Here is a 51132-nt window from a genome sequence, read left to right as displayed (position 1 = left end):
AGACCACCGTGCCGCCCAATTCCAGGGACGGCGCCTGGCGGGCCAGGGAATTGATCAGCGGATGCTCGACGGCGGGAATGCGCCGGCGCAGCCTTTCGCACCGCTCCAGCACCGCCAGCTGCTGGCGCGGATTCAGCGCGTCGACGTCGAGCGCGCAGACGCGATTCCAGGCGGCATCGAGCGCCTCGAACACCCCGTCGACATCCCGCTGATCGGTCACACCGCCAAACTAGCCACACCCACCGACAAAAAACCCCACGCTGTGACCACTGAAACCACAGTGACACAATGGGTTTCGGTATGCGTTATCGGTATCCGTAATCCCGTCAGGGTGGGGCGGACAGCCGGCGCGGACGCAACCGTCGCCGCCGCCGGACCTAATCCGCTTCGCGCTTGGCCTGGACCTGTTTCTCGATTTCGCGCCAATTCCCGGGCTTGGGACGGGGCTTCCCCAAGCCACCCTTCTCGGCGCTCTGCAGGATGGCGTCGGCCTCGTCGATCTCCTTGATCATCTCCAGCGCGAACTCACGTTCGGCCGCGTAGTACTTGGCCGCCCAGCGCAGCGCGAGCACCGAGTACGCCCATGCCGGTTCCGCCTCGGCTCCCTCGGCGTCCTCGACCGCCTTGCGGTGCCTGGCTTCGGCGTACGCCACATGCTCCTGCAGTAATTCCTTGAGCCGACTCGGGTTACTGAGGTGCCCGAACGTAACCCGCAGCAGCACACTGTGTTTGAGCACCGGCGGGTCCACCGGCGCGTGATTGGTCCACTCGGTGACGGCATCCATGCCGGCCGTGGTGATCTTGTAGAGCCGCCGAGTGCGGGTGCCCTCGTCGCGTTCGACGCGTGAGGTCACCAGTCCCAGCGCCTCCAGCTTCTTCAGCTCGGTATAGATCTGGCTGTAGGACGGGCTCCAGTAATAGAGGTCGACGCTCCAGTCGATCCACTTCTTGAGGTCATAGCCCGAAACCTCTTCTTCGTAGGACATCATGCCCAGCAGCGCCCAGCTGGTGGCGGCCAACGCCGCGTTCGTCAGCTTTCGGCTGGCAGGGTCCATTTCGGAGTCCATGTCGCCAGGTTAACAACACCGGCCCCTAGATTGGAGGACATGGACCGCTGGCTGGGACGCGCGTGAAGTTCGCCTTTCCCCTTCCGCACCTGCTGCGCGTCAAGGCGATTACGCAGCCGTGGGAGGCGGCGGTCACCGGGCCCGATCAGCGCCGCATGATGCAATGCGCCGACCGGTGGGGCTACGACATGATCGCGGTGCCCGAGCATCTCGTCATCCCCACCGACCATGTCGAGTTGTCCGGGCCGCACTATCTGCACTCCACGACCGCGCAGGCCTTCATCGCGGGCGCCACCGAGCGGGTTGCCATCAACTCCTGCGTCACCATCCTGCCGCTGCAGCATCCCATCGTGCTGGCCAAGGCGCTGGCCACCGCGGACTGGATGAGCGGGGGCCGGATGATGGCGACCTTCGGCGTGGGGTGGCTGGCCCGCGAGTTCGAGCTGCTCTCGGTGCCCTTCGGTGAACGGGGCCGCATCGCCGACGAGTATCTGGCCGCCATCGTCGAACTGTGGACCAGCGATGCACCCCGATTCGAAGGCCGGTATGTGTCGTTCTCCGACATCGCCTTCGAGCCGAAACCCGTTCAACAACCGCATCTTCCGATCTGGATCGGCGGCGACGCCGACGCCGCGCTGCGCCGGGCGGCCACGTTCGGCACCGGGTGGTGGCCCTTTCTCACCCCGCCCGAGCGGATCGCCGACAGACTCGGCTACCTCAAGTCCCAACCTTCCTACGACGGCCGCGAATTCGACGTGATGCACGGGCTGGGCACCAACCGGGTCGGCGAGGGGCACGTCGCCCGACGAGCGAGCGACCGGCCGGGCATGAGTGCCGCACAGATCGTCGACCGGTTGAACTGGCTCGCCGAGCAGGGCGTGACCGTGACCGCGGTTCCCGTCCCCGCCGTGAGCGGCGTGGACGAATACCTCGACTACGCGCGGTGGGTCATCGAAGACATCAAACCCCAGGTGTCCTAGCGGATCAGCAATCCGCGCCGGCGCACCCAGTACACGGCCGCCACGCTGCCGGCGACCCACACCGTCATGGCGATGCCCAGGTGGACGAAGCTTTTGGTGTCGCGCCCGAACACGGGCCAGATGAGCGCCGGCGCCTGCTGCCACAAGACGCGGTGCTCCACGCCGTTCATCGGGTCGGCCACGTAGTACAGCGCATAGGGCAGCGTCAGGGCCAGCACCCAACTGCGGGTGCGGCGCAGGTCGCGGCGCTGGCGCCAGCGCCGGATCAACGGCTCGACACTGACCGGGTGTAGCACCGAGATGAGGTTTCCGACGCCCAGCCAGGAGACGATGGGCACCGCGACGGTGGGGATCGTAATGCCCAGCCGCGCAGGCGTTTCCAGCCACAGCGTCAACACCACCGCGGCGGACAGGGTGGGCACGCCGACGATCGCGAGCAGGGCGAGGTTCTTGATCAACAGGATCCGCCAGAAAGGCACGCGATCGGACAAACCCCGCAGGATCCGGTAATGGTCGGCGCCCAGGAAATTGGTGGTCGTGACATCGGCGAGGACCCACGACGAAAAGTAGGTGCCCACCAAAATCACCCAGTCGGGGTGCCGGCCCACCGGCGTCAGCGGCTGCACCAGCAACCAGCCGGCGGCGAAGACCACGTTGGCCACCACACCCATCAACCAGGTGCGCGGCCGGGTGAACGACCAGCGGATCTCCGCGACGACCGCCGGAATCAGAGCCTTCTCGAAGTCCTTCGCGGCGCGCCGGGCCGCGGCGGGACGGGGGGCCGACGCCCGCACCATCGCAGTCAGAAAGGCGCGCAGCGCGGCGCTCACCCGCGGATGCGCCAACACCCCGGACTCCCCCAGGTCCGGGCTGTCGATTCGGCGCGAGACGATCAACTGACGTACCCCCTCGCTCTCGGATCGGTCACCGGCTCGCCCGCAATCTACGCAGGGCAGGATAACGGCATGAACCGCAAGCGTGTCATCGTCGCCGGGCTCGGGGACGCCGGCGTCCTCGCGGCGATCCGCCTGTCCCGGCAGGCCGACGTCGTCGGAATCTCGGCCAAACCCGCGCTGGTGAGCGGTCAGGAACTCGGCGTGCGGCTCGCGCGTCCGCACGACTGGGCCCGCGACTACTGGATCCCGTTCGACCGGTTCCGCCGCCTCGACGGCGTCCGAACGGTGCAGGCCACCCTGACCGGGGTGGACCTGGGCGCCCACACCGTCTTCGGCCGCACCGAAGACGGCGCCGACATCGCCGAGGCGTACGACGCGCTGATCATCTCGACCGGAGTCAGCAACGGCTTTTGGCGCCAGCCGACCCTGCAGTCGGCCGCCGAGATCGGCGCCGGGCTGCGCGCCGCCCACGATCGGCTGGCCGCCGCCACGTCGGTGGCCGTGGTGGGCGGCGGGGCCGCGGCGGTCAGCAGCGCCCTCAACATGGCGACCACGTGGCCGGACAAGCGGATCGACCTGTACTTCCCCGGCGACTCCGCCCTGGCGGGACACCATCCGCGGATCTGGCAGCGGATCCGCCGCCGGCTGACCCAGCTGGGCGTCGGCCTGCACCCGGGGCACCGCGCGGTGCTGACCGAGGGTTTCGCGGGCGACGAACTGACCAGCGCGCCGGTCGACTGGAGCACCGGGCAACCCACGGCCCACGCCGACGCCGTGTTGTGGGCGATCGGGCAAGTGCGGCCCAACACCGAGTGGCTGCCCGCCGAACTGCTCGAGGAGCGGGGGTTCGTGCGCGTCACGCCGGAACTGCGGGTGCCCGGCCACCGCGGCGTGTTCGCGGTCGGCGACGTCGCGGCGACCGATCCGTTGCGCAGCTCGGCGCGCAACCGGGGCGATGCCCTGGTGGCGCGCAATGTCCTCGCCGACTTCGCCGGCCGACCGTTACGCACCTACCGGGCGCCGACGCGGCGCTGGGGTTCGCTGGTGGGCATACAGCCCAACGGGCTGGAGGTCTTCCTGCCCACCGGCCACGCCTTCCGCTTCCCGTCCTGGTCGGTCGAGCGGGTGGTGATGCCGTGGATCGTGCGGTGGGGCATGTATCGCGGGGTGCGCCAGAACGATCCGCTGGGCTAGGGGCGCTCAGCTGCAGTCGAGCAGCAGCATGAGCCCGTAATCCATGTGGATCTGTTGATGGCAGTGCAGCAGCGAAAGACCCGGTTGGTCGGCGACGAAATCGACCTCCATGCTCTGGTAGCCGCCGAGCATGGCGACGTCCTTGCGGACGCCGGCGGTCGGCGTCCCCGCGAACCGGGTGATTTCGAACGTGTGCCGGTGCAGGTGCATCGGGTGCAGGTCGTCGCTGGCGTTGCGGAACCTCAGCCGGTAACGCTTGTCGCGCTCGATGCGCAGCACGGGCTTGTTGGCGTCCATCGCAAAAGGAGTGCCGTTGATCGTCCAGACATTGAAACCGTTGTCGGCGGCGTTGCGTTTCTCGATCAACATGTCGATGGTGTGGTCGGCCGGTGGCGCGTCGGCCCGCCGAGGTGTGCCGAACGACCGGTAATCCCACGTGAACGGCGGGGGCGCCGCCCACTGCGGATCGCCGCCGCGCCCGGCATATTCGACGACGACGCCCATCCCATGGCCGCGGTCGTCATCGGACAGATCGCCCAGCAACCACACGCCCGGATTGGTCATGCTGACGACGGCCGATATCCGTTCGCCCGCCCCGAGCCACAACACCGGCACCGCCGCCCGCGTGGGCACCGGGTTGCCATCCAGCGCGACGACGGTGAAGGTGTGGCCGGGCAGGGCCACACTGCGTGTCTCGGTGGCGCTGCCGTTGAGAACATGGAGCAGCACCCGCTGACCGGCTCGGACGCGAATGGGATCACCATGGCCCAGCATCCGCCCATTGACCGCGAACGCCCCGTACCCGACCTCGTTGCCGGGTGCCTCGCCGCGCGCCAGCGAGGCAGCCATCGCCGACTCGCCTCTGTCCTTGAGGTCTTGATCCTGCGCACCGGCCAGAAAGTCGCTGGCCATGTCGCCCCCGCGGCTGAAGGCGGGCTCAAACTCCTTGAGCGTCAGGAAGATTTCTTGATCGTACGCACCGGCGTCGTGCGCGGGCTCGATGTAGACCGGGCCCACCAACCCGCTGTACTGGCCGCGCGAGAGGTCGGCGCGCGGGACGACGTGGGTGTGGTAGAAGCGCAGGCCCGCCGGGCCGGGGACGAAGGAGATCCGGCGCATGCCATGTGCGGGTATGTCGGGGGTGCCCTCTTCGGCGGCGCCGTCGACGTCGACGCCGACGTGCTGGCCGTGCCAATGCAATTGCTCGGGTGCATCGGTGTCGTTGAAGACGTCGACCCAGGTGCGCCTGCCCTCCTTGAATCGCAGTAGCGGACCGGGAAATTGGCCGTTGTAGGTCAGGGTCGACACGATGCGGTCCGGCGCCAGCTCGACCTTCCCCGCGCCGATCCGCAGCGTGTAGTCGGCCTTGCCGCCGGGTGGGCCCTGGGGCGAGGGGTGCGTACACGCGACGCCGGCGCCTCCCGCGGCCGCCACCGCGACGCCCGCCCATTTGCCGAACTGACGCCGGTTGAGCGCCATCACCGGCGCCCGCCCGTGCGGCTTGGATCGGGCACTAAAAAGCTGACGCGCCGGCTCAATTCGCCTGCCACGCGCAGAAATTGCGGGTAGCCGCCGCCCCCGGCCGAGGGATCGGGCAGGCTCCAGTGCATCGTGGTCGCCAGGTCGTGTTCGTGCGCGTATTCACGCACTGTGTCGCACAGCGTGATCACGCAGTCGAAGCGGCGCCGGGAAACCGCGGCCACGGATTTGGGCCGGGTGCCGCTGAGGTCGATGCCGTATTCGTCGCGCATCACCCGGATCGCGTTGACGTGGAGCGTGGGCTTCGGGTGGCTGCCCGCGCTCGCGGTTCGAACGCGACCCTGGCCGCGTTGCTCGAGCAGCGCCGCGGCCATGGGTGACCGCGCGCTGTTGCCGGTGCACAAAAACAACACCGACCGCGGAGCGACCGCGACGGGCGGTCCGGGCGCCAACGCCGGATGCAAAGCCCCGGCAGCCTCACGAAATGCCGTGGCGCACTTCGTCAGATTCAACCAGTAGTAGGTGTCGCGCCCATCAAAGCTACTACGTCGTGCATCGACGAGTCCGGCGCAACGTAACAGCCGCAAGTGATACGAGACCAGGTTCTGCGGCTCGCCCACGGCGGCGGCCAGTTCCCGCACTCGGTGGTCCCCGGATGCCAGTTGGCTTAGCAACGCCCACCGCAGGGGGTGCGCCGTCAGCTGTAGCACCGGTGGGACGTCCGCTCGATCGGCCGTAGCCATGCTTCGGCACAATACATCAAATTGATTTGATAGGTTAGGCTCCGCGCGAGGTGAGACCCCGGCGTGACCATTTCTCCGATCCGCGAGGAGACCGAGTGCCCAGGAGCGCCCCGCCGGTCGGCGACGACGAATTGCGCCGCAGCCTCGGCGTTTTCGACGCGGTGGTGATCGGGCTGGGGTCGATGATCGGGGCGGGCATCTTCGCGGCGCTGGGGCCGGCCGCGCGCGCCGCCGGCTCGGGACTGCTGCTGGGCCTGGCGGCCGCCGCGGTGGTGGCCTACTGCAACGCCACCTCCTCCGCGCGACTGGCGGCGCGCTACCCGGCGTCGGGCGGCACCTACGTCTACGGCCGAAAACGGTTGGGAGACTTCTGGGGATATCTGGCCGGGTGGGGCTTCGTCGTCGGCAAGACCGCGTCGTGCGCGGCGATGGCCCTGACCGTCGGCGTCTATGCGTGGCCAGCGCAGGCGCACGCGGTGGCCGTCGCGGCGGTGGTCGCGCTCACCGCGGTGAACTACGGCGGCGTGCAGAAATCGGCCTGGCTGACCCGCCTCATCGTCGCCGCGGTGCTGGCGGTGCTCGCCGCCGTCGTGGTCGCCGCGTTCACCGCCGGCGCCGCCCGACCGGAGTGGCCGCGCCTCAGCGGCGCAACCCTCGGCGGCGTGGTGCAGGCCGCGGGGCTGCTGTTCTTCGCCTTCGCCGGCTATGCGCGCATCGCCACACTGGGCGAGGAGGTGCGCGACCCGTCGCGCACCATTCCGCGCGCGATACCGCTGGCGCTCACCATCGCCCTGACCGTCTACGCGGCCGTGGCCGTGGCCGCGCTGTCGGTGCTGGGGCCGGGCCGCCTCGCCCAGAGCGCCGCCCCGCTCGTCGAGATGGCCCGGGCCGTGGGGATCGGCTGGCTGGTGCCGGTCGTGCGGGCGGGGGCGGTGATCGCGGCGCTGGGCTCGCTGCTCGCGCTGATCCTGGGGGTCTCGCGCACCACGTTCGCCATGGCACGAGATCACCACCTGCCGCACGCGCTGGCCGCGGTGCACCCGCGGTTCGGTGTCCCCCACCGCGCGGAAGTGCTGATCGGCGTCGTCGTGGCGATTTTGGCCGCCACCGCCGACCTGCGCGCCGCCATCGGGTTTTCCTCGTTCGCCGTGCTGATCTATTACGCCATCGCCAACGCGTCCGCGTTCACCCTCGGCCGCGACGAGGGGCGGCCCCACCGCGCCATCGCGGTGACCGGGCTGCTCGGCTGCGTGGTGCTGGCGTTCGCGATGCCGATGTGGTCGGTGCTCTCCGGTGTGGTGGTGCTGGGCCTCGGCGCCGCCGCCTACCTGATTCGGCGCGTCGTCACACCAATCGCGTCGCCGCACCAATGAGGTTGCCACGCAACCGGAATCGCGCGGGTCATCGGCGAATGTCACGACCCTGCGCCGTCGCCCGCCGGCGGGCAAATCGCGGGATCGCGATTCCCCGGCGGCCGGACGGGGAAGACTGAGCGGATGGCCGACCCGGAAACCGAAGCATTCGACAAGCTGGTGGCGCTGCTGAACTATCCGATGTTCGTCGTCACCACACAGGCCAACGGCACCCCGGCGGGCTGCCTGGTGGGCTTTGCCAGCCAGACCAGCATCCACCCGCCGCGCTTCCTGGTCGGGCTGTCCAAGCGCAACCACACCTTCCGGGTCGCCCGCGACGCCTCCCACCTGGCCGTGCACGTGTTCGACCACGACCACCTCGACGTGGTCGAGCTCTTCGGCAGCCAGACCAGCGACAAGGTCGACAAGTTCGACCGCTGTTCCTGGCACCGCGGCCCCGAACGGATGCCGATCCTCGACGACGCCGCCGCGTGGTTCGTCGGCGAGATCCTGGAACGTTTCACGCTGGGTGACCACGTCGGACACCTGCTCGCACCGATGGGCGGCAGTCCGCCGCGGGAACTGGAAACCTGGGTGTCGTTCGGCGACGTGCGCGAGCTGCAGCCCGGCCACGAGGCCTGACGCGTGGCCGAGTCACCCCGGGTCAGCGCCGTCCCGAGCATCATCGAGCTCGCGCCCTTCTATGCCGATCCCCCGGACGGGGTGCGCGCCAACATGATCTTCAGCGCCGACGGCGCCGCGGCCTTCGGCGGGCGTGCCGGTCCCCTGTCGTGCCCCACCGATCAGCGGCTCTTGCGAATCCTGCGTGGCCTCGCCGACGTCGTGCTGGTCGGGGCCGGCACCGCCCGCGCCGAGAACTACGGCCCGGTAGCGCTCAGCGACGCGGCGCGGGCGCGGCGGCATCACGAAGGGCGGGCGCAACCGCCGCCGATCGCCGTGGTGAGCCGCAGCGGTGAGCTACCGGCCCGGCTGTTCAGGAATCCCGACCAGCCGCCGATCCTGGTGACCTGCGCGCGGACCGCGGCGCGGTTTGACCCCGATGACGACCGACAACACCTCCTGGTCGCGGGGCAAGACTCGGTCGACGTGTCCCGCGCCGTCGCGACCCTGCGGGAACACGGCATGCACCGCATCCTGTGCGAGGGCGGACCTACGCTGCTCGACGAGCTGGTGGAGGCCGACGCCGTCACCGAGATCTGCGTGACGCTCGCCCCGAAACTGGCGGCGAGCCAACCGGTGGGCCATCGGCTGCATCCGGCGCGCCTGCCCGCGCCCGTCACCATGAGCCTCGAGCACGCGCTGGTGTGCGACGGCTATCTGTATTTGAGATATCGCCGCTGAACCCCGCGGCATTCGCCGGATCGCACGTGCGCGCGCAACGCGCTCGGCATGCAGCCGAGGGCGCCCCTTCCTATGATGAAAATGCCCGCTATGAACGCTGAGCGAATCGCTTTGCGCGACCTCCCTTCAATTGATCGCTGTCCACTTTCCCGATGCACACAGAAAAGGATCACCGGCCAGGTGAGCAGTTCAGACGACGACCGTGACTACCGCAATCTTGCGGTGAACCGGCTGCGCCCCAGTGAAATTCACTGGGCCCTGAACCACGACGCGGTGCACGGGATCGCCTACGCGTTCAGAAATCCGGTCGCGGTCGCCGAATCCCTGGAGGATCCCGACGACGACCGAAAGACCTACCTGGTGCGCGTCAAGCGCGACGACCTCGCCAACGCGCTGGAAAAGATCAACGAATGGATCTTCGACAATCCCGGCCCGGCCGGGATGCAGGCCTACGGATTCGTCCGGGCCCTGGCGCGAGAAGGGCTCACCGAGCGCGCCACCGGCGACGACGACAACCGCCAATAGCGCGCCGTCGAATTAGCTGGCTTTCGCTATTCGCCGTGCCCCGCGGCCGCGAAAACCTTAGCCTTATGCCTGCATGCCACCGCGTACGCGGATTCGGCGCAGTGACTGGCCGGGCGCGTGAGGGCGCCGGTCGTCGGTTTGCGGGCACGGCTGGCGGGTGAGGAGTCTTCGATGGGTGAGGCGACCGCGGACACGCGGGAGGGGACGCAGTTCGGGCCGTACCGGCTGGGCCGGCTGGTCGGACGCGGCGGCATGGGCGACGTCTACGAGGCCGAGGACACCGTCCGCGAACGCATCGTGGCCCTCAAACTGATGTCGCGGACCCTGTCCAACGATCCGGTGTTCCGCTCGCGGATGCAGCGCGAGGCGCGCACCGCCGGGCGGCTGCACGAACCGCACGTGGTCCCCATCCACGACTTCGGCGAGATCGACGGCCAGCTCTACGTGGACATGCGGCTGATCGACGGCAAAGACCTGGCCAGCATGCTGAAGCGGTACGGGCCGATCTCCCCGCCGCGCGCGATAGCGATTGTCCGCCAGATCGGTTCGGCGCTCGACGCCGCGCACGCGGCCGGGATCCTGCACCGGGACGTGAAGCCGGAAAACATTCTGGTGAGCGCCGACGACTTCGCCTACCTCGTCGATTTCGGCATCGCCAGCGCCACGTCGGACGAAAAGCTGACGCAATTCGGCACCACGGTGGGCACCGCCAAATACATGGCCCCGGAACGGTTCGGCGACTCCGACGTCACCCACAAGGCCGACATCTACGCCCTGACCTGCGTGCTGTACGAATGCCTGACCGGCTCCCCGCCCTACACCGGTGACCAGCTCAGTGTGATGGGCGCACACGTCCATCAACCGATCCCGCGCCCGAGCGCGGCGCGTCCCAGCATCCCGGCGGCCTTCGACGGCGTGATCGCCCGCGGCATGGCCAAGGACCCCGCCGAGCGCTACCTCACCTGCGGTGACCTGGCGGCGGCCGCCTACGGCGCCCTGGCCGCTCCCGACCAGGATCGCGCCACCGACATCTTGGCGCGCACCCAAATGGCAACCCCACCAGCCGCGTTCGCCGGTCAACCGGCTGGCGGCTTGGCGTCCGGCCCGCCCGTCGCGCCGCCGCCGGGCCCCCCGGTCGGCTCCTGGCCCGCGCCGTCGGCCGCCGGGCAACCACCGGCGTGGGCCGGGCCGCCGGTCTGGACCAATGCCGGCTCGGTGACCCCGCCCTGGGGTCAGCCGCCGCGGGCCGGCCGCAAACCCTGGCTGTGGGTGGGTGTCGCCGCCACACTCACGGTGGTGTTGGTCGGGGTAATACTCGGCGTCGCGCGCCCCTGGGAACCGCGGTCCGGGCCGGCGGCGGCGTCGCCACCGCCACCGCCGCCGGACGCCGTCGCGCTGCGGGTCCTCGATGACGGCGTGTTCGTGGGAAGTTCGGCGGCCCAGGCCACGATCGACGTTTTCAACGAACCGATCTGCCCGCCCTGCGGCAGCTTCATCCGGTCGAACGCCACCGACATCGACGCCGCGGTGAACACCAAGAAGCTGGCCGTGCGCTATCACCTGCTCAACTTCCTCGACGACAAGTCACACAGCCAGGACTACTCGACCCGCGCGGTGGCGGCCACCTACTGCGTCGCCGCGCAGAACGACCCCAAGGTCTACACCGACTTCTATTCGGGCTTGTTCGCCAGCAGCTTCCAGCCCCAAGAGGGCGCCGCCGAAGACCGCACCGACGGCGAGCTCGCGCAATTGGCGAAGACGGTCGGCGCCGGCGCCGGCGTCATCGCCTGCATCAAATCCGGCGACGACATCGGCACGGCCAAGGCGAAAGCCGCCAACGGCTACTCGACCCTGTCGAGCGACAACGCCAACTCCACGCCGTTCGTGTGGGACGGCAGCACGGCCGTGAACTACCAGAATCCGGCGTGGCTGACGAAACTCACCGGATAGCGGCCGGCCCAGACGATGAGCGACGCGCAGGGGTCGCGGACCGGGACGACGTTCGGGCCCTACCGCCTCAAGCGGCTGCTCGGCCGCGGCGCGATGGGCGAGGTCTACGAAGCCGAGCACACCGTCAAACGGTGGACCGTCGCGGTGAAGCTGATGTCGCCCACGTTCAGCCAGGATCCGGTGTTCCGCAAGCGAATGGAGCGCGAGGCCCGCATCACCGGCCAACTGCTGGAGCCGCACGTGGTGCCGATCCACGACTACGGCGAAATCGACGGCCAGCTGTTTTTGGAGATGCGCCTCATCGAGGGTGTCGACCTGGACGGGCTGCTCGAACGGGAGGGGCCCCTGCCCGCGCCGCGGGCGGTCGCCATCGTCCACCAGGTGGCGTCCGCGCTGGACGCCGCTCACGCCGCCGGTGTGACGCATCGTGACGTCAAACCGCAGAACATCCTGATCACCGGCGACGACTTCGCCTATCTGGTCGATTTCGGGATCGCCAGCGCCAAGACCGACGAGAAACTCACCGAGCTGGGCACCGCGGTGGGAACGTTGAAATACATGGCGCCCGAACGCTTTTCGAGCGACGAGGTGACTTCCCGTGCCGACGTGTACGCGCTGGCCTGCGTGCTCTACGAATGCCTGACGGGGGCTCCACCGTACGGCGCCGACAGCACCGGCGCGCTGGTGAGCGCGCATCTGATGCAGCCCATCCCCAAACCCAGCGCGCACGGCGTGAGCGCGGCGTTCGACGCGGTGATCGCGGGCGGCATGGCCAAGGACCCCGTCGAGCGATACCCCACCGCCGGCGCGCTGGCCGACGCCGCCCACCGGGCGCTGAGTAGCCCCGAGCGCGAGCGCGCCGAGACGATCCTGCAGCGCAGCGACGCCTCGGGCCCGATCAGCGCGATCAGCCCGCCCGGCGCGGCGCGGCGCCGGCGCACCCGCTGGCCGGTGGTCGCCGCGACGGCCGTCATCGCCGCCGCGGTCGCTGCCGTCGGCGTCTGGCTGCTGCTCGAACCCACCAGCCAGCCGCAGCGCCGGGCCACCTCGGGCAAGACCGCGCCGCCGTCCACCGCCGCACCGAGCGGTGAGCAGGCGCGGCTGATCAGCCTGCTGCCGCCCGGCTACCTGCCCGGCGCCTGCACGCCGGCCACTCCGGAGTCCGGCAGCATCTGGGTGACCGCGGTGGCCGTGGTGACCTGCGGACAGAACAGCCAGCCCGGGGGCCCGACCCGGGCTACCTACGGACTGTTCGGAACGCCGGACCGGCTGAAACGGGCCTTCACCGACGACATCGGCAACATCAGCCTGGTGAACTGCCCCGGCGAGGGACGCTCACCCGTCAGCTGGCACTACGACGAGACTCCCAACGACATGGCCGGCCTGATCGCGTGCGGCACCTACAACAACCACCCCAACGTGATCTGGTCCAACGACGCCCGACTGATGCTCAGCGACGTCAGCGGCGACCCGGCCACCGTCGAAGACCTGCACACATGGTGGGACGCGTACGGCTGATCCGCCGCGGCTCAGTCCGCCGCCGGCTCCGAATCCTCTTGACGCTCGGCGTCTTCCACGGTCAACGGCAACGCCAGCTCTTCGAGCGGGCGCCGCTCGGCGGCGATGCCCAGCCACAGCTCGACCAGGCCCGCGGCCGCCATCACCGCCGCCCCGATCAGGAATGACCACACGACCTCGGTGCGCATGCCCGAGTTGATCAGCTGACCGAACAGCAACGGCCCGGTGATACCGCCGATCGCCGTGCCCATCGCGTAGAAGAAGGCGATCGCCAGCGCCCTGGTCTCCATCGGGAAGATCTCGCTGACCGTCAGGTACGCCGCGCTGGCGCCCGCCGAGGCCAGGAAGAACGCGACGATCAGCACGCCGATGAAGGCCCAGACGCCGCCGGCCCGGGTGAGAAACACCAGCGCCAGCGCCACCACCGCGACGGCCGAACCGATATAGGTCAGCGTGATCATCGGTTTGCGGCCGACGGTGTCGAACAGGTGCCCGAGCACCAGCGGGCCGGCGAAATTGCTCAGGGCCCACAGCACGAAGAACACCGGCACCATGCCCGAGGGCACCGCGTAGAACTGGCTGAGCAGCGTCCCGAGGTTGAACGTGACGCCGTTGTAGAGGAACGCCTGCCCGATGAACAGCGCCAGCCCGAGGATCGCGCGGCGCGGATAGAGCTTGAACGCCACGGCGGCGATCTCCCGGAACGAAATCGCGGTGCGCTGACGGATCCGCAGCGCCTTGCCCTGCGGTTCGGGCAGCGGTTGGCCGGTCTCGTGCTGGACCGCCTCCTCGATCTCGCCGACGATCTGCTCGGCCTCCTCCTCGCGGCCGTGGATGAACAGCCAGCGCGGGCTCTCCGGGACATTGCGCCGCACCAGCAGCACGAAAATGCCGAGGACGGCGCCGATTCCGAAGGCGAGCCGCCAGCCGATGTTGGGCGGGAAGTTCGAGGTGTTCAACAGGATCAGCGCGCCGCCCGCCCCGGCGGCCGAACCCAGCCAATACGTTCCGTTGATCACCAGGTCCACCCGCCCGCGCACCCGCGCCGGGATCAACTCGTCGATCGCCGAATTGATGGCGGCGTATTCGCCCCCGATGCCCGAGCCGGTGAAAAAGCGGGTGAGGAAGAAGTACCACGGCGCGAACGCGAACGCGGTCGCGACCGTGGCCACCAAATAGATCGCCAGGGTGAGGATGAACAGGTTGCGGCGGCCGAATCGGTCGGTCAGGTGGCCGAAGAACAGGGCCCCCGAACACGCGCCGGCGATGTAGATCGCGGCCGCCATGCCGATCTGCGCGGGGTTGAGCGCGATGCCGCTGTTGTGCTCCATCAACCGGGCCGAGACGTTGCCCACCATGGTGACCTCGAGCCCGTCGAGCACCCACACGCCGCCCAGGCCGACGACGACGCGCCAGTGAAACCGCGACCACGGCAGCCGGTCCAGCCGCGCCGGCACATGCGTCGAGATGGTCTTGGTTTGCGCGCTCGCATTCATGCGGTCTCCGTTCTGGGTTGAGGAGAGACTTACCCACCCGCGCCCGTCGCTAGCCCTGCGCGCGCTCTCGGAAACGGCGCCGCGCCCGTCGGCGTCAGCCGCGGTCGGAGCGGGACTCCTCGGGGGTCCAGGCCTGCGGCTGGCCGGGGTGGCCGGGGAAGAGGAAGTCGATGAAGGCCGCGGCGGTGGGCTGCGGTTCGTGGTTGGCCAGGCCCGGGCGCTCGTTGGCTTCGATGAAGGCGTACTCGGCGCCCGTGACGTCGGGCACCAGCAGGTCGATGCCGGTCACCGGGATGCCGATGGCCTCGGCGGCCGTCACCGCCACGCGGCACAGTTCGCTGTTCACGTGCGCGGTGACGTCGTGGATGGTGCCGCCCTGATGCAGGTTGGCGGTGCGGCGCACCCGTAGCCGGGTGCCCTGGGGCAGCACGTCGTCCAGCTTCCAGCCGGCCTCGGCGACCGTCGACTCGGTGAGGTCGTCGAGCGGGATGCGGGACTCGCCGCCGGTGGCCGCCGAGCGCCGCCGGCTTTCGGCCGCGATCAGGTCCCGCACGCTGTGCTCCCCTGTGCCGATGATCTCGGGAGGCATCCGCAGCGCGGCGGCCACCACGCGGCCGTCGATCACCACCAGCCGAAGGTCGTCGCCGGTGACCCGCTGTTCGATGAGCACGTCCGGGTATTGCTGGCGGGCCCGCGCCAGCGCGGAGCTGAGGTCGTCGGGGCCGTTTTCCGCCACCACCCCGACGGTGATGCCCTTGCCCTGCTCGCCGCGCGTCGGTTTGACGACGACCTCGCCGACCTCCTTGAGGAAGGCGAAATCGCTCTCGTCGAAGGTGGCCAGCCGCGCCCGCGGCACGGTGATGCCGGCCTCGGAGACCAGGCGCCGTGTCAGCCGCTTGTCGTCACAGCGGCACATCGCCACCGCCGAGGTGTACTCCGACAGCGACTCGCGGGTGATGACGCTGCGGCCGCCGTGGGTCAGGCGCATCTCGCCCGTCTCGGCGTCGAGCACCTCCACCCAGATCCCGCGGCGCAGCGCCTCGTCGGCGATGATCCGGGCGTAGGGGTTGAGGTCGTCGACCGTCTCGGGCGGCGGGCTGAACAGCGGCTCGTTGATCGCGTTCTTGCGCTTGATGGCCAGCACCGGGACGCGGCGGAAACCGAGTTTTTCGTAGAGGCCGATGGCGGCGGCGTTGTCGTGCGCCACCGACAGATCCATGTAGGCGCGGCCCGCGCTGCGGAAGTGCTCGGCCAGCGCCTTGGTGAGGGCGCCGCCGACGCCGGGCAGCCCGGCGGCCGGGTCGACCGCCAGGGTCCACAGGCTCGACCCCTCCTCCGGGTCGTTGAACAACAACTCGTGGTCGACGCCGGTGACGGTGCCGACCACCGCGCCGTCCTCGTCGCGCACCGCGAGCAGATACTTCACCGCCGGCACGTTCTGGTGGTTGTCCCAGATGACGTCGACCCCGGCCGGGACCATGCCGCAGCGCACGTAGACGCGGTTCATGGCGTCGGCGTCGATCGGGTCGTTGAGCGTGCGCACCGTCACGCCCAGCGGCGCCGGCGCCAGGTTCTTGGTCTCCGGCGTGAAACGCAGCCGGTAGGTGTGGCTGGGGTCGATGAAGAGCTCGGTGGGCGCCTCGGCGACCACCACGTGGGATTCGCGGGCGTAGATGCAGATGTCGCGCCGGCCGGGCCCCTCGCGGCGCAGCGCCTCGACCAATTCTTGGGAATTGGCGAAGGTCTGCCCGAAAATCAGTCGGCCCCAACCCAATTCGAGCTCGACATCTTTGGCCATCGCATCGACCAACTCGGGCGGCGACGCGTCGTGCAGGCCGAGCGTGATCGCCTCGGTGTGGTCGTGGCCGCCGGACGGATCGACCATCGTCATGCGACCGGACCGGTGACACCGTGGCGCTGCAGCCACAGCTCGAGCAGCGCGATCTGCCAGAGCTCGTTACCGCGCAGCGGGGTCAGCTTGCCGTTGGGATTGGCCAGCAGCGCGTCGACCGCGTCGGTGTTGAACAGGCCGCGTTCCTTGGCGGTGGGCGCGTAGAGGGCGTCGCGGACCATCTCGAGGTAGGGGCCTTCGAGGTGCGTCAGCGCCGGGACCGGGAAGTAGCCCTTGGGGCGGTCGATGACCTCCGACGGAATCACCCGTCGCGCAGCCTGTTTCAGGACTCCCTTGCCTTCGTGGGCGATCTTGAGTTCCGGCGGGCAGGTCGCGGCCAGCTCGACCAACTCGTGGTCGAGGAACGGCACCCGGCCCTCGAGCCCCCACGCCATCGTCATGTTGTCCACCCGCTTCACCGGGTCGTCGATCAGCATCACCGTGGTGTCGAGCCGCAGCGCGCGGTCGATGCCGGTCTCGGCGCCGGCCTGCGCGAAGTGCTCGGTGACGAACCGCAGGCTGGGGTCGCCCGGCGCGACGATGCCCGATCCGACCAGCGCCTGCACCCCGGCCGCGTCGCGGTCGAAGAAGGCGCCGCGGTACTGGGCCACGGCGCCGTCCAGGGTGGCGGCGGCCGGATCGCCCATCGGCGGATACCAGTGGTAGCCGGCGAACACCTCGTCGGCGCCCTGCCCGGACTGCACGACCTTGACGTGGCGCGCCACTTCCTGGCTGAGCAGGTAGAAGGCCACGCAGTCGTGGCTGACCATCGGCTCGCTCATCGCGCCGATCGCCCCGTCCAGCGCGGGCAGCATGCGGTCGGAGTCGATGCGGATCTGGTGGTGGTCGGTCTCGAAGCGCTGGGCCACGATGTCGGAGTACTGGAATTCGTCGCCCTTGACGCCGCCCGCCGACTCGAAGCCGATGGAGAACGTCGACAACCCGTGCTGACCGGCCTCGGCCAGCAGGCCCACGATCAGGCTGGAGTCCACGCCGCCGGACAGCAGGCAACCGACCGGCACGTCGGCGACCAGGCGGCGCTTGACCGCCAGGCGCAGCGTGGACAGCACGGCATCTTCCCAGTCGCGCTCCGACCACTCCGCGCGGTCGGCGTGCCGGGTGAAGTCGGGCGCCCAGTAGGTGGTGACGGTGCGCCTGCCGTCGGGCTCGATGGCGACCAGCGAGGCGGGCGGCACCTTGCGGACGCCGCGCAGGATGGTGTTCGGCGCGGGCACCACCGAGTGGAAACTCATGTAGTGGTGCAGGGCGACCGGGTCGATCCGGGTGTCCACGCCGCCGCCGGCCAGCAGGGCCGGCAACGTCGACGCGAACCTGACACGGTGAGGGTCCTCGGTCAGATACAGCGGCTTGATGCCCAGCCGGTCGCGCCCGAGCAGCACCCGCCCGCTGTCGCGTTCGACGACGGCGAAGGCGAACATGCCGAACAGATGGCTGACGAAGTCATCGCCCCACCGGTGGTAGGCCTTGATCAGGACTTCGGTGTCGCTGTGCGAGAAGAAGCGGTAGCCGTACCCGCTGAGCTCTTGCCGCAACTCCTTGTAGTTGTAGATGCAGCCGTTCCAGGCCAGCGACAGGCCCAGCTCCGAGTCGACCATCGGCTGGGCGCCGGCTTCGGTCAGGTCGATGATTTTCAGGCGACGGTGGCCGAGCGCGACCCGGCCCTGCGACCAGGCGCCGCCCGCGTCCGGGCCCCGTGGTGTCAGCACCGCGGCCATCGCTGAGACCGCCGCTACGTCGGGCGCCTGCCCGTCGAGTCGTACCTCCCCGGTGACTCCGCACACGTCTTCGACCCTACCGTTGCCCGGATCGACGCGCGCGTGAGCTCCGCCAAAAGCGCTGCACCACCGCCCCTGCGGGCGCGCCCGACCCGTCGTGATCACCGTGATCGACCGACGTGTGAACTCGGTCGCACGGGCGCGGCGAACCGGCGACGACGCTCATGAGTTGGTGGGCGGCTCGTCGTCGCCGGCCGCCGCGTTCGGCCGTTCGTGCGGGGCCAGCTCGCGGCGGCGTTCCGCGCGGACCAGGTGCCGCAGTTGCTGCCCGTACCTCTCGACCGAGTCGGGGGTGAGCATCTCGTTGTGCGTGCAGTCCACCGGGTGGGTGAGAACGTCGCCCGAGGCGTAGGGCTCCCAGGAGCGGACCAGCAGCGAACTGCGATCGCCCTGGTCCCGCACCGCGGAGAACACGCAGATGTCACCGTCGAACAGCCGGGGCTCGTGCAGCCGATACAGCTCGATGTTGCGGTTGAGGTTGCCGAGCAGTAGCCCGACGAGCCGCCGGTGCCGCGATAGGTCCGCGATGCCCGACTCGCGCAACAGTTCCGCCAGCTGCTCGTCGGTGGGCGGGCCGGTGTGCGCGTCGACGCTGAGGTTGTAGGCCCGCAGGACGTCGTCGAGCACCTGCTGCTCGCCCAGGGCGTGCTCCGGCAGGGCGATCCCGTCGTCGATGCTGGGTTGAGCGTCGAGCAGGATCAGGCGTCCGACCACGCGCCCGCGGCGCTGCAGCTCGATCGCGATCTCGTGGGCGACGACCCCGCCGAACGACCAGCCCAGCAGGTGGTAGGGCCCGTCGGGGTAGACGTCCTGGATCCGGTCGGCGTAGACCTCGGCCAGTTCGCGGACGGACCGCGGCGCGGCGCCGTCGTCCCGCGGTGTTTGCTGGATGCCGAAGATCGTGCAGTCCACGTGCGCGCCAAGCGCCTGATACGGCCAACTCACCCCGCCGGCCGGGTGGATGCAGAACAGCGGCACCCCGGACCCCTCACGCAGGGTCTGCACGGGGACGACGTCGTCGGCGTCCGTCGCCCCGCACTGCAGCCGCTGACTCAGCGCCCTGACGGTGGGCGCGTCGAACAAGGCGCGGACCCCCACGTCAACGCCGAGGCCGGCGTTGATCGCGGCGACCACGCGCATCGCCGAGATGCTGTCGCCGCCCAGGTCGAAGAAGGAGTCGTCGACGCCGACGCGCTCCACGCCGAGCACCTTGGCATAGCTGTCGGCCACGGCCCGCTCGGTGGCGGTGGACGGGGCCCGGTATCCGCTGCCGGTGTACTGCGCCGCCGGCAGGGCGCGGACGTCGAGTTTGCCGTTGGGGGTCAACGGCAGCGCGTCCAGGGCGACCACCGCGGCCGGCACCATGTAGACGGGCAGCCGCTCGGCCAGCGCGGTGCGCGCCTCGCCCGGGTCGGCCGTTCCGGTGATGTAGCCCACCAGCCGCTTGACGCCCGGCTGGTCCTCGCGGGCGATCACCACGGCCTGGTCGACGTCGTCCAGCGCGGCCAGCGCGGCGTGGACTTCGCCGAGTTCGATGCGGTAGCCGCGGATCTTGACCTGCTCGTCGGCGCGGCCCAGATAGCGCAGCTGGCCGTCGGCGCCCCAGCAGACCAGGTCCCCGGTCCGATACATGCGCGCCCCGGGCGCCCCGAAGGGACACGCCACGAACCGCGACGCGGTCAGCCCGGCCCGGCCGACGTACCCGGCGGCCACCCCGTCCCCGGCCACGTACAGCTCGCCGACGACACCGGCGGGCACCGGGCGCAACCACGGGTCGAGCACGAACAGGGCCGCGCCGTCCACCGGCAAGCCGATCGGCGGCGTGCCGGATCCCCGCGTCAGCGGGGCGCTGATCGCCACGCACATGGTGGTCTCGGTCGGGCCGTACGCGTTGACCATCACCCGGCCGGGCGCCCAGCGATCCACCACCTCGGCGGGGCACGCCTCGCCGACCACCGCGAGGGCCACCGACTCCAATCCCTCGGGCGACAGCATCGCCACCGCCGACGGGGTCTGCGTCAACACGGTGACCTCCGCGTCGACCAGCAGGGCGTGGAAGTCCTTCGGCGAGCGGGCCACGGACTCGGGCACCACGACCAGCCGGCCGCCGCGCAGCAGCGCGCCGAAGATCTCCCAGACCGACACGTCGAAGGCGTACGAGTGGCTCTGCGTCCACACGCCCACCCGCGGCAGCCCCGCGTCCAGGGTTTGCAGCAGCTGCGTCACGTTGCGGTGGGTGATCGCCACGCCCTTGGGGACGCCGGTGGTGCCCGAGGTGTAGATGACGTAGGCGATGCCGTCGGCCGCGACCGCCGGTAGCGGCGTGGCCGCGCGGTCCTCGATCCGGGGGTCCTCGATGTCGATGACCGTCAGGTCGGAGCCGTTGAGCCGCGACCGCAGTCCCCCGGTGGTGACGGCGGCGACCGGCGCGGCGTCGTCGAGCATGAAGCGGATCCGGGTGCCCGGCGCCGCGGGGTCGATCGGCAGATACGCCGCCCCGGTCTTGAGCACCGCCAGGATGGCCACGATCGCCTGCGCCGACCGCGAGAACAGCAGCGCGACAGACTCTCCCGGGCCCGCGCCCTGCTCGGCGAGCAGGCGCGCCAACCGGTTGGCGGCCTTGTCGAGTTCGCGGTAGGTCATCGACGTGCCGCCCCAGCTGATCGCCGCGGCGTCGGGCCGGTCGGCGACCTGGGCGTCGAAAAGCGCGGGGATCGACGGCAGCGCGGGCACCGGCCGGGTCAGCACCGCCCGGTTGCCGATCTCGTCGAGGCGGGCGTGCTCGGGCGCGCCGAGCAGGTCCACCGACGACAGCGGCCGGCCCGGGTCGGCGGTCATCGCGAGCAGCACCCGCTCCAGCCGGTCGCGCAGGCCGTCGATGGTTTGCGTGTCGAAGACGCCGGTGTCGTACTCGACCCGCAGGCCGAGTTCTTGGCCGGACAGGGCGGCCTGCATCGTCAGCGGGTAGTGGTTGCGCTCGAACATGTCGACGTGGGCGATCGCGAGATCGTGGTCGACCGCCATCGCCGAGGTGTCCAGCGGGTAGTTCTCGTAGGCGAACAGGGTGTCGAAGAGCTTCTCGTGCCCGGTGATCCGGTGCAGCTCGCTGAGGGCCAGGTGCTGGTGGTCGAGCGTGTCCGCGTGGCCGCGTTGCAGCTGGCCGAGCAGCTCGGTGGTGGTGGTCGCCGCCGTCATGTTGGCGCGCACCGGGACGGTGTTGATCATCAGACCCACCATCGATTCGGCGCTGACGACCTCGGCCGGCCGGCCCGACACGGTGGTGCCGAAGGCGACGTCGTGCTGGCCGGTCAGCCAGGCCAGCAGCTGCGCCCACGCGGCCTGCAGCACGGTGCTGACCGTGGTGTGGCTGGAGCGGGCCAGTTCGCCGAGCGCCCGGGTGGTGTCCTCGGTCAGCGCGAACGACCGGACGCCGCGGCCGCCGGGTTCCCGCTGTTGCGGCGGCCCGACCAGCGTCGGGGTGTCGAACCCGTCGAGCAGTTCGCGCCAGGCGGCGCGGGCGGCGTCGAGGTCACGCTCGGCCAGCCAGGTGACGAACCGGCGGTACGGCGCGGGCGCCGGCAGCCGCTGGCCGGTGTAGCAGGCGAACGTTTCGTTCAGCAGGATCGGCACCGACCAGCCGTCGAGCACGATGTGGTGCATGGTGAGCACCAGCCGGTGCCGGTCGTCACCCGTGCTGATCAGGGCGGCGCGGACGGGCGGCTGGTCGGCCAGGTCGTAGACCGCGGCGCGCTCGTCGGCGCACAGGCGCTGGATCCGCTCTTCGGGCTCGCTGCCGTTGGGCCTGATCTCGAGGGAGCGCCAGGCCAGCGCGGGGTTGGCCGGGATGATCTGGACCGGCTCGTCGAACTCCTCGCAGAACCGGGCCACCAGGTGCGGGTGCCGGCCGACCACGGTGTGCATGGCATCGCGCAGCCGGTCCCCGTCGAGCGGGCCGGTCAGCGTGAGGTCCAGCTGCACCGCGTACAGGTGGTCTTCCCGCTGGCCCCGGTCGTCCCGCCTGGAGCCGGTGTGGAAGAGCAGCCCCTGCTGCAGCGGGGTCAGCGGGAGCACGTCGGCGATCCGCTGGCGCCGCTCGAGCCGCTCGATCTGCTGCTGGTTCAGCCGCGCGGGCGCGATGTCCGACGGGGTCAGCCCGCCGCCGCCGTGGCGCACGTGCGCGCAGATGCCGGCCAGGGCCTCGAACCACAGCCGGCTCAGCCGGGCGACCTGGTCGCGGTCCAGCGCCGAGGCCGCCCACGTCCAGGTGGCGTGCAGCTGCGGTCCGTCGGCGGTGTCCACGGTGCCGGCGTTCAGGCCGACGGTGTGCATCAGCGGCATGGGCACCGCGGTGCTGGTGGCGGTGGCCGACGACCCGTCCGGGCTGATTCGCCACAGCTCGTCGGAGAGCTCGGCCGCCGCGCCGCCCAGCCGGCCCAGGTAGTTGAACCCGATCGTCGGGTCGGCGGCGTCCAGGTCGACGTCGGCGTTCAGGTAGCGCAGCAGGCCGTAGGTGAGCGGATCGGGCAGCGCGCGCAGCTGCTCCTTGGCCTCCTTGACCAGCGAGCCGAGTATCGGCGCGCCGGAGGTGACCTGCGACCAGGACAGCCCGCCGACGTCGAGCGCCACCGGGTACTTGGTGGTGAACCACCCGACGGTGCGCGACAGGTCCACCCCGGCGGCCAGTTCCTCGTGGCGGCCGTGGCCCTCGACGTCGATGCCGATGGGGGTGCCTTCAGCAAGGCGGCTGCCCAGGAATTCGGCCCAGGCCAGCGCGAACCCGACCAGCAGGATGTCGTTGACGCCGGCGTGGAATGCGGCCGGCGCCTCGCCGAGCAGCGTGCGGGTGGTCTTCGCGTCGAGCGTCGCCGACATGTTCTCGGCGGTCTCGTAGGTGTCGACCTCGGGCCGCACCGCCGGCAGGGCGGACGGGGTGGCGGCGACCCGGCGCCAGGCCTCGGCCTGGTCGACCACGGCCGGTGACTGCGCGTGCTCGGCCAGCAGCCTGGCCCATCGGGCGAACGAGGTGCCACCGGCGGGCAGCGCGACGGGCTGGCCGTGGTGATGCTGGCCCCAGGCGATGTTGAGGTCCTCGAGCAGCACCCGCCAGGACACGCCGTCCACGGCCAGGTGGTGAATGATCAGCACCAGCTGACGCGAAGAGGTCACCCACAGCGCGCTGAGCATCACCCCGGCGGCCGGGTTCAACCGCGACCGCGCCTCGATGACCGCCGCGTCCGACAGCTCGTCGACCGCGTGCACCCGCTGGGCGGCGTCGACCGAACCGGGTTCGGGGACCTGCAGCGACCATTCCCCGGCCCCGTCACCTGAACTGTCGTCGACGCGCAGCCGCAGCATGGCGTGCCGGTCCAGCAGGGCCTGCAGCACCGCCACCACGTCGGCCTCGGTGACGCCGGCGGGCGCCTGCAGGACTATCGTCTGGTTGAACTGATCGACCGGGCCGTTCACGCCGCGCAGCCAGCGGATGATCGGCGTGGCGGCGACGGCGCCGACGCCCTCGTCGAGCACGCCGTGCTCGCCGTCGGTGACACCGGCCAGCCGGGCCAGGCGGGAAACGGTCTGCTCGGTGAAGATATCGCGGGTGCGCAGCGCCAGGCCGGCCGCCCGCGCGCGGGTCACCACCTGCATCGAGGAGATGCTGTCGCCGCCGAGGTCGAAGAAGGAGTCGTCGACGCCGACCCGGTCGACACCCAGGACCTGGGCGTAGATGCCGGCCAGGGTCTCCTCGACCGGGGTGGCGGGGGCGCGATACCGGTCGACGTCGCGGTACTCGGGTGACGGCAGGGCCCGCGCGTCGAGCTTGCCGTTTGGTGTCAGCGGCAGCGCGTCGAGCGCCACGATGGCCGCCGGGACCATGTAGGCCGGCAGGCGATCGGCCAGCCGGGCGCGGACCTCGACCGGGTCCGCCCCCCCGGTGACGTAGCCGACCAGGCGCTTGTCGCCCGGCCGGTCCTCGCGGGCGATCACGGCCGCCTGGTCCACGCCGTCCAGCGCGGCGATCGCCGAGCGCACCTCGCCGAGTTCGATGCGGTAGCCGCGGATCTTGACCTGCTCGTCGGCGCGGCCCAGGTACTGCAGCTGCCCGTCCGCACCCCAGCGCACCAGGTCACCGGTGCGGTACATGCGCGCCCCGGGCGCCCCGAACGGGCAGGCCACGAAGCGCGACGCGGTCAGCTCGGCGCGGCGCCAGTAACCGACCGCGACGCCGCCGCCGGCGACGTAGAGTTCGCCGACCACGCCGTGCGGGACCGGCCGCAGGGATTCGTCCAGCACGAACAGCCCGGCCGCCGGCACCGGGGAACCGATCGGCACTGGCCCGGTAGTGGGCGATCCGGCCTGCAGGGGGGCGCTGACCGTGGCGTACACCGTCGCCTCGGTCGGGCCGTAGGCGTTGATCATCGCGCGCCCCGGCGCCCACCGGTCGACCAGCTCGGTCGGGCAGGCCTCGCCCGCCACCACCAGCGTCGCCGAGTCCAGCCCGTCGGGCGACAACACGTCCGCCGCGGACGGGGTCTGGCTGATCACGGTGACCTGTTCGGCGACCAGCAGCGCGTGGAAGTCGTCCGGCGAGCGGACCACCGAGTCGGGGATGACCACCAGGCGCCCGCCCTGCAGCAGCGCGCCGAAGATCTCCCAGACCGAGACGTCGAAGGCCAGCGAGTGCCATTGCGACCAGACACCCTCGCGCGGCAGGCCGGAATCACCGGAGGCCAGCAGCCGGGCGACGTTGCCATGCGTGACCGCAACGCCTTTGGGGACACCGGTGGTGCCGGAGGTGTAGATCAGGTAGGCGATGTCGTCGGCGCTCGGCGCCGGCAACGGGGCCGAGGGCTGGGAGTGCGCCGCCGGATCGTCGATATCACCGACGTCGATGACGGCGACGTGGTGGCCGTACAGCCGCTCGGCCAGCTCGGCGGTGCTGATCGCGACCATCGGCGCGGCGTCGGCCAGCATGAAGCCGATGCGCTCCGCCGGCAGCCCCGGGTCGATCGGCAGATAGGCCGCACCGGTCTTCAGGACGGCCAGGATGGCCACGATCGCCTCGGCTGAACGACCGAACAGCAGGGCCACCCGCTCACCGCGACCGACGCCGAAGCCGGTCAGCCGGTGGGCCAGCCGGCTGGCGGCCTCGTCCAGCTCGCGATAGGTCCACGAGCGGCCGGCGCAGCGCAGCGCGACCGCGTCGGGGGTGCGCGCGACCTGCTCGGCGAACAGCGCCGGGATCGAGGCGGCCGCGGCGGCGGGCGCGGTGAGCACCGCGCGGTTGCCGAGGGCGTCCAGGCGGGCATGCTCGCGGCGGTCCAGCAGGTCCACCGTCGACAGCGCGCGGGTGGGATCGGCCGTCATCGCCTCGAGGACCCGCTGCAGGCGCCCGATCAGCGTCGCGATGGTGGCCGCGTCGAACACGTCGGTGCGGAACTCCACCCGACCGCCGATCCCGGCGGGCTCGTTGTCCTCGCCCCAGCGCTCGGCCAGCGAGAACACCAGGTCCATGCGGGCGACCTGGGTGTCCAGCGGTATCGAGGTGACCTGCACGTCACCCAGGGCCAGCCCGGCGCCGGGATCGCTGTCCTGGCCGGCGAAGTTCTGCCAGGCCAGCATGACCTGCACCAGCGGGTGGTGCGTGAGGCTGCGGGTCGGGTTGACGCGCTCGACCAGCACCTCGAACGGCACGTCCTGGTGCTCGAAGGCCTCCAGGCTGCGGGCGCGGACGCGGGTCAGCAGCTCGGTGAAGCTGGGGTCGCCGGCCAGGTCGACCCGCAGCACCAGGGTGTTGACGAAGAACCCGACCAGGTCGTCGAGCGCGGGGTCGCGCCGGCCGGCGATCGGGAACCCGACCGCGACGTCGGTGCTGGCGCTGATCTTCGACAGCAGCACGGCCAGCGCGGCCTGCACCACCATGAAGCTGGTCGAGTTGTACTCGCGGGCCAGCCCGGCGACCTGCTGCTGCAGGTCGGCCGGCCAGTCCACCTCGACGGCCGCCCCGCGCTGATCGGCGATCGGCGGGTAGGGCCGGTCGGTGGGCAGCGCCAACCGCTCCGGCATGCCGGCCAGCGCGTCCTGCCAGTAGGCCAGCTGCGCCGCGATGCGGCTGCCGCTGTCGGCGAGTTCGCCGAACTGGGCGCGCTGCCACAGCGTGTAGTCGACGTACTGCACCGCCAGCGGCTCCCAGTCGGGGGCCTGCCCGGCGCAGCGGCTGGCGTAGGCCATGCCCAGGTCGCGCACCAGCGGCCGCAACGACCAGCCATCCGCGGCGATGTGGTGCACCACGGCCACCAGCACGTGTTCGTCGTCGGCGAGGCGGAACAGCGTTGCGCGCAACGGGATCTGGGTGGCCAGGTCGAAGGTTTCGCGGGCCGCGGCGTCGATGGCCTCGCGCAGCCGGCTCGCCGACCAGCCGCGGGCGTTCACGGTCCGCCAGCTCAGATCGGCTTGCTCGACCGGGATCACCACCTGCTGGGGCGTTTCCCCGGTCACGGCGAACACCGTGCGCAGGCTCTCGTGGCGGGCCACCACGTCGGCCAGCGCCGCTCCCAGCGCCGGGACGTCGAGGCGTCCGTGCATCCGCATGGCCGCCGCCATGTTGTACACCGGGGACGGCCCCTGCAGCTGGTCGAGGAACCACAGCCGGCTCTGCGCGAAGGACAGCGGGACCACCGCCGGACGCTCCCCCGCCACCAGCGGGTCGAGCCGGCCGGTGTCCTCGCCGATGCGCGGCGCCAGCTGCGCGACGGTGGGCGATTCGAAGATGACGCGCACCGGCACGCCGACGTCCATGGCGCTGTTGACCGCCGCGATCACCCGCATCGCCGAGATGCTGTCGCCGCCGAGGTCGAAGAAGGAGTCGTCGACGCCGACCCGGTCGACGCCGAGCACGTGGGCGTAGATGCCGGCCAGGATCTCCTCGGTGGGGGTGGTCGGCGAGCGATACCCGGCCGCGGAGTATTCCGGCGCCGGCAGGGCGCGGATGTCGAGCTTGCCGTTCAGCGTCATCGGCAGGGCGTCGAGCACCACGATCGCCACCGGCACCATGTAGGCGGGCAGGCGCTCGGCCAGCTGAGCGCGGGCCTCGGCGGGATCCGCGGGGCCGGTGATGTAGCCGACGAGGCGCTTGTCGCCCGGCCGGTCCTCGCGCGCGATGACGACCGCCTGCTCGACGCCGTCCAGCGCGGCCAGCGCCGAGCGCACCTCCCCGACTTCGATGCGGTAGCCGCGGATCTTGACCTGCTCGTCGGCGCGGCCGAAGTACCGCAGCTGGCCGTCCGGTCCCCAGCAGACCAGGTCGCCGCTGCGGTACATGCGCGATCCCGGTTCGCCGAAGGGGCAGGCCACGAACCGCGACGCGGTCAGCCCGGCCCGGCGCATGTACCCGTACCCGACGCCGCGGCCGGCGACATACAACTCACCGATCACCCCGGCGGCCACCGGGCGCAACCAGCCGTCCAGGACGAAGAGCGCGGTCCCGGGCACCGCCGAGCCGATCGGCGGCGTCCCCGAGCCCGCGGACAGCGGCGTGCTCATCGACGCGAAGATGGTGGCCTCGGTCGGGCCGTAGACGTTGACCATCGTGCGGCCGGGCGCCCAGCGGTCCACCAGCTCGGGTGGGCAGGGCTCGGCACCGATCACCAGCGCCGCGGATTCGAGGCCCTGCGGCGAGAGCATCCGCACGGCCGACGGGGTCTGGCTCAACACCGTGACCTTCTCCGCGACCAGCAGGGCGTGGAACTCCATGGGTGAGCGGGCCACCGAGTCGGGCACCACGACCAGCCGCCCGCCGTGCAGCAGCGCGCCCCAGATCTCCCACACCGAGTAGTCGAAGGCGTACGAGTGGAACTGGGTCCACACCTGTTCGGGTGACAGCTCGACGCCGACGGCCTGCGCGTCGAACATCCGGGTCACGTTGTGGTGGCTGACCGCCACGCCCTTGGGCAGACCGGTGGTGCCCGACGTGTAGATGATGTGGGCGACGTGTTCGGGCGCCGGCGCCGGGAGGGCGGTGCGGGGCTGGCGCGCCACGGCGCGGTCGTCGATGTCAATGACGATCAGGTCGTGGGCGTGCAGCTTGTCCGCCAGCGCCGCGACGGTGATCGCCGCCATCGGGGCGGTGTCGGTGAGCATGAACTCGATGCGGGCCGCCGGCAGCGCCGGGTCGATCGGCAGGTACGCGGCGCCGGTTTTGAGCACCGCCAGGATGGCCACGATCGCGTCGGCCGACCGGCCGAACAGCAGCGCCACGGACTCGCCGGGGCCTACCCCCCGGTCGATCAGCAGGTGCGCCAGCCGGTTCGACTTCTCGTCGAGCTCCCGGTAACTCATCGACCGGCCCTCGAAGGTCACCGCCGCCGCCCGCGGGCTGCGCGCGGCCTGCGCGGCGAACAGCTCGGGGATGGACGACGGCGTGGCGGGCTCGGTGAGCACCGCCCGGTCGGCCCAGCCGTCCAGCCGGTCGTGTTCGGCGGCGTCTAGCAGGTCGATCGACGACAGGCGCCGCGACGGGTCGGTCGTCATCACGACCAGCACCCGCTGCAGCCGTTCAATCAGCGTCGCGATGCGTGCGGCGTCGAAGACGTGGGTGTCGTATTCGACCTGCAGGCGCAACTCCTTGCCGGGCTGGGCCTGCACCGTGAGCGGGTAATGGGTGGATTCCCGGGTGGTGATGTCGGTGACGGCCAGCTCGTGGTCGGCCGACAACGCGCTGGCGTCGATCGGATAGTTCTCGTAGGCGAACAGGGTGTCGAACAGCTGGTCCTGTCCGGTGATGCGGTGGATCTCGTTGAGCCCCAGGTGCTGGTGGTCCAGCGTGTGGTTGTAGGCGCCTTGCAGCTGGTCGAGCAGCTCGGCGGTGGTGGTTGTGGCGGAGATGTTCGCCCGCACCGGCACCGTGTTGATGAGCAGGCCGACCATGTTTTCCGCGCCGGCGACCTCGGCGGGCCGGCCCGACACGGTGGTGCCGAACACGACGTCGCTTTGGCCGGTCAGGGCGCACAGCAGCTGCGCGAACGCGGCCTGCAGCACCGTGTTGACGGTGGTGTGGCAGGAGCGGGCCAGCTCGGTGATGGACTGGCTGAGCTCGGCGGGCAACGCGAACGACTCCACGCTCTGCCGCCCCAGCTCGGTCCGGTCCTGCGGGCCGACCAGGGTCGGGGTGCCGAAGCCGGCGAACACCTCGGCCCAGGCGGCGCGGGCGGCGTCGACGTCGCGCGCGGCCAGCCAGTCGACGAAGCCGCGGTAGGGCGCCGTCGCCGGGAGGCGCTGGCCGTAGTAGCCGGCGAAGATCTCCCCCAACAGGATCGGCATCGACCAGCCGTCGAGCACGATGTGGTGGTTGGTCAGCACCAGCCGGTAGCGCTCGGGTGCGGTGCGCAGCAGCGCCACCCGGAAGGCGGGTTGGCCGGCGAGATCACCGCAGACGGCGGCCCGCTCGGCGGCGCAGAGCCGCCGGATCTGCGCGTCGGCGTCGGGGTCGGTGTCCAGCTCGACGTACTGCCAGGCCGCGGCGGGGTCGGCGGGGATGATCTGGACGGGCTCGTCGTAGTCGTCGCAGAAGCGGGCCACCAGGTTGGGATGCCGGCCGATCATCGTCTGCACGGCGTCGCGCAGCCGGTCCGGGTCGAGCGGGCCGGCGATGTTGATGTCCAGCTGTCCGGCGTACAGGTCGTCGCTCGCCTGGGCGGTGTTGGCGTGGAAGAGCAGCCCCTGCTGGACCGGGGTCAGCGCCAGCACGTCGGCGATATTGTGTTGGCGCGCAAGCTGATCGATCTGCGGCTGGGTGAGCCGGGCGGGCGCGATGTCGGACGGGGTCAGTCCACCGCCACCGCCGCGGACGTGCGCGCAGATGCCGGCCAGGGCCTCGAACCACAACCTGCCCACCCGGGTGGTCTGCTCGTCGCCCAGCGCGGACGGCGCCCAAGTCCAGTTGGCGTGCAGCCGCGGTCCGGCCTCGGAATCGACGGTGACCGCGTTCAGCTCGAGGGTGTGCATCAACGGCATCGGTATCGCGGTCGCCGCCCGGGTGCCGGTCCAGCCGTCCGGGTCGGGGCGCCACATGTCGTCGGTGAGCTCGGCCGAGCCGCCCTGGCGTCCCAGGTAGTTGAAGCCGATCGGGGGCTCCGGGGCGTCCAGGTCGACCTCGGTGTTGAGGTAGCGCAGCAACCCGTAGCTCAGCGGGTCAGGCAGGGCGCGCAACTGCTCCTTGGCGTCCTTGAGCACCGCGCCCAGCGCGTCGGCGCCTGCGGCCACCTGCGTCCACGAAATACCGTGCATCGCAAGGGATATCGGGTATTTGGTGGTGAACCATCCCACCGTGTGGGACAGGTCGACGTCGCGGCCTAGTTCCTCGTGGCGCCCGTGGCCTTCGACGTCGATGCCGATCGGCGCGCCGCGCCGCCCGGAGAATTCCGCACACGCCAGCCCGAACGCGATCAGCAGAATGTCTTGCACGCCGGCGTGGAACGCCGCGGGCACGTCGCCGAGCAGCATGCCCGTGGTCTCGGCGTCGAGCTCCATGGACAGGTGTCCGGCCGTGGCGAAGGTGTCGACGTCGGGGCGCACCGCGGGCAACGCCGCGGGCGTGGCCGCCACCCGCTTCCAGGTGTCGGCCTGGTCCACCACGTCCGGATGGTGCGCGTGCTCGGCCAGCTGCGACGACCAACGGGCGAACGAGGTGCCCACGGTCGGCAGCGCGACGGGCTGCCCGCTGTGATGCTGGGCCCAGGCGATGTTCAAGTCCTGCAACAGGATTCGCCACGATACGCCGTCGACGGCCAGGTGATGGACGATCACCACCAGTTGGCGGGTGGCGCGCGCCCACACCGCGCTGAGCATCACGCCGGCGGCCGGGTTCAACCGCGACCGCGCCTCGACGACCGCGACCTCGGACAGTTCGTCCACCGCGTGCAGGCATGCGCGGGCATCCACCGAGCCGGCCTCGGGCACCGTCAGCGACCAGCCGGCGGCGGCTTGAGCGCCTTTGTTGTCGACGTGCAGCCGCAGCATCGCGTGGCGGTCCAGCAGGGCCTGCAGCACCGTGACGACGTCGTCCTCGGTGACCGCGGCGGGTGCCTGCACGAGCATGGTCTGGTTGAACGCAGCGACGTCGCCCCCGGCCTTCGCCACGTCCTGCAGCCAGCGGATGATCGGGGTGGCCTCGACCGGCCCTAGGCCCTCGTCGGCCACCGCGGTTGCGGCGTCGAGGACTTCGGCCACCCGCGCCAGCCGGGCCACGGTTTGCTCGACGAAGATGTCGCGCGTCTTGCACACCAGGCCGGCGGCGCGCGCCCGCGTCACCACCTGCATCGACGAGATGCTGTCGCCGCCCAGGTCGAAGAAGGAATCGTCGACGCCGACGCGTTCGAGGCCCAGCACCTGTGCGTAGATTCCGGCCAGGATTTCTTCGATCGCGTTGTCGGGGGCGCGATACCGGTCGGCGTGGGAGTACTCCGGCGCCGGCAGGGCGCGGGTGTCGAGCTTGCCGTTGGGGGTGAGCGGCAGGGCCTGCATCACCACGACGGCCGTCGGGATCATGTAGCCCGGCAGCCGCTCGGCCAGCGCGGCGCGCACCGCGGCCGGGTCGGCGGTGCCGGTGACGTAACCGACCAGGCGCTTGTCCCCGGGGCGGTCCTCGCGGGCCACCACGACCGCCTGCTCGACGCCGTCGACCCACGCCAGCGCCGCGCGCACCTCGCCGAGCTCGATGCGGTAGCCGCGGATCTTGACCTGCTCGTCGGCGCGGCCCAGGTAGTCCAGCTGCCCGTCCGCGCGCCAGCGCACCAGGTCACCGGTGCGGTACATGCGCGATCCGGGACCGCCGAACGGGCAGGCCACGAAGCGCGCCGCGGTCAAGCCGGGCCGCTTCCAGTAGCCGCAGGCCACGCCGGCGCCGGCGACGTACAGCTCGCCGACCACGCCCGGCGGCACCGGCCGCAGCCAGTCGTCGAGCACGAACGCCGCCGCACCGGGCACCGGGGCGCCGATCGGCACCACGCCCGGTGAGTCGGCCTCCAGCGGTGCGCTGATGGCCGCGTACACCGTGGCCTCGGTGGGGCCGTAGGCGTTGATCATCGCGCGGCCCGGCGCCCACCGGTCGACCAGTTCGGACGGGCAGGCCTCGCCCGCCACCACCAAGGTGACCGACTCCAGTCCCCGCGGTGCCAGTGCGCCCGCCGCGGACGGGGTTTGGCTGAGCACGCTGACCTGTTCGGCCACCAGCAGGGCGTGCAGGTCTTCCGGCGAGCGCGCCACCGATTCGGGCACCACGACGAGGCGGCCGCCGTGCAGTAAGGCGCCGAAAATCTCCCACACCGAGACGTCGAACGCGAGCGAATGCCACTGCGACCACACGCCCGAGCGCGGCAGTCCCGAGTCCCCGGACGCGAGCAGCTGGGTGACGTTGCGATGGGTGACGGCAACGCCTTTGGGCACACCGGTGGTGCCGGAGGTGTAGATCAGGTACGCGAGGTGCTCCGGTGCCGGCGCCGGCAACGCGGTGGCGGGCAAGGCGTCGACGGCGGGATCGTTGACATCGATGACGTTGACGTCGTGGCCGTCGAGTCGGTCGCTCAGGTCGGCGGTGGTGATCGCGGCGATCGGCGCGGCGTCGGTGAGCACGAACCCGATCCGCGCCTCGGGCAGCGCCGGGTCGATCGGCAGGTAGGCCGCGCCGGACTTGAGCACCGCCAGGATCGCCACGATCGCCTCGGCCGACCGCGAAAACAGCAGTGCCACAGTCTGTCCCGGACCGGCGCCATGGCCGGTCAGCAGGTGCGCCAACCGGTTCGACGCCTCGTCCAGCTCGCGGTAGGTCAGCGAGCGGCCGTCGCAGACCAGCGCCACGGCATCCGGGGTCCGGTCCACTTGTGCGGCGAACAACGTTGGGATGGAACCGGTTTGGGCCGTCGATGCGCTCAGCGCGGCGCGGTTGCCGAATGCGTCGAGCCGGGCGTGTTCGGCGTCGTCGAGGAGATCGACCGAGGACAACGTCCGTGCGGCGTCGTCGGTCATCGCGACCAGCACCCGGCGCAGCCGCTCGATCAGCGCCCGGATGCTGTCCTCGTCGAACACGTCGGTGCGGAATTCGACGGTTCCGCCGATTCCGGCGGGTTCGCCGCGCTCGTCCCAGCGTTCGCCCAGCGAGAAGGTGAGGTCCATGCGGGCGGTCTGGGTGTCCACCGGTATCGGCGTGACGTCGACGTTGCCCAGGGCGAGCCCAGCGGCGGGGCCGGCGTCGTGTCCGGCGAAGTTCTGCCACGCCAACATCACCTGGACGAGCGGGTGATGGCTCAGGCTCCGCGCCGGGTTGAGCCGCTCGACCAGCACCTCGAACGGCACGTCCTGGTGCTCGTAAGCGGCCAGGCTGCGCTGGCGCACCTGGGAGAGCACCTCGGCGAAGCTGGGGTCGGCGGTCACCTCGACGCGCAGCACCAGGGTGTTGACGAAGAAGCCCACCAGCTCGTCGAGCGCGGGGTCGCGCCGCCCGGCGATCGGGAAGCCCACGGCCACATCGGGATTGGTGCCGATCTTGGACAGCAGGACGGTCAGCGCGGTCTGGATCACCATGAAGCTGGTGGCGTTGTGGCGGCGAGCCACGTCCCCGACGCGCCGCTGCAGCTCGGTGGGCCAATCGATTTCGACGGTGGCGCCGCGCTGGTCGGCCACCAGCGGGTAGGGCCGGTCGGTGGGCAGCTGCACGCGTTCGGGCATCCCGGACAGGGCGTCTTCCCAGTACGACAACTGGGCGGCGATGCGGCTGTTGCCGTCGTCCAGATCGCCGAATTGGGCGCGCTGCCACAGCGTGTAGTCGACGTATTGCACCGGCAGCGGCGCCCAGTCGGGGCCGCGGCCGGCGGCCCGGCCGGCGTACGCCACCCCGAGGTCGCGCACCAGCGGGGTGATGGACATGCCGTCGGCGGCGATGTGGTGCACCACGGCGACCAGGACGTGCCGGTCGTCGCCGAGCCGGAATAGCTCCGCGCGCAACGGGATTTGGGAGGCCAGGTCGAAGGTGTAGCGCGCGGTGGCGCCGATCGCCTCCTCCAGCTGGGCTGCCGACCAGGCGCTGGCGTCGACAACCTCCCAGCCGAAATCGGCCTTGTCCGCAGGGATGACCACCTGCTGCGGTGTTCCCTCGGGCGCCGCGAACAGGGTGCGCAGGCTCTCGTGGCGGGCGACCACGTCGCCCAGGGCCGCGCCGAGCGCGTCGGCGTCGAGCGCACCGTCCAGTCGCAGCGCGGCCGCCATGTTGTACACCGCTGAGGGGCCTTGCAATTGGTCGAGGAACCACAGCCGGTTCTGCGCGAACGACAGCGGGACGATCGCCGGCCGCGGCCCGGCCGTCAGGGGCTCCAGCCCGCTGCCGCCCTCGCCGAGCCGGGGTGCCAGCTGGGCGATCGTGGGCGCCTCGAACACCACCCGGACGGCGAGGTCGGCGTCCAGGCTCGCGTTGATCGCGGCGATCAGCCGCATGGCGGAGATGCTGTCGCCGCCGAGGTCGAAGAAGGAGTCGTCGATGCCGACCCGGTCGGCGTCCAGGATCTCGGCGTAGATCCCGGCCAGGATCTCTTCGGTGGGCGTCTCCGGGGCGCGGTATTCACCGGCGGTGTATTCGGGCGCCGGCAGGGCGCGGGTGTCCAGTTTGCCGTTGGCGGTCAACGGAAGCGCGTCGAGCGCCATCACCGCGGCGGGGACCATGTAGGCGGGCAGCCGTTCGGCCAGCGCGCTTCGAACCAGGGCGGCGTCGGCGCGGCCGGTGATGTAGCCGACCAGGCGCTTGTCGCCCGGTCGGTCTTCGCGGGCGATGACCACGGCCTGCTCGACGCCGTCGAATCCGGCCAGCGCGGACTGGATCTCGCCGAGCTCGATGCGGTAGCCGCGAACCTTGACCTGCTCGTCGGCGCGGCCGAAGTACTGCAGTTGCCCGTCGGCGTTCCAGCGCACCAGGTCGCCGGTGCGGTACATGCGCGTGCCCGCCCCGCCGAAGGGGCAGGCGACGAACCGCGACGCAGTCAGCCCAGGCCGCCCGACATACCCCGCGGCCACCCCGGATCCGGCGACGTAGAGCTCCCCGACGACGCCGGGCGGTACCGGCCGCAACGCCCCGTCGAGCACGAACAGCGCCGCCCCTGGCACCGGGGACCCGATCGGCACCGGCCCATTGGCCGCCGACCCGGGCGCCAGGGGCGCGCTGATGGTCACACACATGGTGGTCTCGGTCGGGCCGTAGGCGTTGACCATCACGCGACCGGGGGCCCATTGGTCCACCACCTCGGCCGGGCACGCCTCACCGGCCATGACCAGGGACACCGATTCCAGGCCCTCGCGCGGGAGCATCGCCACCGCGGACGGCGTCTGGGTCAGCACGCTGACCCGCTGGGCGACCAGGACGTCGTGCAGGTCTTGCGGTGAGCGTGCCACCGATTCCGGCACGACGACCAGCCGGCCGCCGCGCAGCAGCGCACCGAAGATCTCCCACACCGAGACGTCGAACGCCAGCGAGTGGCATTGCGACCACACCCCCGCGGCCGGCAGGCCGGCATCCAGCGAGCCCAGCAGCCGGGTCACGCTGTGGTGAGTGATGGCAACGCCTTTGGGGACACCGGTGGTGCCCGAGGTGTAGATCAGGTACGCGACGCCCTCGGGCCTGGGCAGCGGCAGGCCCGTCTCGGGCAGGGTGTCGATGCGCCGATCGTCGACGTCGACGACCCTGATGCCGTGCCCGTCGAACCGGCCGGCCAGGTCGGCGGTGGTGATCGCGACGACCGGTTTGGCATCGCCGAGCATGAACTCGATCCGGGCCGGCGGCGAGGAGGGATCGATCGGCAGGTAGGCGGCCCCGGTCTTGAGCACTGCCAGGATCGCGGCGACCGCCTCGGCCGACCGCGAAAACAGCAGGGCCACAGTCTGTCCCGGACCGGCACCCTGCGCCGCCAGGTGATGCGCCAACCGGTTCGACGCCTCGTCCAGCTCGCGGTAGGTCACCGACAGGCCCTCGCACACCAGCGCCACGGCGTCCGGCGCGGCGGCGACCCGCGTGGCGAACAGTTCGGGCACCGACACCGGCGCGCCGGCCGCCCCGGTCAAAACGGCTGTGTTGCCCAGCATTTCCAGGCGGGCGTGCTCGGCATCGTCGAGCAGATCCACCGACGACACCCGGTGCGTGGGATCGGCGGTCATCGCGGTCAGCACCCGCTGTAGCCGCGCGATCAGCGTCTCGATGGTGGCCGCGTCGAACACGTCGGTGCGGAATTCCACCCGCCCGCCGATCCCGGCGGCCTCGCCGGCCGCGGTCCAGCGCTCTCCCAGGGAGAACACCAGGTCCATGCGTGCCGACTGGTCCTCGACCGGCACCGAGGTGACCTCGAGGTCGCCCAGCGCCAGGCCGGCCGCCGGGTCGTCGTGCCCGGCGAAGTTCTGCCAGGCCAGCATCACCTGCACCAGCGGGTGGTGCGTCAGGCTGCGGGTGGGATTGACCCGCTCCACCAGCACCTCGAACGGCACGTCCTGATGCTCGAACGCGGCAAGGCTGCGCGCCTGGACGCGTTCCAGCAGTTCGGCGAAGCTGGGATCACCGGCCAGGTCGACCCGCAGCACCAGGGTGTTGACGAAGAACCCGACCAGCCGGTCCAGCGCGGGGTCGCGCCGCCCGGCGATCGGGAAGCCAACGGCCACATCGGAACTCGCGCCGATCTTGGACAGCAGCACGGCCAGGGCGGCCTGCACCACCATGAAGCTGGTGGCGTTGTGCTGGCGGGCCAGCCGGCGGACCTGGTCCTGCAATTCCGCCGGCCAGTCCACGACCACGCTGTCGCCGCGCTGATCGGCCACCGGCGGGTAGGGCCGGTCGGTGGGCAGCGCCAACCGCTCCGGCATGCCGGCCAGGGCCTCCTCCCAGTAGGCCAGCTGGCCGCCGATGCGGCTGGAGCTGTCGTCCAGGGCGCCGAACTGGGCGCGCTGCCAGAGCGTGTAATCGATGTACTGCACCGGCAATTCGGTCCAGCCGGGGGCGTGACCGGCGCACCGGCTGGCGTAGGCCACGCTCAGGTCGGCACCCAGCGGCGTGAGCGACAAACCGTCCGCGGCGATGTGATGCACCACGATCACCAGGACGTGCTCGTCCTCGGCGACCGCGAAAAGCTGTGCGCGGATGGGGATTTCGGCCGCCAAGTCGAACGCATAGCGCGTCGCGGCCTTGATGGCGTCGTCCAGCTGCTCGGCCGAGTATGCGGTGGCGTCGGTGACGTCCCAGCCGATGTCGGCGCGCTCGACGGGCACCACCACCTGGTGGGGCGTTCCCTCGTGCGCCGGGAACAGGGTGCGCAGGCTTTCGTGGCGGCTCACCACGTCGGTCAGCGCGGCGCCCAGGGCCCCGGCGTCGAGCTGCCCGCGCAGCCGCAGCGCCGCCGCCATGTTGTATAGCGGTGAGGGGCCCTGGAATTGGTCGATGAACCACAACCGGTTCTGCGCGAACGACAGCGGGACCACCGCGGGCCGCTCACCGGCCACCAGCGGCTCCAGGCCGGCCGCGCTCTCCGCGATGCGCGGCGCCAGCTGCGCCACGGTGGGCGCCTCGAAGACGACGCGCACCGGAAGGTCGCTGTCCAGCGCGGCATTGATCGCGGTGACCAGCCGCATGGTGGACAGCGAGTCGCCGCCCAGGTCGAAGAACGAGTCGTCGACACCGACGCGTTCGAGCCCCAGGATCTGGGCGTAGATGCCCGCCACGATGTCCTCGACCGCGGTGCTGGGGGCGCGATAGTTGTCGACGGTCCGGTAATCCGGCGCGGGCAGGGCGCGGGTGTCGAGCTTGCCGTTCACCGTCACCGGCAGCGCGTCGAGCACCACCACCGCCGCCGGGACCATGTAGCCCGGGAGTTGCTCGCCCAGTGCGGCGCGCGCCTTGCCCGGGTCCGCCGAGCCGGTGACATATCCGACCAGGCGCTTGTCACCGGGGCGGTCCTCGCGGGCGACGACGACCGCCTGCTCCACCCCGTCGAGCGCGGCGAGTGCCGCCTGAATCTCGCCGAGTTCGATGCGGTAGCCGCGGATCTTGACCTGCTCGTCGGCGCGGCCGAGGTAGCGCAGCTGCCCGTCGGGGCCCCAGCACACCAGGTCTCCAGTGCGGTACATGCGGGTGCCGGGCTCGCCGAACGGGCAGGCCATGAACCGCGACGCGGTCAGGCCGGGGCGACGCCAGTACCCGACGCCGACGCCCTCGCCGGCCAGGTACAGCTCGCCCACCACGCCCGCGGGCACCGGGCGCAGCCATTCGTCGAGCACGAAGAACGCGGCACGGGTGACCGGTGAGCCGATCGGCGGGAAGCCCGACCCCGCCGTCAGCGGGGCGCTCTTGCAGGCCCACATGGTGGTCTCGGTGGGGCCGTACACGTTGACCATCACCCGCCCCGGCGCCCAGCGGTCCACCAGTTCGGGCGGGCAGGGCTCGGCGCCGATCACCAGCGCCGTGGAGTCCAGGCCGTCGGTGGGCAGCAGCCCCACCGCCGACGGGGTCTGGGTCAGCACCGTCACGCCCTCGCGCACCAGCAGGGCGTGGAATTCCTCCGGCGAGCGGGCCACCGCGCCGGGCACCACGACGAGGCGCCCGCCGTGCAGCAGCGCACCCCAGATCTCCCACACCGAGAAGTCGAAGGCATAGGAGTGGAATTGGGTCCATACCTGCTCGGCCGACAAGGCGAAGCCGAGCCGCAGGTCGTCGAAGAGCTGCGCGACGTTGTGTTGGGTGACCGCAACACCTTTGGGCACGCCGGTGGTACCGGAGGTGTAGATGACGTGTGCCAGGTCGGTGGGCGCCGGCGCGGGCGGCGGGGTGTTCGGCCGGTCCGCGACGGCCGGGTCGGCGACGTCGACGACGGTCAGGTCGAAGCCGTCGAACCTGTCGGCCAGGTCGGCGGTGGTGACCGCGGCCATCGGGGCGGCGTCGGTCAGCATGAATTCCACTCGCGGGGCGGGCAGCGCGGGGTCGATCGGCAGATACGCCGCCCCGGACTTCAGCACCGCCAGGATCGCCACGATCGCCTCGGCCGAGCGCGAAAACAGCAGCGCGACAAACTCACCCGGGCCCGCGCCGCGGTCGACCAGCAGGTGCGCCAGCCGGTTGGCGGCCTCGTCGAGCTCGCGGTACGTCATGGACCGGTCCTCGAACGTCAGCGCCACCGCGTCCGGGGTGCGGGCCGCCTGCGCGGCGAACAATCCCGCGACGGTCACCGGTTCCATCGGGTCGGTCAGCACGGACTCGTTGCCCCATGTGGCCAGTCGGGCGTGCTCGGCGGTGTCGAGCAGGTCCACCGAGGACAACCGGCGCTCCGGCTCGGCGGTGACGGCGACCAACAGCCGCTGCAGCCGTCCGATCATCGCCTCGACTGTGTCCGCGTCGTAGACGTCGGTGCGATACTCCGCCGTCACCGCGATGCCGGCGCGCTGACCGGACTCGGTGAACCGTTCCGCCAGCGAGAACGTCAGGTCCATGCGAGCGGTGTTGGTGTGCAACGGCATCGGGGTGACCTGCAGATCGCCCAGCGCCAACCCGCCCGCGGGCGCCGTGACCTCGCCGGGGAAGTTCTCCCAGCCCAGCAGCACCTGGATCAGCGGGTGATGGGCCATGCTCCTGGTGGGGTTGAGCCGTTCCACCAGCAGCTCGAAGGGGACGTCCTGGTGCTCGAAGGCGGCCAGGCTGCGCCGGCGCACCTGGGCCAGCAGCTGGGCGAACGTCGGGTCGCCCGCCACGTCGACGCGCAGCACCAGCGTGTTGACGAAGAATCCGATCAGCTCGTCGAGCGCGCGTTCGGAGCGCCCGGCGATCGGGAAGCCCACGGCCACATCGTTACTGGCGCTGATCTTGGACAGCAGCGCGGTGAACGCGGCCTGAATCACCATGAAGGGCGTCGCGTTGTGCTCGCGGGCCACCCGCTGCACCTGCTGCTGCAGCTCCGCCGGCCAGTCCGCCGCCAGTCGGGCGCCGCGGTGGTCGGCCACCGGCGGGTAGGGCCGGTCGGTGGGCAGCTGCAGGCGTTCGGGCAGCCCGGCCAAGGCGTCGGTCCAGAAGTCGAGCTGCGCGGCGATGCGGCTACCGCTGTCGTCCACGTCGCCGAGATAGGCGCGCTGCCACAGCGTGTAGTCCACATACTGCACCGCCAGCGGCGCCCAGTCGGGGGCGTGCCCCGCGCACCGGCTGGCGTATGCCACCCCCAGGTCACGCGCGAACGGGGTGATCGACCAGCCGTCGGCGGCGATGTGGTGCACCGCGACCACCAGCTGGTGTTCGGTGTCGCTGACGGTGAAAAGCTCGGTGTGCAACGGGCTTTCGCCGGACAGGTCGAACGCGTACTGGGCGGCGGCGGACATGCGCTCGCGCAGCCGGTCCTCCGGCCAGCCGCGGGCGTCGACGACCTCGCAGGCAAAGCCGATCTGGTCAGCGGGGATCACCACCTGCTGCGGGATTCCGTCGGCCGAGGCGAACACCGTGCGCAGGCTTTCGTGGCGGCCCACGACGTCGGCCAGCGCCGCGGCCAGCGCGCCGGTGTCCAGGTGCCCACGCAGCCGCAGCGCCACGGTGACGTTGTAAATCGGTGAGGGGCCCTGGAATTGGTCGATGAACCACAACCGGGTCTGAGCGAACGACAGCGGGATCACCGCCGGGCGCTCCCCCGCCACCAACGGCTCCGGCCGGTCGGCGTCGCCGCCGGCCAGCAGCGCCAGCTCGGCGGCCGTCGGCGCCTCGAACACGGCCCGCACACCGAGGTCGGAGTTCAGGCTGGTGTTCACCGCGGCGATCAGGCGCATCGCCGACAGCGAGTCCCCGCCCAGATCGAAGAACGAGTCGTCGACGCCCACCCGCTCCAGGCCGAGCACCTGGGCGTAGATGCCCACCAGGATCTCCTCGGCCGCGGTGGCCGGGGCGCGGTAGCGATCCACGTCCTGGTACTCGGGCTCCGGAAGGGCCTTGCGGTCGAGCTTGCCCGACGAGGTCATCGGGAATTCCTCAAGCGCCACAATGTGTGTCGGCACCATGTATTCCGGCAGCCACGCGCTGAGCCGCTCGCGCACCTCGCCGATCTTGGTGTTGGTGCGGGGGTCGTTGGCGTTGCTGGTGCGCCGCCGGGCCCCGGTGGGGGGCAGGTAGAGGTCGGTCAGGGGCGCGGTCGCGTCGGGGTCGTCGGCGTCGACGAAGACGGCGCTGAGAGTGCCCGGTACCGCACCCCAGGTGACGGCGACGCGATACCCGGCGGACTCGCCGATGCGGTGCACTTCCTCGGCGACGGCGGCACCGGCGACGGCGTCGGCGGCGGCGAGCGCGTCGGCCACGGGTTGCCCCTCGGCGAGCGCCGATTCGACGCGAACGTCGGCGATGACCCCGGCGTGCGGGATGTCGGTGACGCGGACGACGCCGGGACGCTGGGACGCCAACACGTCGCGCAGCCCGTCGACGCCCGCGCATTCGGCCCACGACCAGGTGGGTGCCTCACCCACCGAGCGCACGGGCGCGGGCGATTTGCGGATGACGACGTCGTAGCGGTACCGGTTCAGTTCGTTGTCGGCGAAGCCGCGTTTGACTTGGATGTCGACGCCGCCGGCCGCCGGGCAGCTGACCGCCCAGGTGGTGAAAAACTCTGGGGCCAAGAGCAATTCGGTTTCACCGAGCATGGCGTGGCGCACGCGCTGACGGATGTCGGCGGCCTCGGTGGCGGCGGCGCCGCCGCGGGACAGCGCGATCGCGGTCTGGAACGCGCCCTGCAGGCTGTGGTTTCGGACGTCACCGACGAACACCGCCCCGCCGGGGGCCAGCAGTTCCATGGCGTTGTCGATGACCTCGACCAGGTAGCCCGCGTTGGGGAAGTACTGGACGACCGAGTTGAGGATGATCGTGTCGAAGTGGCCACGGGGCAGCCCGTCGGTGACGTGGGCCGGCTGGGTCCGCAGCTGGACCCGGTCATGCCAGGGCAACTGCAGCTGCTCCAGCGAGCGGGCCAGGTTCTCGATGGCCACCGGGGAGAAGTCGGTGGCCAGATATTCGTCACAGTGCGGGGCGAGTTGCGACAGCAGCAGCCCCGAGCCCGCGCCGATCTCGAGCACGCGTCGCGGTTGCAGGGCCGTGATCCGGTCGACCGTGGCGGCTCGCCACTCGATCATCTCCGCGAGCGGGATGGGGTCCCCGGTGTAGCTGCTGTTCCAGCCGCGGAAGTCCATGCCGAATCGGGACTCGAGGTCGGCGCCGTAGAGGTCGTCGTAAAGGTGTTGCCACTCTTCGACGTTGTCCTCGTCGTGGTCGGAGCCGATGGCGTGGTCGAGCGTGACGTAGGCGACCAGATGCGAGCCGGTGGCGCTGTCCAGCACGGTGACGGCGGCCTGCGTCACCTGCGGGCAGGCCAGCAGGGTGTTCTCGATTTCGCCCAGCTCGATGCGCTGGCCGCGCAGCTTGATCTGGCTGTCGGCGCGCCCGACGAAGTCCAAGTCCCCGTCGCGCGTCCAGCGCACCAGGTCGCCGGTGCGGTACATCCGGTCCCCGGGAGCGCCAAAGGGGTTGGCCACGAAGCGTTCCGCGGTCAGGTCCACCCGGCCCATGTATCCGTGCGCCAGCGCAGGACCGCTGACATACAGCTCGCCCACCACGCCGACCGGAACCGGCTTCAGCCAGGCGTCGAGCACCACCGCGCACACGCCCGGCAGCGGGGTGCCGATGCGAACCGGCCCCTCGGCCGACAGTGGCGCGCTGAAGGTGACCCAGATGGTGGTCTCGCTCGGGCCGTAGACGTTGAACATCCGCCGCCCGGGCGCCCAGGCGGCCACCAATTCCTTGGGGCAGGCCTCGCCGCCGACCATCAGCTTGTCGAAGCCGGGCAGCCGGGCGCGATCCAGCGACGACAGCACCGTCGGGGTCAGGAACGCCGCGTTGACGCGCTGGCTTTGCAGCAAGGCGGTCAGCGGCTCGCCGGCGTAGACCTGCGGTGGGGCCACCACCAGCGCGGCCCCGGACGCCGCCGCCAGCACCATCTCGCCGACCGACGCATCGAAGGTCGGCGAGGCCACCATCAGCACTCGGGTGTCGGCGTCCAGCTCGGACGCATCACATTGCGCCGCAGCCCATCCCAACAGGCCCGCGTGGCTGACCACTACCCCCTTCGGGGTGCCGGTCGATCCCGACGTGAAGATCGCGTACGCGCTGTCCCGGGCGGTCAATGGTGCCAGACGGTCGGCGTCGGTGATCGACTCGGCGCCGTAGGCGGACAGGTCCAGGTCGTCGATCCGCAGCACGGGCCGCGTCCCGGCGCCGGCGACCTCGTCGGCGCCGCGGGTCAACACGCACACCGCGTCGACGGCGTCGAGCACCGAGGCGACCCGCTCGACCGGATGATCGACGTCCACCGGCGCGTGAATGCCGCCGGCCTTGACCACGGCCCACCACGCGACCACCAGTTCGGCGGACCGGACCACCGCCACGCCCACGGCGCGCTCCGGGCCCACGCCTGCGTCAATCAGCTTGCGCGCCAAGCGCGTTGACCACTCATCGAGTTCGCGATAGGACAGTTCCCGCGCACCGTCGACCACCGCCGGCGCGTCCGGGGCGATCGTGAGCGCCGTGGCCAGCAGCTGCGGCGCCACGCCGACGGAGCCGGTGATGCCGGCGCCCGACAGCCGCGTCAGCACCAGCTCGCGCTCGTCGCGGTCCAGCAGTTCGACCGCCGACAGCCGCCGGGTGGGATCGCTGGTCATCGCCTCCAGCACGCGCTGGAATCGATCGAGGAGCGAGGCGATGCCGGCGGTGTCGAACACGTCCGCGTCGTATTCGACGTGCAGCCCGAGTTCGCGCCCGGGCAGGGCCTCGACCGTCAGCGGGTAGTGGTTGTACTCCCGGTTGGTGAACTCGGCGATCGCCAGCCCGTCGGGGCCCAGCGTCATGCCGCTTTCGACGGGGTAGTTCTCGTACACGAACAGCGTGTCGAAGAGTTGGTCGTGGCCCGTGACGCGGTGAATTTCGCTGAGCGCCAAGTGCTGGTGCTCGAGCGCGTCGTTGTGGCTGTTCTGCAACTGGGCCAACAGCTCCGCGGTGGTGGTGGTCGGGCCGATATCGGCGCGCACCGGCACCGTGTTGATCAGCAGCCCCACCATCTGTTCGGCGTCGTCGACCTCCAGTTGGCCGACGCGCGATCGCGGGGTGCCGAACACGACGTCGTGTTGCCCGGTCAGTGAGGTCAGCACCACCGCCCACGCCGCCTGCAGCACGGTGCTGACCGTGGTGTGGCAGGAGCGCGCCAGGTCGGTCAGGGCCTTGGTGGTTTGCTCAGGCACACAAGACTTTTCGAAGCCGCGCTCGCCTTGGCCGAGCCGGTCTTGCGGTCCGACCAGGGTGGGCGTTTCGAAGCCGGACAGCACCTGGCCCCAGGCGTCACGGGCGGCGTCGAGGTCCCGATCGGCCAGCCAGGTGAGGAACGCCCGGTAGGAGCCGGCGGCGGGCAGCCGCTGGCCGTAGTAGCTGGTGAAGATCTCCCGCAGCAGGATCGGTAGCGACCAGCCGTCGAGCAAGATGTGGTGGTTGGTCAGTACGAACCGGTGCCGACCGTCCGCGGTGCGGATCAGCGCCACGCGGAACGCGGCCTGCCCGGACAGGTCGCGCACCGCGGCGCGCTCGGCGGCGCACAGCTGCTCGATCAGCTGGTCGGCGTCGGCGTCGGTGCCGTCGAGATCGAGGTATTGCCACTGCACCACCGGATCGGCGGGAATGATCTGCACCGGTTCGTCGTAGCGGTCGCAGAACAGCGCCGCCAGGTGCGGATGCCGGTTGACGACGGTGTGCACCGCGTCGCGCAGGCGATCGGGATCGAGGGGCCCGGTAAGGGTGAAGTCCAGCTGCACCGCGTACATGTCGTCGCTGCCCCGCGCGGTGCTGGAGTGAAAGAGCAGTCCCTGCTGCAGCGGGGTCAACGGCAGGATGTCGGCGATGTGGTGCTGGGTCGCCAACTCGTCGATCTCGTGCTGGCTCAGGCGGGCCGGCGCGATGTCCGACGGGGTCAGGCCGCCGCCACCGGCGCGCACGTGCGCGCACACCCCGGCCAGGGCCTCGAACCACAGCCTGCTCAGCCGGGTGATCTGCGTCGCGTCGAGAACCGATGGCGCCCAGGTCCATTCGGCGTGCAGGTGGGGCCCGGCGCCGGTGTCGATGGTGCCGGCGTTGAGTTCGACGGTGTGCATCAGCGGCATGGGCACCGCGGCGGCGGCCCCGATCAGGGTCAGGCCCTCCTGACTGATGCGCCAGCCCTCGCCTGCCGAATCCGGCGCTGCGCCTTGACGTCCCAGGTAGTTGAAGGCGATCGACGGGTCGGGCCCGGCCAGCTCGACCTCGGTGTTGAGGTACCGCAGCAGCCCGTAGGTCAGCGGGTCCGGCAGGGCCCGCAGCTGTTCCTTGGCGTGTTTGATCACCGCGCCCAGCGCCGGGTCACCGGCCACCACCTGGGCCCACGTCAGCCCCGACACACTCAGTGACACCGGGTATTTGGTGGTGAACCACCCGACGGTGCGGGACAGGTCGATGTCCGCGGCGAGTTCCTCGTGTCGGCCGTGGCCCTCGACGTCGATGCCGATCGCGTCGGCGCCGTCGCCCAAAAATTCCGCCCAGGCCAGGCCGAACGCGATCAGCAGGATGTCCTGGATTCCGGCGTGGAACGCCGTCGGCACGTCGCCGATCAGCGCGCCGGTCGTCTCGGCGTCCAGCTCCACCGACAACCGCCCGGCCGAGGCGTAGGTGTCCACCTCGGGGCTGGCGGCCGGCAGTGCGGTGGCCGTGGCTGTCACCTTCTTCCAGGCGCCCAGCTGACTGACGACCTCGGGGCGGTGCGCGTGCTCGGCCAGCATCGTCGACCACCGGGCGAACGACGTTCCCGCCGGCGGCAGCTCCACCGGCTGCCCGGCGCTGTGCAGCGCCCAGGCAATGTTGAGGTCTTCCAACAAGATCCACCACGACACGGCGTCGACGGCCAGGTGGTGAATGGTCACGGTCAACTGGCCGGTGGCCTCGCGCCACAGCGCGCTGAGCATCACCCCGGCGGCCGGGTCCAGCCGCCGCCGCGCTTCGGCCAGCGCCGCGTCGGTCAGCTCGTCCACCGACCGCAGGCAGTCCTCGGCCCGCACCGACCCCGGCTCGGGCACCTGCAGCGACCAGCCGCCGGCCTCATCGTCGTCGACGCGCAGCCGCAGCATGGCATGCCGATCCACCAAGGCCTGCAACACAATCGCCACGTCGGCCTCGGTCACCCCGGCGGGGGCCTGGACCATCACGGTCTGGTTGAACTCGTCGACCCGGCCGCCGCTGCGTTCGATGTCCTGCAGCCACCGCATGATCGGGGTGGCCAGCACCGGACCGACGCCCTCGTCGACGACCTCGGCCGCGCCGCCGTGCACGCCGGCCACCCGGGCCAGCCGGGCCACGGTCTGTTCGACGAAGACGTCTCGGGGCCGGCATGTCAGGCCGGCGGCGCGCGCCCGCGCCACCACTTGCAGCGACAGGATGCTGTCGCCACCCAGCTCGAAGAAGGACTCGTCGACGCCGACCCGCGGCACCCCGAGCACCTCGGCATAGATGCCCGCCAGGATTTCCTCGACCGCGTTGCCCGGCGCGCGGTACTCGCCCGTGCTGTATTCGGGCACCGGCAGAGCGCGGGTGTCCAGCTTGCCGTTGGCGGTGAGCGGCAGCGCGTCCAGGGTGACCACCGCGGCCGGCACCATGTGCGTCGGGAGCCGGTCGGCCAGGGCGGTGCGCGCCTCGCCCGGGTCGGCGGTGCCCGTGACGTAGCCGACCAGACGTTTGTCGCCGGGCCGGTCCTCGCGGGCGATCACCACGGCCTGCTCGACACCGTCGAGCGCGGCCAGCGCGGCCTGGACTTCGCCGAGCTCGATGCGATAGCCCCGGATCTTCACTTGCTCGTCGGCGCGGCCCAGGTAACGCAGCTGACCGTCGGCGTCCCAGCACGCCAGGTCGCCGGTGCGGTACATCCGGGCGCCCGGAGCCCCGAACGGGCACGCCACGAACCGCGACGCGGTCAGCCCGGACCGGCCGACATATCCGCCGGCCACCCCGTCGCCGGCCACGTACAACTCACCCACGACTCCCGGGGGCAGCGGTCGCATCCAGCCGTCGAGCACGAACAGCGCGGCGCGGTCCACCGGCGACCCGATCGGCGGTATGCCGGATCCCTGCCGCAGCGGGGCGCTGATCGCCACACACATGGTGGTCTCGGTCGGTCCGTAGGCGTTGACCATCACCCGTCCGGGCGCCCATTGGTCCACGACTTCGGCCGGGCACGCCTCACCGACCACCGCCAGCGCCACCGACTCCAACCCCTTCGGCGAGAGCATCGCCACCGCCGACGGCGTCTGCGTCAGCACGCTGACTTGCTCTGCCACCAGGACGTCGTGGAACTCGTCGGGCGAACGGGTGACGTCTTCGGACACCACCACTACGCGTCCGCCGCGCAGCAGCCCGCCGAAGATCTCCCAGACGGAGACGTCGAAGGCATAGGAGTGGCACTGCGACCACACGCCCGCGGCGGGAAGGCCGGCGTCCAGGGACGCCATCAGCTGCGTCACGTTGCGATGAGTCACCGCAACGCCTTTGGGGACACCGGTGGTGCCCGAGGTGTAGATCAGGTAGGCGATATCGGCCGCGTCGGGCACCGGCAGCGCCGTCGCGGGTCGGGCGTCGATGCGCGGGTCGTTGACGTCGATGACGGTCACGCCGTGGCCGTCGAACCGTTCAGCAAGCTCGGCGGTGGTGATCGCGGCGACCGGCTTGGCATCGGCGAGCATGAACCCGATCCGCGTTCTCGGCGACGACGGATCGATCGGCAGGTAGGCCGCCCCGGTCTTGAGCACCGCCAGGATAGCCGCGATCGCCTCGGCCGACCGCGAAAACACCAGCGCCACAGTCTGTCCGGCGCCCACGCCGTGCGCCACCAGGTGATGCGCCAGCCGGTTCGATGCCTCATCGAGTTCCCGGTAGGTCACCGAGACGCCCTCGCCCACCAGCGCCACCGCGTCGGGCGCGCGGGTCACCTGCTCGGCGAACAACTGCGGCACCGACACCGGCGCGCTCACCGGGCGGGTCAAAACCGCTGTGTTGCCAACCTCTTCCAATCGGTCGCGCTCGTCGGCATGCAGCACGTCCAACGACGACAGCTGCTTGTCCGGCCCGGCGGCGATGGTCGCCAGAATCCGTTGCAGCCGCTCCCCCAGGTCGGAAACGTCGAAGTTCGAGAAGGGTTGCCCGGTGCCGACCGTGCTCAGGAACTGCTGATCGCCGAATCCGAGGAAGAACAGCCCGAAGTGGCCGACCGGGCCGAAGCTGGTGTACTTCGCGGTCGCCGGTACGTCGCCCAGGCTGAGGGTGAGACGCGCCGGGACGAAGTTGACGACGACGCGGTTGGGCGCCTGGCGGGGACCGCTGAAGTGACCTTCGCCATCCAGCGTTCGCGTCGGAAAATGCTGATGCCGCAATGCTTCTCGCGATCGCGCGTCGACCTGCCGGCAGAAATCGGCGAACGTCGTGTCCGGCGCAGCGTTCAGCACCAGCGGCACCACTCCGGCGAGCATGCCGGGATGCGTCTTGGACGCCGGATCGACCCGCCTGCTGACCGGGAAGTCGAGCACGACTTCGTCCGAGCCGTCGGCGGACCAGCCGCGGACCAGCAGCGCGCACGCCGCCGTAAGCACCGAGGACCGCCGGATGCCCAGCGCCTTCGACAGCTGCTTGACCTTGCCGACCACGCCTTCGTCCAATTGGACTGGCGGAGAAGGCGAATACGGGTCCCGTCCATCGTCGGTCACCGTCGACGGATAGTCCGCCCCGCTGCCCGCAGGCCGGTGCGCGGTCCAATATTCCTGATCCTCAAGGAATTTGGGGGATGCCTCGTACTCCAGCTCGCCGTTGGCGAGGTCATGCAGCGACCCGAAGAAGGCGGGCGGGACCGGCTTCCCGGACGCCAGGGCGGAGTAGATCGCCGCGATCCGCCGACCGATCAGGGCGATGCCCATCCCGTCGATGGCGATGTGATGGCAGGTGGTGAACCAGTAGTACTCGTCGGGAGCCGTCCGGAACAACGCGAACTTGATCATCGGGCCCGTGAGCGGCATCGGCGTTCTCTGAATCGATGCAGCCGTCTCGCGGACTTCCCGCTCCGGCTCGTGCGCGTCGGTCAGGTCGTAGAAAACCAGATCGACATCGTCGTACTCGATGGCCTTCTGGAAAACCTGGCCGTCCACCTCGAAGAACGAAGCACGTAGGCTCTCAGCCTCATTGACCACCTGTCGCATAGCCTCATGCAACAAACCGGTGTCGATGGCGCCCTGGATGTGTACGAGTACGCCGAGTTGCCAAGCCACATCGAAGTAGCCCGTTTGCAGCGCCAGCCAAATATCGAGCTGACCCCGCGTCACCGGGACCGCCCGGTCAACACGCTCCACTACACGCCCCCCACCAAGAGTCGACCCCGGAACCCTTCATACCGATACCGGTCTACTGATCACAAACCGGCGCGGTCAGCGTGTCGCGCAGAGTTTTCGCCCGTATATCGGGCCAGGCTTCTTCGATGTAGTGCAGGCATGTGGCGCGGTCGGCTTCCCCAAAAACTACTCTCCAACCGGCGGGAATGACAGCGAAGGCTGGCCAAAGACTGTGTTGTTCCTCGTTATTGACCAAGACGAAAAATTGGCCGTTGTCGTCATCGAACGGATTGAGCGACACCGATGGACCCCCTAACACCGAGACGTACATTTACCAAGACGCGCCGCGGACAATCCCAAATATCGTTGCGGCGCTTGAGGATTGAGCCGTCAGGCCGGGCCAGTATGTCGACCGGCCCAGGCGCCCGACGTCAACGCCGGTGAGCTCGGTCGCCAGCGACGGCGCCACGACACGATGGTCGCTGCGGCCATCCCGGCCCCTCGCCGACAGATAGCGTTCATCAGCAGTGCACTCCGGGTCAGCTGCTGCTACGACCGTCGGCGTCGCGATCCACGGAGTGGACGATACCCAGCCTATACTGTGCGAAACATGTGAATTCCGTTCGTACATAACCGATCCGCAGTCACTCTACTGCCACACTCGCTTTTTGCTGCTTAGCGAAAGTAACGTGTCGCGCGTGCGGCGGGTTCATCTCCACTTCCCCACTACGACGCCGGGGGCTATTTCGCGTGCCCTCCGCGAGTGATCGTTTGCCGCTGTGGGCATCGAAAAACCTCGTTTACGCAACCGCAAAATATTTGCCCCTGCGGCCCAGGCGGGAGCGGCGCCGGCACGCGTGCTCGCGAAACCGCCGATTGAATTCACGTCGGTACCAAGTCCCAGCGCCTTCAGCTGCGCATTTGCGAACGTTCCTGGGCGTGCTCCGCCGGTGTGCTCCGACATCGAATTCGGCTGCCGCCATGCAAAAACGTACGGGCGCTTGCTAAAACGCGGCCGCCGGTACGGCGAATCGCCGATGGCGATCCCGGCCGCGCCGTAGCTGCACCGAGCCGGAACGGCCCCCGTCACCTGCCCCATCGCCTGCCTCCGTCGTTGCATGTCGCCGAGCGAATCGGCCGCCAAGCCAGCCTCGCACGATTTGCCAAGGGGCGCTTAGGCCCATCCACACGGCCCGTAAACAGGCACGTTGTGATTGATCTCACCGGCACCCGGCGCAGAAAATGTTCGCCAGCGTTCGGGCGTCGGCCGGGCCCGCTACTTCCGATGCCCGGCTGCGCCCACCCGAGCCGGACGGCTTTTCGGCCCGCGCCCCGCCCTCTCACCTGCCGCGCTACCGTGCGGTGGCCGACCCCGAATCCGTTGAACACGATCATGTTTGGCGCACACAGCAGATTCATAGCCGACTT

17 protein-coding genes and 1 pseudogene are annotated in these 51132 nt (G+C 70.7%); 8 read left to right on the top strand and 10 right to left on the bottom strand.

Features of this window, described 5'->3' with window-relative positions; translation table 11 throughout:
• A pseudogene (locus AC5Y5B_RS24780) lies at positions 1-220 on the bottom strand (HNH endonuclease signature motif containing protein); the annotation flags it as partial.
• 157 nt (positions 221-377) lie between these two features.
• Positions 378-1067 carry a PadR family transcriptional regulator gene (locus AC5Y5B_RS24775; RefSeq protein WP_112633278.1) on the bottom strand — a complete coding sequence of 230 codons (690 nt, stop codon included), beginning with the start codon at positions 1065-1067 and terminating at the stop codon, positions 378-380.
• Between the two features lie 62 nt (positions 1068-1129).
• On the opposite strand from AC5Y5B_RS24775, the gene AC5Y5B_RS24770 reads away from it, so the two are divergent.
• A complete protein-coding gene (locus AC5Y5B_RS24770; protein ID WP_500007259.1) occupies positions 1130-2047 on the top strand; it encodes a TIGR03619 family F420-dependent LLM class oxidoreductase in 918 nt (305 codons plus the stop codon).
• On the opposite strand, the gene AC5Y5B_RS24765 is transcribed toward AC5Y5B_RS24770, so the two are convergent.
• Entirely contained in the window at positions 2044-2943 is a 900-nt protein-coding gene (locus AC5Y5B_RS24765) for a hypothetical protein (RefSeq protein WP_430918996.1), read from the bottom strand. The two genes, AC5Y5B_RS24770 and AC5Y5B_RS24765, sit on opposite strands and share 4 nt — an antisense overlap.
• Before the next feature lie 69 nt (positions 2944-3012).
• On the opposite strand from AC5Y5B_RS24765, the gene AC5Y5B_RS24760 reads away from it, so the two are divergent.
• The gene (locus AC5Y5B_RS24760) at positions 3013-4137 is read left to right on the top strand and encodes an FAD-dependent oxidoreductase (RefSeq protein WP_500007256.1); all 1125 of its coding nucleotides are present in this window, start codon (positions 3013-3015) and stop codon (positions 4135-4137) included.
• Between the two features lie 6 nt (positions 4138-4143).
• Here AC5Y5B_RS24760 and AC5Y5B_RS24755 read toward each other — a convergent pair whose 3' ends face one another.
• Positions 4144-5616 carry a multicopper oxidase family protein gene (locus AC5Y5B_RS24755; RefSeq protein ID WP_500007253.1) on the bottom strand — a complete coding sequence of 491 codons (1473 nt, stop codon included), beginning with the start codon at positions 5614-5616 and terminating at the stop codon, positions 4144-4146.
• The gene (locus AC5Y5B_RS24750; protein WP_500007251.1) at positions 5616-6359 is read right to left on the bottom strand and encodes an arsenate reductase/protein-tyrosine-phosphatase family protein; all 744 of its coding nucleotides are present in this window, start codon (positions 6357-6359) and stop codon (positions 5616-5618) included. Before AC5Y5B_RS24750 ends, AC5Y5B_RS24755 begins: the two co-directional genes overlap by 1 nt.
• 182 nt (positions 6360-6541) lie before the next feature.
• Between AC5Y5B_RS24750 and AC5Y5B_RS24745 the strand changes: the two genes are divergently transcribed.
• The 6 genes from AC5Y5B_RS24745 (at position 6542) to AC5Y5B_RS24720 (ending at position 13066) form a co-directional block, all read left to right on the top strand.
• Complete coding sequence (locus AC5Y5B_RS24745) at positions 6542-7732, top strand: APC family permease (protein ID WP_500007262.1); 1191 nt, start codon at positions 6542-6544, stop codon at positions 7730-7732.
• A 123-nt stretch (positions 7733-7855) separates the two neighbouring features.
• On the top strand, positions 7856-8353 hold the full coding sequence (locus AC5Y5B_RS24740; protein ID WP_112633272.1) for a flavin reductase family protein: 498 nt from the start codon (positions 7856-7858) through the stop codon (positions 8351-8353).
• Positions 8354-8356: 3 nt separating this feature from the next.
• On the top strand, positions 8357-9073 hold the full coding sequence (locus AC5Y5B_RS24735; RefSeq protein ID WP_500007249.1) for a pyrimidine reductase family protein: 717 nt from the start codon (positions 8357-8359) through the stop codon (positions 9071-9073).
• Positions 9074-9253: 180 nt separating this feature from the next.
• Complete coding sequence (locus AC5Y5B_RS24730; RefSeq protein WP_112633270.1) at positions 9254-9598, top strand: hypothetical protein; 345 nt, start codon at positions 9254-9256, stop codon at positions 9596-9598.
• Positions 9599-9769: 171 nt separating this feature from the next.
• Entirely contained in the window at positions 9770-11548 is a 1779-nt protein-coding gene (locus AC5Y5B_RS24725) for a serine/threonine protein kinase PknE (protein ID WP_500007246.1), read from the top strand.
• 15 nt (positions 11549-11563) lie between these two features.
• Entirely contained in the window at positions 11564-13066 is a 1503-nt protein-coding gene (locus tag AC5Y5B_RS24720) for a serine/threonine-protein kinase (RefSeq protein ID WP_500007244.1), read from the top strand.
• A gap of 11 nt (positions 13067-13077) precedes the next feature.
• Here AC5Y5B_RS24720 and AC5Y5B_RS24715 read toward each other — a convergent pair whose 3' ends face one another.
• The 5 genes from AC5Y5B_RS24715 to AC5Y5B_RS24695 form a co-directional block, all read right to left on the bottom strand.
• Positions 13078-14562, bottom strand: a complete 1485-nt coding sequence (locus tag AC5Y5B_RS24715) for an MFS transporter (protein ID WP_500007242.1) — start codon at positions 14560-14562, stop codon at positions 13078-13080.
• Between the two features lie 94 nt (positions 14563-14656).
• Entirely contained in the window at positions 14657-16453 is a 1797-nt protein-coding gene (gene ngg, locus AC5Y5B_RS24710; RefSeq protein WP_500007239.1) for an N-acetylglutaminylglutamine synthetase, read from the bottom strand.
• Complete coding sequence (locus tag AC5Y5B_RS24705; protein ID WP_500007237.1) at positions 16450-18255, bottom strand: N-acetylglutaminylglutamine amidotransferase; 1806 nt, start codon at positions 18253-18255, stop codon at positions 16450-16452. Before AC5Y5B_RS24705 ends, ngg begins: the two co-directional genes overlap by 4 nt.
• 156 nt (positions 18256-18411) lie before the next feature.
• A complete protein-coding gene (locus tag AC5Y5B_RS24700) occupies positions 18412-49725 on the bottom strand; it encodes a non-ribosomal peptide synthase/polyketide synthase (protein WP_500007235.1) in 31314 nt (10437 codons plus the stop codon).
• Between the two features lie 52 nt (positions 49726-49777).
• Complete coding sequence (locus AC5Y5B_RS24695; RefSeq protein ID WP_112633622.1) at positions 49778-50005, bottom strand: MbtH family protein; 228 nt, start codon at positions 50003-50005, stop codon at positions 49778-49780.
• Positions 50006-51132 lie beyond the last annotated feature (1127 nt).

The sequence above is a fragment of the Mycobacterium sp. NGS33 genome (assembly GCF_059812885.1).
The sequence above is the reverse complement of the archived record's forward strand: the minus strand, read 5'-3'. Positions and strand labels throughout refer to the sequence as shown.

Excerpts from the sequence above, each read along its gene's own strand:
- AC5Y5B_RS24725 (WP_500007246.1), top strand. The coding sequence starts at position 9,770 with ATGGGTGAGGCGACCGCGGACACGCGGGAGGGGACGCAGTTCGGGCCG.
- AC5Y5B_RS24750 (WP_500007251.1), bottom strand. The coding sequence starts at position 6,359 with ATGGCTACGGCCGATCGAGCGGACGTCCCACCGGTGCTACAGCTGACG.
- AC5Y5B_RS24715 (WP_500007242.1), bottom strand. The coding sequence starts at position 14,562 with ATGAATGCGAGCGCGCAAACCAAGACCATCTCGACGCATGTGCCGGCG.
- AC5Y5B_RS24745 (WP_500007262.1), top strand. The coding sequence starts at position 6,542 with ATGATCGGGGCGGGCATCTTCGCGGCGCTGGGGCCGGCCGCGCGCGCC.
- ngg (WP_500007239.1), bottom strand. The coding sequence starts at position 16,453 with ATGACGATGGTCGATCCGTCCGGCGGCCACGACCACACCGAGGCGATC.
- AC5Y5B_RS24760 (WP_500007256.1), top strand. The coding sequence starts at position 3,013 with ATGAACCGCAAGCGTGTCATCGTCGCCGGGCTCGGGGACGCCGGCGTC.
- AC5Y5B_RS24755 (WP_500007253.1), bottom strand. The coding sequence starts at position 5,616 with ATGGCGCTCAACCGGCGTCAGTTCGGCAAATGGGCGGGCGTCGCGGTG.
- AC5Y5B_RS24720 (WP_500007244.1), top strand. The coding sequence starts at position 11,564 with ATGAGCGACGCGCAGGGGTCGCGGACCGGGACGACGTTCGGGCCCTAC.
- AC5Y5B_RS24740 (WP_112633272.1), top strand. The coding sequence starts at position 7,856 with ATGGCCGACCCGGAAACCGAAGCATTCGACAAGCTGGTGGCGCTGCTG.
- AC5Y5B_RS24775 (WP_112633278.1), bottom strand. The coding sequence starts at position 1,067 with ATGGACTCCGAAATGGACCCTGCCAGCCGAAAGCTGACGAACGCGGCG.